This is a genomic window from Halomonas sp. ISL-56, assembly GCF_018612805.1.
Lineage (GTDB): Bacteria > Pseudomonadota > Gammaproteobacteria > Pseudomonadales > Halomonadaceae > Vreelandella.
Genome location: NZ_JAGGRO010000011.1, coordinates 341,181 through 398,851, shown reverse-complemented (window position 1 = coordinate 398,851; position 57,671 = coordinate 341,181). Strand labels below are relative to the sequence as shown.

General features: G+C 54.9%; 50 protein-coding genes (2 of these 50 cut by a window edge). 24 read left to right on the top strand and 26 right to left on the bottom strand.

The features are described 5' to 3' along the window. From J7J49_RS09720 to J7J49_RS09680, 9 genes are all read left to right on the top strand, one after another. Window positions 1-880, top strand: the 3' portion of a protein-coding gene (locus J7J49_RS09720) for a TRAP transporter large permease (RefSeq protein WP_064234248.1). It extends 425 nt beyond the left edge of the window; the window shows 880 of its 1,305 coding nt (coding positions 426-1,305); the start codon falls outside the window, past its left edge; the stop codon is at window positions 878-880. Window positions 881-1,214: 334 nt separating this feature from the next. Then, complete coding sequence (locus tag J7J49_RS09715) at window positions 1,215-2,195, top strand: TAXI family TRAP transporter solute-binding subunit (protein ID WP_215092136.1); 981 nt, start codon at window positions 1,215-1,217, stop codon at window positions 2,193-2,195. A 137-nt stretch (window positions 2,196-2,332) separates the two neighbouring features. Then, window positions 2,333-4,927 carry a TRAP transporter permease gene (locus J7J49_RS09710; RefSeq protein ID WP_215092134.1) on the top strand — a complete coding sequence of 865 codons (2,595 nt, stop codon included), beginning with the start codon at window positions 2,333-2,335 and terminating at the stop codon, window positions 4,925-4,927. Between the two features lie 11 nt (window positions 4,928-4,938). Continuing rightward, window positions 4,939-5,367, top strand: coding sequence for a universal stress protein (locus J7J49_RS09705; protein ID WP_064234251.1), 429 nt, complete (start codon window positions 4,939-4,941; stop codon window positions 5,365-5,367). Window positions 5,368-5,705: 338 nt separating this feature from the next. Further along, window positions 5,706-6,524: a DUF2189 domain-containing protein gene (locus J7J49_RS09700; RefSeq protein WP_064234252.1), complete on the top strand. Its 819-nt coding sequence runs from the start codon at window positions 5,706-5,708 to the stop codon at window positions 6,522-6,524. Between the two features lie 176 nt (window positions 6,525-6,700). Next, window positions 6,701-7,198, top strand: coding sequence for a putative pterin-binding protein (locus J7J49_RS09695; protein ID WP_215092421.1), 498 nt, complete (start codon window positions 6,701-6,703; stop codon window positions 7,196-7,198). Beyond that, window positions 7,188-9,437 (top strand): hybrid sensor histidine kinase/response regulator, encoded by a 2,250-nt coding sequence (locus J7J49_RS09690; RefSeq protein ID WP_215092132.1) that lies wholly within the window; start codon window positions 7,188-7,190, stop codon window positions 9,435-9,437. Before J7J49_RS09695 ends, J7J49_RS09690 begins: the two co-directional genes overlap by 11 nt. Continuing rightward, window positions 9,418-10,584 carry a nitric oxide-sensing protein NosP gene (gene nosP, locus J7J49_RS09685; RefSeq protein ID WP_215092130.1) on the top strand — a complete coding sequence of 389 codons (1,167 nt, stop codon included), beginning with the start codon at window positions 9,418-9,420 and terminating at the stop codon, window positions 10,582-10,584. Before J7J49_RS09690 ends, nosP begins: the two co-directional genes overlap by 20 nt. Then, window positions 10,553-11,965: a hybrid sensor histidine kinase/response regulator gene (locus J7J49_RS09680; RefSeq protein WP_215092128.1), complete on the top strand. Its 1,413-nt coding sequence runs from the start codon at window positions 10,553-10,555 to the stop codon at window positions 11,963-11,965. Before nosP ends, J7J49_RS09680 begins: the two co-directional genes overlap by 32 nt. 20 nt (window positions 11,966-11,985) lie before the next feature. On the opposite strand, the gene J7J49_RS09675 is transcribed toward J7J49_RS09680, so the two are convergent. Further along, complete coding sequence (locus J7J49_RS09675; RefSeq protein ID WP_215092126.1) at window positions 11,986-12,663, bottom strand: response regulator; 678 nt, start codon at window positions 12,661-12,663, stop codon at window positions 11,986-11,988. A gap of 129 nt (window positions 12,664-12,792) precedes the next feature. Between J7J49_RS09675 and exaC the strand changes: the two genes are divergently transcribed. From exaC to J7J49_RS09660, 3 genes are all read left to right on the top strand, one after another. Continuing rightward, window positions 12,793-14,313 (top strand): acetaldehyde dehydrogenase ExaC, encoded by a 1,521-nt coding sequence (exaC, locus tag J7J49_RS09670; protein WP_215092124.1) that lies wholly within the window; start codon window positions 12,793-12,795, stop codon window positions 14,311-14,313. Window positions 14,314-14,436: 123 nt separating this feature from the next. Beyond that, window positions 14,437-15,465 carry an alcohol dehydrogenase AdhP gene (gene adhP, locus J7J49_RS09665; protein ID WP_215092122.1) on the top strand — a complete coding sequence of 343 codons (1,029 nt, stop codon included), beginning with the start codon at window positions 14,437-14,439 and terminating at the stop codon, window positions 15,463-15,465. A 199-nt stretch (window positions 15,466-15,664) separates the two neighbouring features. After that, entirely contained in the window at window positions 15,665-16,534 is an 870-nt protein-coding gene (locus J7J49_RS09660; RefSeq protein ID WP_215092121.1) for an Rpn family recombination-promoting nuclease/putative transposase, read from the top strand. A gap of 101 nt (window positions 16,535-16,635) precedes the next feature. On the opposite strand, the gene dauA is transcribed toward J7J49_RS09660, so the two are convergent. From dauA to J7J49_RS09635, 5 genes are all read right to left on the bottom strand, one after another. Then, window positions 16,636-18,387 carry a C4-dicarboxylic acid transporter DauA gene (gene dauA / locus J7J49_RS09655; RefSeq protein WP_215092119.1) on the bottom strand — a complete coding sequence of 584 codons (1,752 nt, stop codon included), beginning with the start codon at window positions 18,385-18,387 and terminating at the stop codon, window positions 16,636-16,638. A 189-nt stretch (window positions 18,388-18,576) separates the two neighbouring features. Next, a complete protein-coding gene (locus J7J49_RS09650) occupies window positions 18,577-18,912 on the bottom strand; it encodes a DUF5615 family PIN-like protein (RefSeq protein ID WP_215092117.1) in 336 nt (111 codons plus the stop codon). Then, the gene (locus J7J49_RS09645; protein WP_215092115.1) at window positions 18,909-19,136 is read right to left on the bottom strand and encodes a DUF433 domain-containing protein; all 228 of its coding nucleotides are present in this window, start codon (window positions 19,134-19,136) and stop codon (window positions 18,909-18,911) included. Before J7J49_RS09645 ends, J7J49_RS09650 begins: the two co-directional genes overlap by 4 nt. Before the next feature lie 189 nt (window positions 19,137-19,325). Continuing rightward, the gene (betT, locus tag J7J49_RS09640) at window positions 19,326-21,374 is read right to left on the bottom strand and encodes a choline BCCT transporter BetT (protein WP_215092113.1); all 2,049 of its coding nucleotides are present in this window, start codon (window positions 21,372-21,374) and stop codon (window positions 19,326-19,328) included. 203 nt (window positions 21,375-21,577) lie between these two features. Beyond that, window positions 21,578-22,000 carry a hypothetical protein gene (locus tag J7J49_RS09635; protein WP_215092111.1) on the bottom strand — a complete coding sequence of 141 codons (423 nt, stop codon included), beginning with the start codon at window positions 21,998-22,000 and terminating at the stop codon, window positions 21,578-21,580. A gap of 162 nt (window positions 22,001-22,162) precedes the next feature. Between J7J49_RS09635 and J7J49_RS09630 the strand changes: the two genes are divergently transcribed. After that, on the top strand, window positions 22,163-23,113 hold the full coding sequence (locus J7J49_RS09630; RefSeq protein WP_064234263.1) for an alpha/beta hydrolase: 951 nt from the start codon (window positions 22,163-22,165) through the stop codon (window positions 23,111-23,113). A 15-nt stretch (window positions 23,114-23,128) separates the two neighbouring features. Here J7J49_RS09630 and J7J49_RS09625 read toward each other — a convergent pair whose 3' ends face one another. The 5 genes from J7J49_RS09625 to J7J49_RS09605 form a co-directional block, all read right to left on the bottom strand. Next, the gene (locus J7J49_RS09625; protein ID WP_251048226.1) at window positions 23,129-23,629 is read right to left on the bottom strand and encodes a hypothetical protein; all 501 of its coding nucleotides are present in this window, start codon (window positions 23,627-23,629) and stop codon (window positions 23,129-23,131) included. 166 nt (window positions 23,630-23,795) lie between these two features. After that, complete coding sequence (locus J7J49_RS09620; RefSeq protein WP_215092109.1) at window positions 23,796-24,491, bottom strand: response regulator; 696 nt, start codon at window positions 24,489-24,491, stop codon at window positions 23,796-23,798. 72 nt (window positions 24,492-24,563) lie between these two features. Further along, the gene (locus J7J49_RS09615; protein ID WP_215092107.1) at window positions 24,564-25,970 is read right to left on the bottom strand and encodes an ATP-binding protein; all 1,407 of its coding nucleotides are present in this window, start codon (window positions 25,968-25,970) and stop codon (window positions 24,564-24,566) included. Next, on the bottom strand, window positions 25,970-29,095 hold the full coding sequence (locus J7J49_RS09610; protein ID WP_215092105.1) for an efflux RND transporter permease subunit: 3,126 nt from the start codon (window positions 29,093-29,095) through the stop codon (window positions 25,970-25,972). Before J7J49_RS09610 ends, J7J49_RS09615 begins: the two co-directional genes overlap by 1 nt. Continuing rightward, the gene (locus J7J49_RS09605; protein WP_215092103.1) at window positions 29,092-30,306 is read right to left on the bottom strand and encodes an efflux RND transporter periplasmic adaptor subunit; all 1,215 of its coding nucleotides are present in this window, start codon (window positions 30,304-30,306) and stop codon (window positions 29,092-29,094) included. The genes J7J49_RS09610 and J7J49_RS09605 overlap by 4 nt, the downstream gene beginning before the upstream one ends. A gap of 230 nt (window positions 30,307-30,536) precedes the next feature. Here J7J49_RS09605 and J7J49_RS09600 point away from each other — a divergent pair, with 230 nt between their 5' ends. Continuing rightward, a complete protein-coding gene (locus tag J7J49_RS09600) occupies window positions 30,537-31,127 on the top strand; it encodes a TetR/AcrR family transcriptional regulator (protein ID WP_215092101.1) in 591 nt (196 codons plus the stop codon). 18 nt (window positions 31,128-31,145) lie between these two features. Here the strand turns inward: J7J49_RS09600 and J7J49_RS09595 are convergent, their stop codons facing one another. Next, window positions 31,146-31,949, bottom strand: a complete 804-nt coding sequence (locus J7J49_RS09595) for a helix-turn-helix domain-containing protein (RefSeq protein WP_215092099.1) — start codon at window positions 31,947-31,949, stop codon at window positions 31,146-31,148. A gap of 177 nt (window positions 31,950-32,126) precedes the next feature. Here J7J49_RS09595 and J7J49_RS09590 point away from each other — a divergent pair, with 177 nt between their 5' ends. Beyond that, entirely contained in the window at window positions 32,127-33,011 is an 885-nt protein-coding gene (locus J7J49_RS09590) for an alpha/beta fold hydrolase (protein WP_215092097.1), read from the top strand. Between the two features lie 35 nt (window positions 33,012-33,046). On the opposite strand, the gene fabF is transcribed toward J7J49_RS09590, so the two are convergent. Continuing rightward, a complete protein-coding gene (gene fabF, locus J7J49_RS09585) occupies window positions 33,047-34,318 on the bottom strand; it encodes a beta-ketoacyl-ACP synthase II (RefSeq protein WP_215092095.1) in 1,272 nt (423 codons plus the stop codon). A 231-nt stretch (window positions 34,319-34,549) separates the two neighbouring features. Between fabF and J7J49_RS09580 the strand changes: the two genes are divergently transcribed. Both J7J49_RS09580 and J7J49_RS09575 read left to right on the top strand, forming a co-directional pair. Further along, complete coding sequence (locus J7J49_RS09580) at window positions 34,550-35,191, top strand: TetR/AcrR family transcriptional regulator (RefSeq protein ID WP_215092093.1); 642 nt, start codon at window positions 34,550-34,552, stop codon at window positions 35,189-35,191. Between the two features lie 190 nt (window positions 35,192-35,381). Further along, on the top strand, window positions 35,382-37,571 hold the full coding sequence (locus J7J49_RS09575) for an OsmC domain/YcaO domain-containing protein (RefSeq protein WP_215092091.1): 2,190 nt from the start codon (window positions 35,382-35,384) through the stop codon (window positions 37,569-37,571). Between the two features lie 76 nt (window positions 37,572-37,647). On the opposite strand, the gene J7J49_RS09570 is transcribed toward J7J49_RS09575, so the two are convergent. Continuing rightward, window positions 37,648-38,544 (bottom strand): alpha/beta fold hydrolase, encoded by an 897-nt coding sequence (locus tag J7J49_RS09570; protein ID WP_215092090.1) that lies wholly within the window; start codon window positions 38,542-38,544, stop codon window positions 37,648-37,650. Window positions 38,545-38,639: 95 nt separating this feature from the next. Between J7J49_RS09570 and J7J49_RS09565 the strand changes: the two genes are divergently transcribed. Further along, window positions 38,640-39,065: a MerR family transcriptional regulator gene (locus J7J49_RS09565; protein WP_251048225.1), complete on the top strand. Its 426-nt coding sequence runs from the start codon at window positions 38,640-38,642 to the stop codon at window positions 39,063-39,065. Window positions 39,066-39,100: 35 nt separating this feature from the next. Here the strand turns inward: J7J49_RS09565 and J7J49_RS09560 are convergent, their stop codons facing one another. Then, a complete protein-coding gene (locus tag J7J49_RS09560; protein WP_215092086.1) occupies window positions 39,101-40,003 on the bottom strand; it encodes a LysR family transcriptional regulator in 903 nt (300 codons plus the stop codon). A gap of 101 nt (window positions 40,004-40,104) precedes the next feature. Here J7J49_RS09560 and J7J49_RS09555 point away from each other — a divergent pair, with 101 nt between their 5' ends. The 3 genes from J7J49_RS09555 (at window position 40,105) to J7J49_RS09545 (ending at window position 43,025) form a co-directional block, all read left to right on the top strand. After that, entirely contained in the window at window positions 40,105-40,320 is a 216-nt protein-coding gene (locus J7J49_RS09555; RefSeq protein ID WP_215092084.1) for a DUF2798 domain-containing protein, read from the top strand. A gap of 188 nt (window positions 40,321-40,508) precedes the next feature. Then, window positions 40,509-41,972, top strand: coding sequence for an alanine/glycine:cation symporter family protein (locus J7J49_RS09550; protein ID WP_064234279.1), 1,464 nt, complete (start codon window positions 40,509-40,511; stop codon window positions 41,970-41,972). Between the two features lie 39 nt (window positions 41,973-42,011). Then, on the top strand, window positions 42,012-43,025 hold the full coding sequence (locus tag J7J49_RS09545) for an asparaginase (RefSeq protein WP_215092082.1): 1,014 nt from the start codon (window positions 42,012-42,014) through the stop codon (window positions 43,023-43,025). A gap of 5 nt (window positions 43,026-43,030) precedes the next feature. Here J7J49_RS09545 and J7J49_RS09540 read toward each other — a convergent pair whose 3' ends face one another. The 8 genes from J7J49_RS09540 to J7J49_RS09505 form a co-directional block, all read right to left on the bottom strand. Next, on the bottom strand, window positions 43,031-43,897 hold the full coding sequence (locus J7J49_RS09540) for a DMT family transporter (protein ID WP_215092080.1): 867 nt from the start codon (window positions 43,895-43,897) through the stop codon (window positions 43,031-43,033). A 159-nt stretch (window positions 43,898-44,056) separates the two neighbouring features. Next, window positions 44,057-45,286 carry a spore maturation protein gene (locus J7J49_RS09535; RefSeq protein WP_064234281.1) on the bottom strand — a complete coding sequence of 410 codons (1,230 nt, stop codon included), beginning with the start codon at window positions 45,284-45,286 and terminating at the stop codon, window positions 44,057-44,059. Between the two features lie 88 nt (window positions 45,287-45,374). Beyond that, window positions 45,375-46,712 carry a four-carbon acid sugar kinase family protein gene (locus J7J49_RS09530; RefSeq protein ID WP_215092078.1) on the bottom strand — a complete coding sequence of 446 codons (1,338 nt, stop codon included), beginning with the start codon at window positions 46,710-46,712 and terminating at the stop codon, window positions 45,375-45,377. Further along, a complete protein-coding gene (locus J7J49_RS09525) occupies window positions 46,709-47,977 on the bottom strand; it encodes a ribulose-bisphosphate carboxylase large subunit family protein (protein ID WP_215092076.1) in 1,269 nt (422 codons plus the stop codon). The genes J7J49_RS09530 and J7J49_RS09525 overlap by 4 nt, the downstream gene beginning before the upstream one ends. Window positions 47,978-47,995: 18 nt before the next feature. Continuing rightward, window positions 47,996-49,270 (bottom strand): TRAP transporter large permease, encoded by a 1,275-nt coding sequence (locus J7J49_RS09520; RefSeq protein ID WP_215092074.1) that lies wholly within the window; start codon window positions 49,268-49,270, stop codon window positions 47,996-47,998. Beyond that, a complete protein-coding gene (locus J7J49_RS09515; RefSeq protein ID WP_215092072.1) occupies window positions 49,267-49,797 on the bottom strand; it encodes a TRAP transporter small permease in 531 nt (176 codons plus the stop codon). Before J7J49_RS09515 ends, J7J49_RS09520 begins: the two co-directional genes overlap by 4 nt. A 65-nt stretch (window positions 49,798-49,862) precedes the next feature. Next, window positions 49,863-50,861 (bottom strand): TRAP transporter substrate-binding protein, encoded by a 999-nt coding sequence (locus tag J7J49_RS09510; protein WP_215092070.1) that lies wholly within the window; start codon window positions 50,859-50,861, stop codon window positions 49,863-49,865. An 86-nt stretch (window positions 50,862-50,947) separates the two neighbouring features. Next, complete coding sequence (locus J7J49_RS09505; RefSeq protein ID WP_502793512.1) at window positions 50,948-51,787, bottom strand: phosphogluconate dehydrogenase C-terminal domain-containing protein; 840 nt, start codon at window positions 51,785-51,787, stop codon at window positions 50,948-50,950. A 221-nt stretch (window positions 51,788-52,008) separates the two neighbouring features. Between J7J49_RS09505 and nanR the strand changes: the two genes are divergently transcribed. Continuing rightward, on the top strand, window positions 52,009-52,719 hold the full coding sequence (gene nanR / locus J7J49_RS09500; RefSeq protein WP_215092066.1) for a transcriptional regulator NanR: 711 nt from the start codon (window positions 52,009-52,011) through the stop codon (window positions 52,717-52,719). Here the strand turns inward: nanR and J7J49_RS09495 are convergent. From J7J49_RS09495 to J7J49_RS09485, 3 genes are all read right to left on the bottom strand, one after another. Next, complete coding sequence (locus J7J49_RS09495) at window positions 52,716-53,648, bottom strand: LysO family transporter (protein WP_215092064.1); 933 nt, start codon at window positions 53,646-53,648, stop codon at window positions 52,716-52,718. The genes nanR and J7J49_RS09495 overlap by 4 nt on opposite strands. Continuing rightward, complete coding sequence (locus J7J49_RS09490) at window positions 53,649-54,386, bottom strand: hypothetical protein (RefSeq protein WP_251048224.1); 738 nt, start codon at window positions 54,384-54,386, stop codon at window positions 53,649-53,651. Between the two features lie 88 nt (window positions 54,387-54,474). Further along, entirely contained in the window at window positions 54,475-55,410 is a 936-nt protein-coding gene (locus J7J49_RS09485) for a 2-hydroxyacid dehydrogenase (RefSeq protein ID WP_215092060.1), read from the bottom strand. Between the two features lie 304 nt (window positions 55,411-55,714). On the opposite strand from J7J49_RS09485, the gene doeA reads away from it, so the two are divergent. Next, window positions 55,715-56,914 (top strand): ectoine hydrolase DoeA, encoded by a 1,200-nt coding sequence (gene doeA, locus J7J49_RS09480; protein WP_064234285.1) that lies wholly within the window; start codon window positions 55,715-55,717, stop codon window positions 56,912-56,914. Between the two features lie 30 nt (window positions 56,915-56,944). Then, on the top strand, window positions 56,945-57,671 hold the 5' portion of the coding sequence (gene doeB / locus J7J49_RS09475; protein ID WP_215092058.1) for a N(2)-acetyl-L-2,4-diaminobutanoate deacetylase DoeB. The gene runs 290 nt beyond the window's last position; 727 of the gene's 1,017 nt are visible here — the first part of the coding sequence; the start codon lies at window positions 56,945-56,947; its stop codon lies beyond the right edge, outside the window.

Sequence of the window (57,671 nt, the reverse complement as noted above, 5' to 3'; positions counted from 1 at the left end):
AGCCGCCTCGGCGTCTACCGCTATTCTGATTCCTCCTTCAGTGGCGCTGATTCTCTACTCGATTGTGGTGCCGGGTGTCGATTTGCGCGCACTTTTCGCAGCGGGGCTATTTCCCGGCATTTTGGCGGGGCTGGCGCTGCTGGTGCCCGCTATGCTCGTTTCCAAACGCTACGGCTGGGAGGGCGGTACGCCGGTAGAGGGCGCCGAACGGCTTAGCGTACGCACTACGTTTAAACAGGCGATACCGGCGCTGTTTGCGCCAGTGCTGATCTTGGGTGGTTTGCGTTCGGGCCTGTTTACCCCTACCGAAGCAGCGGTCGTAGCCGTGGCTTATGGCGCGATTGTCGGGCTGTTTTTGACCCGCGAGCTGTCGCTGCGCGATTTATGGGAGCTACTGGGTGAGGCAGCGATTATTTCTGGTGTGGTGATGCTGATTATTGCTCTAGCGGGTATTTTCGCTTGGGCAGGCACCATGCTGGGTACTTTCCGCCACTTGGCCGAGTGGATTATCAGCCTGACCGATAACGGCGTGCTGCTACTGATTTTGGTGATGCTGGCGGTGCTGGTCGCCGGAATGCTGCTGGATGCGATCTCGATTTATCTAATCATGATGCCGATTCTGATTCCTGTGATGCAGCACTTTGAGTGGAACCCGGTGTGGTTTGGGATTTTATTGGCGATGAACATTGCCATTGGCCAGTTTACCCCGCCGGTGGCGGTCAATTTGATGGTGACCACTGAAGTGGCCAAAATTCGTTTGGAACAAACCATCGGGTGGGCGCTGCTGTTTGTGGTCGCCATGGGCTGTGCCTTGGCATTGGTGGCTATATTTCCGGCCATCGCGCTGTGGCTGCCCAGCGTGCTGGGCTATAACGTTTGATGGAGGCCGCTTAGCCCATTGCAACGGTGGCATAGTAATTAACGCTCCCTAAACGATGAAGACCGCTACACTGAGTATTAGACGTCAGCGAAGCGCATTTTTTAGCGCATTACATTTCGCTAATTAGGTTTTTTTCGCTAAAGTAGGGATATCAGGTAGTCCGAGGGATGCCTGTAACAGCTTGTCTTCAAAATAGATTGTCTTAGAAAAAGATCGTCTTAAGAAGCGTTTTGGAGCAAGGCCACCTGGGGGAACGGTTCATCAGGTGAGACCAAAGCGCACGATGCTTGCACTGTCCAATACGCTCATAACATCAATATAAAGAGGTGTGTTCATGAAACGCCATGTATTTTCCACTACTGCCTTCTCCGGTGCGCTACTTGCCGCCGCTGCCTTTGCCTCACCGGCAATGGCACAGGATAACGAGCAATTCATCACCATCGGCACCGGTGGCCAAACAGGTGTGTATTACGTGGTCGGTCAGTCGATTTGTCGTCTGGTAAATCGTTTGGAAGACTCCAATATCAAGTGTAATGCACCTTCCACTGGCGGTTCCGTCGCCAATATTAATGGCATCAAGTCCGGCGAGTTGGACATGGGTGTCGCGCAATCCGATGTGCAGTATCAGGCCTACAATGGCACTGGGAATTTCGAAGGCGACGCCTATGAAGACCTGCGGGCCGTGTTCCGCGTTCACGGTGAGCCTTTGACCCTGCTAGCGCGTGCTGATTCAGGCATCGAGACCCTTGATGATTTGGAAGGCAAGCGCGTCAATATTGGTAATCCAGGCTCAGGCCAGCGCAACACCATGGAAGTGGTGATGAACGCCAAGGGCTGGACCGAAGATACCTTCTCGCTGGCATCTCAGCTTGATGCTGCCGAGCAGGCTGCGGCACTCTCCGACAATAATGTCGATGCCATGGTGTATGTGGTTGGCCACCCCAATGGCTCCATTCAGGAAGCGACCACCACCGTTGATTCCCGCCTGATTCCGCTGAATGACGAAGACATTCAGGGCATTGTTGAGGAATACCCCTATTACTCCGCATCGGTCATTCCGGGCGGTCTGTATCGCGGCAATGACGAAGATATCGAAACCTTTGGTGTGGCAGCGACCTTTGTAACCACCGCTGAGGCCGATGAAGAGATTATTTATCAGACCGTTAAAGCGGTTTTTGACAATTTTGATCGTTTCAAGCGCCTGCATCCGGCCTTCGAAAACCTGGATCCGGAAGAAATGGTGACTCAGGGGCTTTCCGCACCGTTGCATGATGGAGCGGCGCGTTACTACCGTGAACAAGGCTGGATCGAGTAATCCTGTAGCCTGAGGTATTGCTACCTTTGTAAGGAATGCGCGGTGACCCGAGGGTGCCGCGCATTTTGGTTTTGAATGTTGATGGGGCATTTCGATATGGCAATTAAGCGTCAATCGACTCGGAGCAGGGCAGGCATATGACAGACGATAAGAACAGGCCTTCGGGAGCCGGAGTAGACTTGGAGGATATGGTCGCCTCCAGCGACACGGGAGCCCGTAAACCAGCCGGTATGCCTGGGAAGCTATTGGTAAGCATTGCGGCAGCGTGGTCTCTTTTTCAACTGTGGATCGCTTCCCCGGTGCCCTTTATTCTGGGTTTTGGTGTCTTTAATGCCACGGAAGCCCGCTCTATTCACTTAGCCTTTGCGCTGTTTCTGGCGTATATGGCCTATCCTGCACTCAAGCGCTCGCCTCGTGACCGTGTTCCAATCCAGGATTGGGTGCTTGCCGCGGCGGCGGCCTTTTGTGGCGCTTACATGTTCATGTTTTACGAGCAGTTATCTCAGCGCCCCGGTGCGCCGATACTGCAGGACGTCATTATTGGTATAGCCGGGATATTATTATTACTTGAAGCGACGCGTCGCGCGCTTGGCCCGCCGTTAATGATCGTGGCGTCGGTGTTTCTTATCTATAGCCTGGCTGGCCCTTGGATGCCGGGTATTCTTTCCCATGGTGGGGTAAGTCTCTTCGGCTTGATTAACCACCAGTGGTTGACGACACAGGGGGTCTTCGGCATTGCCCTAGGGGTCTCAACCAGCTTCGTTTTCCTGTTTGTACTGTTCGGTGCTTTGCTCGATAAGGCTGGCGCCGGTAACTACTTTATCAAGGTGGCGTTCTCGCTGCTCGGGCACTATCGCGGCGGGCCAGCGAAGGCCGCTGTGGTGGCCTCGGCCATGACCGGGCTGATTTCCGGCTCTTCGATTGCCAATGTGGTGACCACCGGTACCTTTACGGTGCCGATGATGAAGCGTGTCGGTTTCTCAGCTGAAAAGGCCGGTGCTGTCGAAGTAGCGTCATCGGTCAATGGGCAGATTATGCCTCCGGTGATGGGGGCGGCCGCTTTCCTAATGGTCGAGTATGTCGGTATCTCTTATGTTGAGGTCATCAAACATGCCTTCCTGCCAGCGCTAATTTCCTATATTGCACTGGTCTATATCGTTCACCTGGAAGCCCTAAAGGCCAATATGCAGGGGCTTCAAAGCAGCAACCCCCCTAAGCCGCTGGTCAACAAAGTGATCGGTTTTCTCGGTGGTTTACTGCTCATGATGGTCACCGCCCTGGCGGTCTATTACGGCCTTGGCTGGCTCAAGCCGGTACTGGGCGATGCGACGCCCTGGGTGGTAGCGGTTGGGTTGACGGTCATCTATATCGCCCTGCTCAAGCTGGCGGCGGGTTACCCCGAACTCGAGCTTGATGATCCTAACGAGCCGATCTTTTCGCTGCCGCAAACTAAGCCGACGGTACTGGTGGGTTTGCAGTACATCCTGCCGGTTGTTGTGCTGGTCTGGTGTCTGATGGTAGAGCGTTTGTCCCCAGGGCTGTCGGCTTTCTGGGCCACGGTGTTTATGATCTTTATCATTCTTACTCAGCGTCCTATCACTTCCATCTTCCGAGGTCGCAGCGATATGCGTGCGGATCTGCGTGAAGGCGCTATGGATCTATGGAGCGGCTTAGTCACCGGTGCCCGCAACATGATCGGTATCGGCATCGCCACGGCCACCGCCGGTATTATCGTTGGGGCTGTATCGCAGACCGGGGTGGGGCTTGTGCTGGCTGAAGTGGTAGAAACCCTTGCTATGGGCAATCTAATGCTGATTCTGCTGCTTACTGCAGTGCTTAGCTTGATTCTCGGCATGGGGCTGCCCACGACGGCTAACTATATCGTCGTATCGGCGCTGTTGGCGCCGGTCATTGTCAGTTTGGGTGCTCAAAACGGCTTGTTGGTACCGTTGATTGCGGTACACCTGTTCGTATTCTACTTCGGTATCATGGCTGACGTTACGCCGCCGGTAGGGCTTGCGTCCTTTGCAGCGGCGGCTGTATCGGGTGGCGATCCGATTCGAACCGGTTTCCAGGCGTTCTATTACAGCCTACGCACTGCGGCACTACCGTTTTTGTTCATCTTTAATACCGACCTGCTGCTCATTGATGTGACCTTCCTTCAGGGGGTGCTGATTTTTGTGGTGTCGACCATTGCCATGCTGATCTTCGCCGCGGCGACCCAGGGCTTCATGATTACCCGCAACCGCTGGTATGAGTCTGTCGTGTTGCTGCTGATTGCGTTCACGCTGTTCCGGCCCGGTTTCTGGATGGATATGATCCATGATCCCTACGAATCGATACCGCCTGCGCAGTTCGTCGAAGCGCTGGGCGAGGTCGACGAAGACTCCACCTTGCGCTTGCAGATCGCGGGTCTCAATGATTATGGCGATCCTATGACCACCTATATGACTCTACCGGTGCCTGATGGCGAAACAGGCCAGGAGCGGCTCGACAACCTGGGCATGGAGCTGTTTATTGAAGACGGCAAGACTACCGTCGATATGGTGACCTACGGCAGCCAGGCGGCAGAACTTGGTTTCGATTTTGATCAAGAAATCATCGAAGTACTGGCTCCCGTCGACCGCTGGATGAAAGAGCTCATGTGGATTCCTGCCTTCCTGGTCTTTGGGTTGATTGTTTTGATGCAGCGCCGACGTCGTGACAACACGTCAGCCACTGCCACCGCATGAAGGAGAGGGCTATGTATAGCAAGATCATGTTGCCGGTGGATCTGAACGAGGAGTCTTCTTGGTCGAAGGCGCTGCCTACCGCCCTGACGTTATGTCGGACGTTCGGTGCCTCGCTGCATGTGGTGACGGTGCTACCTGACTATCGCATGCCCATGGTGGGCTCCTATTTCCCCAAGGACTTCACTGAAAAAGCGCATGCGGCGATCACCGCGGCGCTTCACGCCTTCATCAAGGCGAATGTGCCTGACGACATTCAGGTACAAAGTGTCATTGTGGATGGTTCACCCTGGGAGGCGATTATTAAGTCAGGCAAAAAGTTGGATGTCGACCTGATCGTTATGGCCTCCCATACCAAGCGAAAGTTTGTCGATTACGTGCTCGGCCCCAATGCAGAGCACGTGGTGCACCATGCCAAAATGTCGGTAATGATTGTGCGCTAGAAGCCGCGATTGTGCAGAGCGAACCGCATAGGAAAAACCAAGAACTCCGGGCAGCTAGCTCGGAGTTTTTTATGGCAGTCGATAACGCTTTTTGACTATATCTGTTTTTACTAACGCAGCAATTTAATTGGTGCTTTGTGGGCATTTCGTGGATTTTTTGTACGTGTATCTCAAAGTGCCACTCATTGAGAGCCCTGTTCAGCTACATTAATAAGGTATTAAAAGATAATGTTTAGCCATTAAATTGGCATTAATACCGTCAGCGGGTAACCAGCGTTGATGTGTTTGAGGTAAATCCTGAATCCAGGATCTATATCAGGAACAACAGGAGTGATGCCATGAATGCGGCTACAACAAAAACAAATCACCATGCGGATCAGCCCAGCGTTAAAATCAGTATCAATAAGGTCGGTTTGGATCGCCCCAGGGCGTGGTTGGCTGCAGGCGTCGAGGATTTTCGCCATGCGACGGTAGTGAGCCTCTCTTATGGCATGTTTTGGGTGGGCCTTAGTATTGCGATTACCCTCGGTGCTTTCACAATGGGATATTGGTACTGGCTGCTGCCCATGATTGCAGGGTTTATGTTTATTGGCCCGTTGGTAGCGGTTGGTTCTTATGGTATCAGCCGGGCATTGGAGCGAGGTCAAGTGCCTAACCTCGGTGATGCATTTGGCAGTTGGAAGCCCCATGCAGGGCAGTTGGCGATGATGGGCGTTATGATGATGATCTTCTTCCTCGCCTGGATTCGTTTGGCCACGCTGCTATTTGCGCTATTTTTTGGTTTTGAAGTGCCCAGTCCCGCTTCGCTCTATACCGCGTTACTGACCACCTCAGAAGGCTTGGGTATGTTGGCTGTTGGCACGGTAGCTGGCGGCATTCTTGCCTTTGGTGCTTTCGCTATCAGCGTTGTAGCGATCCCTACGCTGATGGATCAAGACTTAACCTTTATGGAGGGTATTGAGGCCAGCGTTCGTTGTGTCGCGCGTAATTTTCGCGTGATGCTGTTGTGGGCAATAATTCTTACCCTGTGTGTGTTGGTGGGTGTGATGACGTTCTACATTGGGTTGGCGTTGATCTTGCCCGTATTAGGCCACGCCAGCTGGCACGCCTATGAGGATTTAGTGCGCATTGAACCGTTTGAGAAAATTAAATCGTAACTCAACAGTAAACAGTTAATAACGCTCTGGTTGCTAAATGTAGCGCCGAAAAACAGTATTTACCCTGACCTTTTCAAGAAGATAGCGTAGTCTTTACGCTATCTTCTTCTATTGCCCCTGGCTGGTAAAGCCAGAGGGTGATCTTGCCTGAGGTGTGCACTGTGAAAGCGTTGTTAATGGGGTGGGTCGTGCTGATGTTCAGCACTCCCCTGGCGGGGCTTGCTGAATCAGCCGACCACTTAAACGTGCCTGACGGGCCCGTAATATTAAGCGTCAGCGGTAATATTGAACACTCGAACGTTGGTAGTGAGGCTCAATTTGATCGTGCCATGTTAGCGGAATTACCACAGCACGAGTTTGAGACCACCACGCCATGGACAGAGGGCAGTAGTCGCTATAGTGGCCCTTTAATGCGTGATTTAGTGGCATTGTTAAACCCAGAGTGTGATGCCGTTCACGTCTCCGCGCTGAACGGCTATGAAGCCGAAATACCGGTCAGTGATTTTAAAGATCACGATGTCATTTTAGCCATGACAAAGGATGGTGAGGCGATCCCCATTCGTGAATACGGTCCTCTATGGGTGCTTTACCCCTTCGATCAAGATGAAACGCTATTAAGCGAAAAAATACGCTTTAGAGCGGTATGGCAGGTTATGCGTATTAATGTTCTCTAGTGCTTCTAATGCGCAGGCCTTGAGCCTACTGCGTTATCCCCGTCGGTTTAAGCTCGTTGCCATTATTGCGGTGTTGCTGTTTGCTGCGGCACTGGTCGTTGCCACTTTGGCTGCGTGGCGGCAGGAAAATCTCACTCAAAGCTTGCGGGAAGACACCGCTTGGGTTGTCTATAAGTTGGACCGCGATGCGGTACAGCTACTGAACCATTTATTGGCAGTGGCTCGGGAGCCGTTATCGCCTAGGGCACATGAAGAGCTAAATCTTCGCTTTGAGTTGCTCTATAGCCGCATAACGCTGCTTAACGATGGTGAAGTCAGCAATCTTATGCAGCAGATTGATACTGCCCGTGAACTGCTGAGCCAAATCCACCAGCAGCTCGATGTGCTGGATATTATGTTTACTCCCTACAATGCGCTCGAGCTTAATCAGTTGCCGGTAGCGGCGTTGGAGGATGAGTTACAGGCGTTAACGCGGCTAACTGAACGGTTGGTTATTGCGATTAACGGCTATTTAGCTGAATCGGCGACGGAAGAGCGTGCTCAGCTTAGCCTGCTTTACAAGCTACTCATGAGCCTGATTATTGGCATGAGCTTAGCGGCCTTCCTGGTGATTGCCTTTTTGGTACGTGAAATGCGTGAAAGCGCGGCGATTAGGCGGAGTCAGGAGCAGCTAGGCCGCCAGCTGGAAGTCACCGCCAAACAGGCCCAGGCGGCGAATCAAGCCAAGTCTGACTTTTTAGCCATGGTCAGTCATGAAATTCGCACGCCGCTCAACGGCGTTATCGGCATGAGTGAGTTGTTACGCGAATCAGCGAGCCCTGCCCAAGTAGAAGATTACGCCCATACGATCCACGATAGCGCCAATCAACTGCTGGCGATGATCAATGAGATTCTTGATTTCTCAAAAATCGAAGCCGGTCACTTAACCCTTGAAACATCGCCCACGGAACTCAAACCGCTAGTTGATAGCGTAGTGGTGCTATTTGCGCCACGAGCAAAAATGAAAGGGCTGGCGCTGACGGTTAACGTGGATACGCTGGTGCCAGCTTGGGTGCTAGTCGATGCCGGTCGATTGAGGCAAATTTTACTTAATCTTATTGCTAATGCGATCAAATTCACCGATCACGGTGAAGTCAGTGTGCGAGTCTCCTCAACGGTGGAGCAGCTACTTTTCGAGATCAGTGATACCGGCTGTGGTCTAAGCGAACAGCAACAGCAACGCTTGTTTGAGCCCTTTCAGCAGGCGGATGCGTCGGTGGCTCGTCGGTTTGGGGGCACGGGGCTAGGGCTAGCCATTTGCAAACGGCTAAGCGAAGCCATGCAAGGGCGCTTAGGGGTAAAAAGTGCGCCAGGCCAAGGTAGCACTTTCTGGTGCGAGTTGCCCTTGATCATCGCTGACCCCGTAACAACATCACTGCCCCCAGCACCCAAGCGGGACTTTACTGGCACGACGCTATTGCTGGTAGAGGATAACGCTGTTAACCGCAAAGTCGCGATGGGCCTATTGGCGCGCTTGGGTTGTGATATTGTCTGGGCTGAGAGTGGTCATGATGCCCTGGCCATGGCCCAGTCGCAGCAGGTGCATCTGATATTTATGGATATTCAATTGCCCGATATGGATGGCCTGACGGTTACTAAGCGTTTGCGCGAACAGGGCGGCTGGTTAGCCAATGTGCCGATCGTTGCCATGACGGCCGGTGGCGCCGAAGATGACCGACAACGCTGCCTGGCCGCGGGTATGAATGATTACATCACCAAGCCGCTGTCGCTTTCTGCATTAAGTAACATACTGGCATTACAGCTTTTTGCCACCCCAGATGCATCTTTAAGGGCGCTAGCGGCGTCTCCGACGCTATCCGGGGAGCACTCGTTGCTTAATAGCGACACCCTATGCATGCTGAAAACGACGCTGGGGGAAGCGAGCATGATCCAGCTAATCATGCTTTACCACCAGCAGGTAAGCGATTACTCCGCTCAATTGGCGGCGTGCTTGGCTGCAGCCCCCTTAACACCAGAACAGCAACAGCAGGTCGTGCGACTTGCTCACCAGTTGCGCGGCGAGTCACTGAGTATGGGGGCCGACCAGCTTGCCGAACGGGCAAAGCAGCTTGAGCTAGTAGCCAAAACGCAGCGGGCCACAGCCACGCAGCTTGATGAAGTATTCAGCACATTAAGGCTCGCAGCGGCGCATACGCATGCTGCACTGGAGAGGTGGAGCCGTGACCACGTATCAGGCTGAGCAGGGTATTCTCACTGCGACCAGCCAGCAGACCAATGCTAACCAGGCCGCGGCGGAGCTAGCCGACGCTTTACGCCACGAATACTTGGGTTTCGTGCTGTTTTTCTGTAGCGCAGAGTATGATTTAGCGGCCCTGGCCGACGCACTGGAAAGCTGCTTCCCCACCACGCCGCTAAGTGGCTGTACTACTGCTGGAGAAATAACGCCTGCCGGTTATGATCGCGGCTCCATCGTGGCCATAGGATTTGATCGCCGCCTGTTTGCCATTGAAACGGCGCTGATTGATGACCTTGAGCATTTTGAACTGGCCAACGCTCAACCGCTGGTGGATACGCTGTTGGAGCAGTGCCGCCAACAGGCTATTGCGCCGATTAACGAGCATAGCTTTGCGCTGACCCTGCTGGATGGCTTATCCAGTCGTGAAGAACAGGTGCTCGCTACCTTGGACGCCGCGCTAGGGCGTATCCCCAGTTTTGGCGGCTCGGCGGGCGACGACAACCACCTTAGCCATACCCATGTGTATACTGCTGGGCGCTTTCATACCCGTGCAGCGGTGGTGGTGATGATCAATACTCGGCTGCCTTTTGAAGTTTTCTCAACCCACCACTTAATCCCATTGACCCACAAGCTGGTGGTAACCGAGGCTGATCGTGAGCAGCGGCGGGTGATTGAACTCAATGGGTTACCCGCCGCCCAGGTCTATGCTGAGCTGGTAGGTATGGCGCCTGCGCAGCTTTGCCCCGCCGTTTTTGCCCGCCACCCACTCGCCGTACGCATAGGCGGGCAGCACTATGTGCGCTCCATTCAGCGCGTTAATAGTGACAGTAGCTTAAATTTTTACTGCGCAGTGGAAAACGGCATTGTGCTCACGGCCATGCAACCAACACCGCTGTTGGATGATCTCAAAGTGATGCTCGCCGGGGTGAACGCCAGGCTGGGAGCACCGAACATGATTATTGGCTGCGACTGTTTTTTGCGCCGCATGGAGCTTGAGGCACTGCAGCAACTGGATCAGGCATCGCAACTACTGCGCCAAGCAGGTGTCGTGGGCTTCAATACCTATGGCGAACAGCATCACGGCATGCATGTGAATCAAACGTTTACGGGGGTGGCGTTTGGATCTCTTCCAGCTAACGACAACCACTGACGCGGCTGAACGCGCAGTCGCTGCAGAGGGTACGAATGAGACGGACGTTGCAGCGCTGCGGGAAGAGAACCGCCGACTGCGTAAAGTGTGCCAAGCGCTGATGGAACGGGTGGAAACCGGGGGCGGTGCTGATCCGGCCCCCTATGCGGCGTTTGAGCGCTCTGTGTTACTTGCCGAGCAGGTGCGTGAGCGCACCGACGCGCTGCACCGTACCTTGGACGAACTGAGCCAAGTCAATACGCGCCTACTGGCCGCGAAAGCCGAAGCCGAAGCCGCTAATTTATCCAAAACAAAATTCCTGGCGGCGGTCAGCCACGACCTGCTACAGCCATTAAACGCTGCCCGGCTGTTCGCCAGCGCCTTAGAGACGCACTCCCTGCCGGACGCTTCGCAAGCCTTAGTGGGCCATATTGGGCGCTCGCTAAAAGATGTTGAAGGGCTTATCGGCACGCTAGTGGATATTTCGCGCCTGGACGCTGGGGTGCTTCACGCCGATAAAGCGCCTTTCGCGGTGAGCACGCTGCTTGATGCGCTAGCCGAAGAGTATCGCCAAGTGGCGGGGGTGCGGGGCCTGGCGCTTCATTATGTGCCTTCCAGCGCGGTGGTTGAGTCAGATTTGGCGCTGCTGGCGCGGGTGATACGCAACTTCTTAAGCAACGCAGTGCGTTACACCGAGCAAGGCCGGGTGCTGCTGGGCTGTCGGCGCAGGCGGGATGGCCTGGAGATTATGGTAGGGGATACCGGCCCCGGCATTCCCGAGCAGCAGCGTGACGCCATTTTTCTTGAGTTCCGACGCGCTAACCAGCCTAACAGCGCCCACAGCCGCGGCTTGGGTCTGGGACTGGCTATCGTCGATCGTATCAGCATCATGCTGGAGCAGCCGATATCGCTGACCTCACGCCCCGGCGTGGGCGCGCTATTTTCGATTACCGTGCCCTATGCAACGGCGTCGATTCCCTCAGTGAGCAACACGCCTAGCGCGATGCTGCCTGCTACTGGCGAGGATGCGTTGAGCGGCTGTGTCATTTGGGTAATTGATGACGACCTGGCCATTATTGAAGGCATGCAGGCGCTGCTGGGCAGTTGGGGGTGCAGGGTGAGGGCGGCTGCCACGGTAAGTGCATTGGAGGCTGCCAGCGACGGTGAGCGCCCGGCAGTATTACTGGTGGACTACCATTTGGGCGAGCATCGCGAGACCGGTATTGAGCTGGCCGCACGCTTGCAGCGGCGTTACCCAGGCCTGGCAGCGGTGGTGATTACCGCCAATCACGAGGCGGAAATTAAGCGTGCCACCCGTGAAGCTGGCATGCACTGCTTGCTCAAACCCTTAAAGCCCCTGCGGCTGCGCATGCTGCTTGGCACACTGCTCAATAAAACCTAAATAAAGACTAATAGCGCAGCCTAACGATCACGGTTGGCCCGGTGAAAGCTTAGATCCTCCTCGCCTGCGATAACGATCGCGTGAACCCGGCTAGTGGCATTCAGCTTACGTAAAATCGCCGAGACATGGGTCTTAACGGTGGTTTCGGCAATCAACAGCTCCCGGGCAATATGCTTGTTCGACATGCCGGTTGTCATGCACGCCAATACCTCTAACTGCTTATCCGTTAAGCGCGCTAAGCGCTCGCTGGACGTCGAAATTTGGGCGACGGGTTGTGCCAAAGCGGCGCGCGGCGCTGGGCGGCGCATAACATCGGGCGGTAAATAAAGCTGACCCACAAGAATCTGCGTTAGTGCGGCCAGCAGTGCCTCCCGTGGAGTGGATTTGGGAATATAGCCCACCGCGCCCAAGGTAATCGCATCGAGCACCAGCTGGCGCTCTTGATGCGCGGACACAATCGCCACCGGCAGCCAGGGAAATTTCTCGCGCAGCTGCGTTAGCCCCTCCAGCCCCTCGGCATCCGGCAGGCTTAAATCCAGCAGCAGCAAGTCTAACTCGGTGTGCGCTTCAATCAGCGCTATGGCGTCAGCGAGACTATCTGCTTCGAGTAGCTGGCTACCTGCCAAGCCCCCGCTAATCACGGTTTGCAGCGCGTCTCGGAACAGCGGATGGTCATCCGCCACCAACAGGGAATACATGGCGTCTCCTACCAAGGGATGAGGGCTAATCCTGCCATCGGGCTATATCGCCATTTGCTTTAGTGAACAACACTGTCAATGCACCTTAAAAAAGCACCTTTAATAATCATAATACTCAGGAGCATGACAATGATCTACGCCAACCCTGGTGAAGCCGGTTCTGTGGTGTCATTTGAAAAACGCTATGGCAACTATATCGGTGGCGAATTTGTCGCCCCGGTGAAAGGCCAATACTTCGATAATATTAGCCCCGTCAACGGTCACGTTTTCTGCGAAATTCCCCGCTCCACGGCAGAAGATATCGATAAAGCCTTGGATGCTGCCCACAAAGCGGCACCTGCCTGGGGAAAAACCTCCGTTCAAGAGCGCAGCAATATTCTGCTGAAAATCGCTGACCGCATTGAGCAAAACCTGGAAATGCTTGCCGTTGCGGAAACCTGGGATAACGGCAAAGCGGTACGCGAAACCCTCAATGCAGATCTTCCGCTGGCGGTTGATCACTTCCGCTACTTTGCGGGCTGCTTACGCTCGCAGGAAGGCACAGCGGCGGATATCGATGCCAACACGGTGTCTTATCACTTCCACGAGCCACTGGGCGTAGTGGGCCAGATTATCCCCTGGAACTTCCCGATTCTAATGGCGGTTTGGAAGCTGGCGCCTGCACTGGCGGCGGGTAACTGCGTGGTCTTAAAGCCGGCCGAGCAAACGCCCGCGTCAATTTTGAAAGTCGCCGAATTGATTGGTGATCTTCTACCACCTGGCGTACTCAATATCGTCAATGGTTTTGGTGCTGAGGCAGGCCAGGCGCTGGCCAGCAGCAAGCGCATCGCCAAAATTGCCTTTACCGGCTCTACCCCCGTTGGCTCGCATATTCTGAAATGCGCGGCGGAAAATATTATCCCCTCCACTGTAGAGCTGGGCGGTAAATCCCCCAATATCTACTTCGCCGATATCATGAACGCCGAACCGACGTTTATTGATAAAGCGGTAGAAGGCCTGGTACTGGCGTTCTTTAACCAGGGCGAAGTGTGTACCTGTCCGTCTCGCGCGCTGATTCAAGAGAGCATGTACGACGAGTTTATGGCCAAGGTGATCGAGCGCACGCAGACCATCAAACGCGGTAATCCGCTGGATACCGATGTACAGGTGGGGGCGCAGGCCTCTCAAGAACAGTTCGACAAGATCATGTCGTACATGGATATCGCCCGCGATGAAGGCGCGGAGTTCCTCACCGGCGGCAATAAAGAGACCATGGACGACAGCCTCAACAGTGGTTACTACATTCAGCCCACGCTGTTGAAGGGTACCAACCAGATGCGCGTTTTCCAGGAGGAGATCTTTGGCCCGGTAGTGGCAGTAACCACCTTCAAAGACGAAGAGGAAGCGCTGGCGATTGCCAATGACACCGAGTTTGGCCTGGGCGCAGGCGTGTGGAGCCGCGATATCAACGTTGCTTTCCGCATGGGGCGCGGTATTCAAGCCGGGCGAGTCTGGACTAACTGCTACCACCAGTACCCCGCCCATGCAGCCTTCGGTGGCTATAAGAAATCCGGTGTTGGCCGCGAGACCCATAAAGTGGCCCTTGAACATTACCAGCAAACCAAAAACCTGCTGGTCAGCTACGACATCAACCCACTGGGCTTCTTCTAAGCGTTCTGCTAGCCATACCGCCCGGTAAATTCGCCGGGCGTTTTTGTCAGTCCCCCTGACGCTGACTCTACCGATAAGAGCCGTTGTTAAATGGCCGTATCGAAAATTATGAGGAGTTGCATCATGGATAGCACAATGCGCGCCGCGGTGGTTCGTGAGTTTGGCCAGCCGTTGGTCATAGAAGAAGTCGACGTGCCCCGCCCCAAGCAGGGCGAAGTGTTGATGAAAGTGGCGGCCTCTGGGGTTTGCCATACTGATTTACACGCCGCCCATGGGGATTGGCCGGTGAAACCCTCGCCGCCGTTTATTCCCGGCCATGAGGGCGTTGGGCATATTGTGGCGGTGGGTGAAGGTGTCACTCATGTCAAAGAGGGTGATCGCATCGGCGTACCCTGGCTCTACTCGGCCTGCGGCTACTGTGAACACTGTTTAGGCGGTTGGGAGACGCTTTGCGAGTCCCAGCAAAATACCGGCTACAGCGTTAACGGTGGGTTTGCCGACTATACCTTAGCGGATGCGGGCTATGTCGGGCGCTTGCCGGATGCCATCGACTTCATCGAAATAGCCCCGGTGCTGTGTGCGGGGGTGACGGTCTATAAAGGCTTGAAGATGACCGATACTCGCCCCGGTCAGTGGGTGGTGATTTCTGGCATTGGCGGCCTGGGCCATATGGCGGTGCAGTACGCTAAAGCGATGGGGCTGAATGTGGCGGCTGTCGATATCGATGACAGCAAGCTAGCCTTGGCCGAGCGCTTAGGCGCTACGGTGACGGTTAACGCCATGAAAACCGACCCAGCTGCCTACCTGAAGAAGACCATTGGCGGTGCTCACGGAGCACTGGTTACCGCAGTATCGCCGAAGGCGTTTGATCAAGCGCAGAATATGCTACGTCGCGGCGGCACGCTGGTGCTCAACGGCCTACCGCCCGGCGACTTCCCGCTGCCGATCTTCAGCACGGTGCTCAACGGTATTACCATTCGTGGCTCTATCGTCGGTACGCGCAGCGATTTGCAGGAAGCGCTGGACTTCGCCGCCGAAGGCAAGGTTAAAGCAACGGTCGCGACCGACACGCTGGACAATATCAACGACGTTTTCCAGCGCATGATCGACGGCAAGATAGAAGGTCGCATCGTGTTAGATATGGCGAGCTAACAGCCAGCCAGTGGATGTTGCACCAGGGGGAGAAGACTCCCCCTTTATTTACTACCTGCTAGTAACTATTCAACTTATTTGGATTGAGTCAATCAGCTTAGACAGTGACAGCTTCATGTAGCATCAGGAACACCCATACGGCGAAAAGGCTTGACAAGCCCGAATGTGGTAGACTTGATGAATAGAAATAGGAGCGGCTGTGAGCGAATTACTTGACCCCACCAACGACTATGTTTTCAAGCGGCTATTTGCCGAAGCGCCTGATTTACTGGTTGATTTGATCAACGACCTTCGGACGGATCTGCCTGACATTGCTTCGGTGGAAATACTCAATCCCAATATCGAACCGACGGAGCTCACCGGCAAGTATATTATTCTCGACGTGCTGGCACGCGATGGTGAAGGTCATTGCTACAATGTTGAGGTTCAGGTGCGCCGCTACGGGGCCTGGCACAAGCGAGGGCTTTTCTACCTAGCCCGCACTCTGGGAAGTCAACTGAGCGCCGGAGAGGATTACCAGGAGCTCCGCGCCTCGGTAGGGTTGCACTTGTTAGACTTCGATTTGTTCACAGCGACCGATGCCGAACGTCAGCAGGCGGTGTGGCGCTTCGAAATGCGTGATGAGCATCAGCCGGATGTATCGCTGGGGAACATCTTGCAGATGAACCTGATCGAACTCAACAAGGCGGATCGCCTCGGGTTGCCAGAAGGCCCACTGCGCGCTTGGATCATCTTCTTTAAGCACTGGCAGGAGGAATTGACGATGGCTAATGTTGCTCATGAACCGGTCAAAAAGGCAATGAGCCGTATCCGAGAGCTTAGTGCCGATGATGAGACTCGACGCCTGGCATTTGTACGGGAACGGGCGCTGAGGGATGAGGTTTCGCTGCTGAATGATGCCAAACGCGAAGAGGCGCAACGTATACTCCAGCGCTTGCTCGCAAAGCGGTTTGGCGATTTGCCGGAGTGGACTATTCAAAAGCTGGAATCTGCCAACGCGAAGCAGTTAGAGCGTTGGACAGATGAGATTCTGGTTGTGGATAGCCTTGACTGCCTATTCAAACATTGATCTTATCAACCAGATCAAGAAGGCAGTGAGCTCCCGCTTCTTCGAGTTGAGCGTAAAAGGTCGTAATGTGGAACCAGTCACGTCTTTAGTGGTTAAGCTCCCTATTTAACCTCTTCAGCAACTTCGCTCCTCAACCAACGGCGCGCCATACGCTCGGCGTGGGCAAGGTTGCTGGTGACCGCTAATTTACCTGCTTCGCGCTTAATGCCCGCGCGTTTGATTTTCAGCGCCATGCGCGGCTGTAATCCTACAAACATCACCCCTACGTTGTGCTCGCCCAGGTCGCGGCGCAACGTATCCAACGCCACCATGGCGGTGGTATCCAGGCTGGGCACATCGCGCATATCCAGCACAACAATCCGTACGCTGTGGTCAATCACTCTGAGTGTGGCAATGGCCTTTTCTGCGGCGCCAAAAAACAGCGGGCCGCTTATCTTATAAAGCGCCACTTCCGGCGGGAAGTGCTCGTCGGTGTTGGGTGCCGCCAGGCGCTGGGTATGAGTGAGCTGTGCCATACGGCGGATAAACAGTGCGGCAGCCAGGCCAATACCCACGGCCACAGCAATCACCATGTCGAAAATCACCGTCAGGGCAAAGCAGATCACCAGCACTGAGACGTCGCTGGCGGGGGCGCTTTTCAGCGTATGTACAAAGTGGCGCGCCTCGCTCATATTCCAGGCGATGATAAACAGCAGGGCGGCCAGCGCCGCCATGGGCACATACCCCAGAACGCCCGCCAGTGCCACCACGGCAAGCAGCACCACCAGGGAGTGAACGACCGCTGCAACCGGTGAAAACGCCCCGCTTTTGATATTGGTTGCCGTGCGAGCCAGGGCCGCTGTGGCGGTAATGCCGCCGAAGAAGGGAACCACCAGATTGCCCAGCCCCTGGCCAATTAGCTCGGCGTTAGGATCATGGCGGGTGCGGGTTAGGCCATCCGCTACTACGGCACACAGCAGCGACTCAATGGCTGCCAGTAACGCGATTGCCAATGCCGGGCCAAGCAGTGCTTGTATCAGCGCAAAGTTGATCTCAAGTGGGGTGCCATCAGCACCGGGGAAATGCCAAGGTGCGGTAAAGCTGGGCGCAAAGGGGGGAATGCCACTGCCGCTCTCACCCTCGAACTCCCAGCTAAAGCGTGAAGCGATGGTATCGACTTCAACGCCACTCATTAGCAGCAGTGCGGCCGCCAGTGTACCCACCGCCAAACCTACCAGCGGCGCAGGTACGGGCGTATTCAGGCGGGGCCAGATTAACAGCGTCGCCAAGGTGATAAGTCCCACGCTGACCTCCGCCAGCGACAGACTGGGCAGCGCTTGGCCAATCAGCATTAGGTTATGCAGCGTACTATCGCCTAGCTCGACCCCGGCCAAACCAAGAAAGTCAGGCAGTTGCAGCAGCGCAATCACCACGCCAATACCCGCCGTAAAGCCGAGAATCACTGGGTAGGGCACGTACTGAATCAGGCTGCCCAGCCGCGAAAGCCCCAGCGCGACCAAGATAGCGCCCGCCATGAACGTGGCAATCAGCAGCCCGCCCAGGCCGTGGTTGGCCACGATGGGAAACAGAATCACCACAAAAGCGGCGGTGGGGCCGGAGATATTAAACCGCGAACCGCCGGTTAAGGCGATCACAGCGCCCGCCACGATAGCGGTGTAGAGCCCGTGCTGGGGTGGCACGCCCGTGGCGATTGCCAGCGCCATGGAAAGCGGTACTGCCACCACGCCAATCGTAAGCCCGGCCATCACATCGCGCTTTAATTTGGCCAACGTATACCCTTCCCGCCAGGCGTTTACTAACGCACTGCCAGGCAGCGGAAAAACGTAACCCGAAGAGCGATGGGCACGGGACATGGGGCCGTCTCCTAAGAATAGGGAAAACAAGCCATTACGCTACCCCTGCGGTGAAATTTGCACAACTGGCTATTGGCATAGATGGCTAAAATAGCTGGGTGAGACGAAGCTCGTATTCTCACATTGGGTAAGAGGAGGGCGGTTTGTATCAGTCGTAGATATAAAGAAGAGAAGGAAAGCTGTTAGTCATTAGCTGTAGAGTTCCACGCACCATACCTCTGGATCGCTGAATGCCTGCTTTATTGCTTGTCTGTTACTCAGCAGGATTTCTTTAATCACATTTTTCGGTTGGTTCCCACATTTTAACCATATAACTAGTGGAGGGCCGCCCCATAACAGGCTGAATTCATGGAAGTCTGCGTCTAACGTGACAATAGCGTATTGATTATCCTTTGCGTAGCGCCATATCGTTTTATCCGGTGCTGCGCCCAGCTCCAATAGCGAGACCTGATTACTGCCAGGGAAGAACTCTTCCAGATGCTTAACCAGACGATAAGAGAGATTTTGGTCAAGAAGTAGCTTCACGCTGCAGGTATAACTGTCAGGTGATGTTCACGATCAGCTGCATAGGCCAAGCAAGCGTAAATTTGCTCTGCGCTCAGCTCTGGAAAGTCTTCTAGAATTTCCGTTGTAGACATGCCATTTGCAAGCCAGCCCAATACATCGTATACGGATATTCTAGTGTCCTTCACACAAGGCTTTCCGCTTCTTTTGCCTGATGTGATCTCAATATGCGCTTGGTAATTCATGATTGATCCAAGGTAATCGAATTATGTCATTCATTTTGGTTCTTGGGGGCTGAGGCGTCAAGAGGGGGGATTGGCAGCACTGTGAGGTTGGTTTTGTGAGGAAATGAGCAGCCTAGGTTGATTAGGAGGCAGTGAAAAAATCCCGGCACGCAGGCCGGGATTCGTCTTTTAGATTAAACGCTAACGCCGTTACATCTGCGAGTCTTCCGGCGGTTCGCCGATGGTGCCAGGCATTGCCTGCACATGGCCCATCTGCTGACCCGCCAGCGTCAGGAAGTGCAGGTGGCGCTCATACTCGGCTACTAAATCACCAATTACCTGACCACGGGTATAGCCGTTAAGGTCTTTATCCTGTCCACCTTCTGCCAGGTACACATCCAGACGCACATAAAAGTCATCGTCCGCCGGTATAAAGCTCGGCGTGCGCATGCGGTGAGGGCAGACTTGGTAGACAAAGCTGGTCGCTTCGCCAAAGTCGACCTGGAGCATCAGGTTAGGTAGCGATTCGCCCTCAACGTGCTCTTCGGTCACATTGGCGGTCTGGCCACGGCTCTCAAGCTCCTGGGCAAATTGGGTCATCGCCGGGCGAATAGAGTGCTCAATCGTCGCGGCGGCACCGGCACGGTTAGAGGTATCCAGGGCGCGATCCAGGCGCTCTTTCCAGTCGCCGCCTGGAGCGCCACCGGCAATCATACGGCGCGCGTCGGCTTTGCTACCTTCCAGTTTCAGCGCTTTATACATGCCTACCATCACCGCGAAAATAACCAGAGAGAAGGGCAGTGCCGTGATAACGACAGCGCTCTGAAGTGCGTTTAAGCCACCGGCCATGAGCAGAGCAATAGTGATCAAACCGATGACTGCCGACCAGAAAATACGCAGTTTTACCGGCGCATCGTGGTTGACGTCACTCAAAATAGACGTGAAGTTAGCCAGCACAAGCGCACCGGAATCCGCTGAAGTAATAAAGAACACGATACCCAAGACGGTGACCACCGCAGCGGTAAGACCTACATAGGGGTAGTACTCAAGCAGCGTGTAGAGCGTGGTTTGCGGGGTGTTAAGTGCCTGCTCACCCAGTTCGACAACCCCTTGGTTGGCCACCAGCTCTATACCGCTATTACCAAACACCGACATCCACACCATCATAAAGGCGAGCGGAATAAACAAGGCGCCTGCGACAAATTCACGAATGGTACGGCCACGGGAGATGCGCGCCAGGAACAGACCAACGAACGGTGTCCAGGCAATCCACCAGCCCCAGAAGAAGATCGTCCACCACATTTTCCACTCTTGGGCGCCTTCATCGGCAAAGGCGTAGGTGTCAAAGCTGGCACCAACAAACCCCGATAAATAATCACCGGCGTTATTAACCACTTTATCCAGCAGTACAAGCGTGTCGCCTGAAAAGAGTACAAACAGCATCAGCGCCAATGCCAACAGCATGTTGAACTCAGAGAGGCGACGAATGCCTTTTTCAACGCCGGTCACCACAGAAATCGTCGCTAATACCACCACCAAGACAATCAAAATCACCTGCACGGTGAGCGTTTCCGGCACGCCGAACATATAGGTAAGGCCGTAATTGAGCTGCATCACCCCAATACCCAGGCTGGTAGCAATGCCGAACACGGTGGAGATCACGGCTGTAATGTCGACAGCGTTACCAATGGGGCCGTGGATACGCTTGCCCAGAATCGGGTATAGCGCGCTACGAATCGCCAGCGGCAGGCGGTGACGGTAGCTAAAGTAGGCCAGCGCCATACCCATCAACACGTACAGCCCCCAGCCGGAGAGCCCCCAGTGCAGATAGGTTTGAACGACGGCGTTACGCATCGCTGCCTGACTCTCCGGGGTTAAATCCGGCGGTGCCAAATAGTGGGCAACCGGCTCGGCAACGCTGAAGAACAGCAGGTCGATACCGATACCCGCGGCGAACAGCATGGCCGACCAGGAGAGCAGCGAAAACTCAGGTCGTGAGTGATCAGGCCCCAGGCGGATACTGCCAAAGCGCGACATGCCAATCGCAATGACGAAGACCAGGTACGCCACAATGGCGAGCATGTAGTACCAGCCAAAGGTTTTGCTTACCCAAGCGAGGCCAGCATCAAAAAAGGCACCGGCTTGCTCTGTAAACAGCATAGTGAGCACAAGGAAGATGACAATACCCGCCACACTGCCGTGGAAAACCACGGGGTTGAGGCGGTCTCGGGAGGGGAGGGTGGGGTTGTCTTTCGCCATGCAGGCGGACTCCTGTTGTTGAAAGATGATTTTATTTTGAATGAACGTTCAAATAAAATACGCGATTAAGCGTCCTCCTTCAAGTTAAGCCCCCCTATTTGAGTTGAATTAGCGTGAAGTTAGCAATGCGCTGACGAACGTGCAGACGCAAAAACGCCCGGGAATACCGGGCGTTGGCTCGATTTTTGATGATTTACCCGCGTTTATTCACTGTCAGCACTCTCGTCTCTATCACCACTGTGGTGGCCACCCTTGCCATGTTTGCCACGATACTCTTCATGGGCTTCTTGCATGGCATTGCGCAGCGCTTCCTGCTCTTCTTCGGTGAGAATCTCGGCCACCCGCGCGTGATGCTCTTCACGCAGTGCCTGCATGGCTTCGCGATGTTCGGCGTGTGCTTCATTGAGCTCAGCCTGCTTCTCTGCTGAGATATCTGCGCGCTCGTACACCTCTTGGCGACGCTCCTCCATGCGCTCTTCCATACGTTCGCGATTAGGGCCTTGGCCTTCATGGTCACCGTGGCTATGCGCTTGAGCGGTAAACGCTAATGGCATAATGGCGATAGCTAGCAGGGCAGGGGCAAACAGTTGGCGAATTGAAACTTTGCTGGCGTTTGAAGTTTTCATAAATTCTCTCCTGGTGAGTTGACGATGCCAGTATTACCAGTCGGCGTGCAAACCGTTTGCAGATAGTGTGCAACAATCATGATCTTATTGGCTTGCTGCAGGTCGTAGTTAGTCGTTGAGAGTGGTAGGTGAGGGGTCACCTATTTATCCAGGAGATGCATAATGTCGCGTACCAAGCTAATTCGCGAGTGGCAACAGCATGGAGTGCTTCCCACCCTACGCCGTGCTACTGGCCTAGGGGCGGTTGTATTATTGCTGAGTGGCTGCAGCGCTGCCCAGCACGTTAGCCAAGGTGAACCCGCTGTTGAGAGCAGTGCGCTGCGTGCCCCCCAGCCCTTTACGCGCTTGGCGCCAAGAGTGTACACGCCAGAAGCGTGGCCCCAGGCGTTAATGGCTGACGTTTATCTCCCCGACGACCCGAGCGATGTGCGGCGACCTGCTGCCTTAGTGGTACATGGCGGCGGCTGGCGCAATCGTACGCCAGAAGATATGCATGGCATCGCCGAGCAGTTAGCCGGGCAAGGCTACGTGGCAGTGAATATTGAGTACCGTTTTGCGCCTGAGTATCGCTTCCCTAGCCAACTGCATGATTTGCAGCAGGCGATGGCCTGGATTCACGGCAATGCCGACGAGTGGCAAGTAGATACAAGCCGCATTGTAGGGGTGGGGTTTTCCTCTGGCGCGCATTTAGTAAGTTTACTGGCGGTGGCAGGAGCAGAAGGGCCGCTGTCCGAACCTTACGGTGGCGAGCAAAGCCGTTTAGCCGCGGTATTGGCTGGAGGGCTGCCGAGTGATTTGCTCAAATTTGATGATGGCCGCTTGGTCGTCGATTTTATCGGCGGTACCCGCGCTGAAGAAAACGAAGCGTATCGCCTAGCCTCACCCGCACGGCAAATTACCCCTCAGGCGCCGCCGTTTTTTCTGTTCCACGGCAAGTGGGATCAATTGGTGCCGGTGGATCACGCCACAGACTTCTACCAAGCACTGCAGGACAACAACATTGAAAGCGAGCTGTATCTGCAGCGCTGGCGCGGCCACATTACAAGCTTCCTGCTGCGCGGTGGCGCCATTGAAGCGGGCATCGCGTTTCTTAATCGGCAGGTCAATCCTTAATGCCCCCTAACTTCATCAAGCCATGGCCAACGACACCATTTCGATAACAGCGCCATCATCAAGATCCATCTGAGCGACAAGTTTGTTTAGTTGGCCCATGGCTTCTTGAAGAGCACTATTAAGGCTATTGATTTCTTGTTGCAGAGCGTCGAGTTTTACTTGGCGCTGTTCATCGCTCAGGGACTGGTCGCGCATCACATCTTCCAGTTCCTGCTGTTTCTCTTTTAATTTTTCTCTATATTCAACAATTCGCTTTAGTAGCTCCTTAATTTCCATTGGAAAATCACTTTCATCAATTTTGGCGTTCTTCGCTTCCTGGGTATTGCCAGCCTTTTCTGAGGCAGAGGCGATGCCTCTGGCTAGGGGTGACAGATCCAAATGAATGCTGGTATCGGCTTCCTTTGGGGCAGCGTTCGACGCGGCCGGTGTTGTCGTTACTTTCTCGACACTTAACGGCTCACTACGTAAAGAATATGCATCTAAAGAGGCACTTCCGGTAGATAAAGAGATGGTCATGGCAATCTCTCGATAGTATGAAAGGCTATGTAAAGCAGGCGCTATGGCGACTGCACAGGCTAGCTTAGGGAGATGGGTTCTAAGCAGGCTAATAGTGTTATCGACAGTTTGAGACGATACTTTAGCTTACGCTGATAAGGGTGAGTATCTCGCCTAGCTAATAGCCTTACCCCTCCGGCTGATACTTATAGCCTACACCGTATACCGAGCGGATAATTTCCAGTTCAGGGAGCGCTTCGTGTATTTTCTTGCGCAGCTTTTTAATGTGACTGTCCACGGTGCGCTCCGAGACGATGCGATTGTCACGATACATGTGATCCATCAACTGTTCACGACTGAAGATTCGCCCCGGCGCCTGCATCATCACCCGCAGCAGCTGGAACTCCACTGCCGTCAGGCCTAAGTCCTGCCCGTGGGCAAGCGCCTGCCAGCCATCTTCGTTTAGTACCACCGGTGCATTTTGCACCTCAGCAGGGGCATCGGCCGCCGCTTGGCTGCGGCGAAGTACCGCCTTAACCCTGGCCACCACTTCCCGGGGGCTGAATGGTTTGCAGATGTAGTCATCGGCACCCAGTTCCAGCCCTAGCAAGCGGTCAACCTCTTCTACCTTGGCGGTGACCATAATGATCGCAATGCCCGGCCACTGCTGGCGTATTTCCCGGCTTAGGGTAAGGCCATCTTTGCCTGGCAGCATAATATCGAGTAGCACCAACGCCGGGGAGTGCTGCGCCAGCCACGGCATTACCTCATCGCCGTGGCCTAGGGTCTTCACCTCAAAACCATGCGTGGTTAGGTAGTCCGCCATGAGGCGGGCAATCTTCGGTTCATCCTCAACAATCAGTAAAGAGGTAGCGTGCGACATAGCGGTAGACTCGCTTAACAGTGAACGTGAAGGCGTGGATTAACGGCTATTTAAATATGAGTGCTTGGTACATTAATCTGTTTTTAACAGTGGAAAATGCAGCGTCCAGCGTAGCCCACCTAGCGTTGAGCTAGCGGGCGTCAGCGTTGCACCGTGTGCATTGACTAGGGCGCTGGCGATAGAGAGCCCCAACCCGCTGCCGCCGCTGGCACGGCTGCGGGAGCCTTCGACGCGATAGAGCCGCTCGGTCAAGCGGGCTAATTCACCCTCCGGCACGCCCGGCGTACTGTCTTCCCAGATGACGACGGCCATTCCCTGCTGAGCGGTAAGCGTGACGCGTAGCTCACCCGGCGGCTGGGTATAGGCGCAGCTGTTATCCAACAGGTTGTTCCACAGCTGGCGGAGGCGCTGGGCATCGCCACGAATCATAATGCCAGGTTCAATCTGTTCGGTCAGCGTTAACCCGCTTTCGACTAACCAGCGGTCGGCGTCGGCCAGGCGGCTGACGAGGCAGTCGCTTAGATCCATCGGCGCCAGCTGGATATCCAGCGCGCCCGCGTCGCTCTGCGACAGCAGGCGCAAATCCGCGACTAAGCGCTCTAGCTGTCCCACCTCTTGGGCGAGGGAGCTTAGGTTCTCCTGGTTTAGCGGGCGAATGCCATCCTGCATGGCTTCGATCTCGCCGCGCAGCACCGCCAGCGGCGTGCGCAGCTCGTGAGCGGTGTCAGATACCCAGCGGGCGCGGGCATCGCGGCTAGCTTCCAGCGTGGCGGCAAGCACATTAAAATCCCGCGCCAAGCGCGACAGCTCATCGTGGCCACGTTCAGGCAGCCGGGTGCGATAGTCGCCTTCGGTAAGGCGCAGCGTGGCGCCCGCTAGTGCTCGGGTGCGCCGCCCCAGCCACCAGGAGAGACCGCCCGCCAACAGCAGTGAAGCAATGCAGAGGGAGACCACGATAAGCACCAGGTTGCGCTGCTGTCGCTCCAGAAAGCGACTCTCCATGCGCTCCATCATTTCTCGGGGAGGTCGGAAACCCAACGAGCCGATATGCGTATCACCACTATGCAGTGTCAGCCAATGCCAGCTGCCCGAGCCTTCCCGCCCACTTCTGGGCGGTACTACAAAACGGCCATCCGCTGCGCGCAGGGTGAAGTCACGCGCCTCGCCAAGTGGGGAAGGTCGGTCGCGGTGCTCCTGACCCAGTTCAAAGCGGACAATAAATGGCCAGCGTTCCGGTGACTGCTCCAGCCACTCCCAGCTTTGCTGAGTTTCCCAGCGCGTGACGAGTCCGTCAGCCAGCAATGTGGCGCGGCGCTCCTGGGCCTGGTTGAGGTAGTCGAGAAAGCCGCGGTCAATACTGTAAGAGACGGCCAGAAACATGCTGGCTGAAATCGCCACATTGACGCTGAGAATAATCACAAACAGCTTGAGCCCTAGCCGGGAGGGTCGCCATTGACGTATGGCGGTTAGTAAGGCCATCAGCGGACTCCCTCTGTTTGGCGAGGCTCTTTTTTGGTTGGATCAGGCTGGCGCGGCGCGCTGAGCCGTTCGCGAACATTCTCCATACCCAGATATAGGCAGGGCACCAGGATCAGCAGGATAACCGTGGCGAACAGCATGCCAAAACCTAGCGAAATTGCCATGGGGATCATAAAGCGCGCCTGTCGCGAGGTTTCCAAAATCATTGGCGCCAAGCCGAGAAAGGTCGTCAGCGTGGTCATCATAATTGGCCGTAACCGGCGAGTGGCCGCCGCCACAATGGCTTCCCGGGGGGCCATGCCTTCGCGGCGTTTGCGGTTGGCGTAGTCGATCAGCACAAGTGCATCGTTAATCACCACACCGGAGAGCGCGAGCATCCCCAGCAGGCTGATAATTGAAAGCCCGAAGCCCATGATCATATGCCCAGCGACGGCGCCGACAATGCCAAAGGGGATCGCGGCCAGCACCAACAGCGGCTGTAGATAGCTTCTGAAGGGAATAGCGAGCAGGGCATAGAGCGCCGCAATCATTAACCACATTGAGGTTTTTAGCGTGGCCAGGTTGTCGGCGGTGTCCTGCTGACGACCGCCCATGCTGACTTCCAGCCCTGGCCAGGTTGCTTCCAGGTTGGGGAACTCCTCTTCCTGTAGCGTGGCAAGCACTTGATTGATGGCTAGATCACTTTCCGAGTCGGCGGTGACGGTAATAATCCGCCGCCCGTTAATGCGTTCAAGGCTGCTGGAGGCTTGGCTGATGGTAATGTCAGCGACCCGCGATAGCGGTACACTCAGCCCATCGGGCGTGCGCACCGGCATGCGGTAAAGCTCGTTCAAGCTGTCGCGATTATCGTTGGGCAAACGCACCTCAACGCTGATTTCGCTGCGCCCTACGTATTGCTCAAGCGCGGTGGCGCCCTGGAGCGGGCCGCGCAGGGCCTGGGCTAAGTTATTACCCGTGAGTCCCAGGGCGCGGCCCTCGGCAGAAAGTCGCATCTCTAACTGCGGTTTGCCGTCGCCCAGCCCGCTGTCGATATCCGTGAGTCCGTAGCCGCCCAGTGTTTCCGCTAGCCGTTCGGCGGCGGCTTCAAGTACCTGGGTGTCCGGGTGGGAGAGTCGCAGGCTGAGCGCCGCGCCACTACCAGGGCCGCCGACATCGGCTTCAAAACGTACCGACTGAGCGCCAAGCAGATCGCCGGTGAGATCACGCCACTCGCGGGCGATCCGTGAGGGTGGCCAAGCTTCCAGGCTCTCGCTGGCAATATCCAAGCGTACTTCCAGGCTTTCGCCGTCCAGGCGGCTGCGTGAACTGCTAAAACTGAGGGTCTCTTCGCGCTCGCTAAGGGCCTCGGCGGCGTCGAGTAGCTGTTGGCTTAGCTCGCGGCTAACGCTGATATTGCTGCCAATGGGTAGGGTGACCGTGGCCTGCACCTGATCCGATTCGACCCGTGGCATTAGCGAAAAGCCCAGCCGCCCGCTCATCGCCCACGAGAGCGCGATGAGCAGAATCGCGATGCCCAGTGAAATACTCAGCAGGCGTTGGTTAAGGGCGCGTTGCAGAAACGGCTCGAACTGGCGGTAGGTGAAGTGGTGCAAGCCGCCCTGAAGCCGCTGGCGCAGCGCTTCAAGGGGGCGCTGCCACGCCGGGGTTTGGCGCGGTTTACGGCTATGTGCCAGGTGAGCGGGCAGAATGACCAGGGCTTCCAGCCAGGAGATTAAAAAGACGGTGACAACGACCACCGGTACAGTGGCAAAAATCAGCCCTAAGAAGCCGGGTAAAAACAGTAGCGGCAGGAAGGCGACGATATTGGAAAGAATCGCAAAGGTGAGCGGGGTGGCGATTTCGCTGGCGCCTTTGACCGCCGCATCGCGCAGCGAATAGCCCTCTTCACGGTAGCTGTAGATATTCTCGCCAACGATAATGGCGTCATCGACGACAATCCCGAGGGCGATAATAAACGCGAACATCGACATCATATTGAGCGAGACGCCGATCCAGGGCAGAAACAGCATCGCGCCGAGAAACGCCGTTGGAATGCCCAGGGTGACCCAGAATGCTAACCGCGCTTCCAAAAACAGCGCCATCAGTACCAATACCAACGCTAGCCCCATCCAGGCATTTTTTAGCAGTAGACTGAGGCGGTCTTCGTATACTTCTGAACTATCACGGGAAATGTCCAGACTGACGCCTTCGGGCAGGCTCGCGCGCAGGCGCTCAAGCTCACCGTTGACCGCTTCCGAGATACTGGTCGGGGTTTGGTCGCCAATCTGGTAAACGTCCACAGAGAGGCCGGGCTGGCCGTTATAAAACTCCTCGCGGTCTGTTTCGGCAAAGCCATCGCTGACCTCGGCGATATTCCCAAGCGTGATGGGCGTGCCTTGGGTGCTGGTCAGAATCGGCAGTTCGGCAAAGGCCTCGGCGCTGTTACGCCGCCCCTGATAGCGAATCAGCCATTCGCCTTCGGCCGTCGTGAGCTGGCCGCTGGCAAGGTCTAACGCCTCTTCGGCGATGCGGCTGGCCAATTCTTGGTGGTCGAGGCCATAGCGCTCAATGGCCTCTTCGTCCAGGTAGACTTGAATCTCCCGCTCACGGTTGCCGGATAGCTCCGCACGGGAAATGCCGGAGGTGGCTTGGAGCTCGCCACGTACATCTTCGGCCGCGTCGTGGAGTGCTTCCAGGCCGACTGGGCCGTAGACCTGCAGGCTCAACACGCTGCGAGAGCGCCCAGCAAGGGTAAAGCGTGGCGGGTCGGCAGCGCTGGGCAGGGTAGTGATGGCGTTTACCGCCTGTTGAATATCCTGATAGGCGCGCATCACATCCACGCCGTCAATCAGCGTGGCGTTGACGCTGGCGCTGCCTTCGCTGGCGGTAGCGGTCAGCTCATCAATGCCTTCTACATCGGCAATGGCGGCTTCCATCGGTAGCAGCAGGCTCTGCTCCACATCTTCCGGCGTGGCGCCGGGGTAGCTGATAGTAACTTGAACGATTTCGGTATCGAATTCGGGGAACACTTCTTTTTTAATCGCCAGCGAGGCCATTAGACCGCCGACGATAAACAGCACCATCAGTAAGTTGGGGGCTACCCCGTGATCCACCATCCAAGCTAACGGGCCGCGTGGCACTTTCATGACTTATCTCCCGGTTCGTCTTCCGCTTGAGCCGGGGTGTCGTTGGGGCGGCGGATGCGTACTAGCTGACCCTCCCGGGGCTGAGCCAAGCCCGCGGTGACGACCTGCTGGCCGGTTTCCAAACCGCTACGAATCAAAGCGTCATCTTCACCGCGGAAAGCCAGGGTGACCGGCGTTCGACGCAGGCGATTTTCCTCATCTACCCGCCACGCCACGTCGCCTGGGCGCAGAGCCGCAGACGGCAGAGAAATAAGCTGCTCCTGAATAGCCGGTTGAAATGAGGCGCGCAGAACATCACCCAGGCGCAGGGCAGGGCCGTCGGTCTCTAGGGCGAGCGGGTCGTTAACGGCGATCAACAGTTGAGCCTGCAGGCCATTCTCTTCCAGGCTAGGCAGCATCGAGACCAGTGTCCCTTGGCGCGTGGCGCCTTCGGGCCAGCCGCGGCTGGTTAAGGTGACGGTAGTGCCCGCTTCCAACCACTCAGTCCATTCGCCGGGTAGCGAGGCGCGCACCCAAAATTGCTCGACACCCACAAGGTGCAGCACTTCTGTTCCTTGGCTGAGCAGGCTACCGGCGCCTAACAAGCGTTCTTGCACCATGGCTCGCCAGGGTGCGGTGAGGGTGGCGCGCTGCACATTGAGCGCGGCCTGGTCGCGTGCCACTCGCGCTTGTGTGACCTGAGACTGGACTTGGCGCAACTGCGGTTCGCGCAGTACCAGCGCCCGCCGTTCGGCAGAGAGCTGGCGGCCAAAGGATTCGTACTCACTACGGGCCCGCTGCTGCTCTGCCTGCTCAAGTGCTAGCTGCGCTTGGGCGTTGGCTAGCTGCGCCTCGGCATCTTCCAGGGCTAGCTGTAAATCGGCTTGGTCAATATAGGCCACTGGGGCTTGCTGCTCGACCACCTGACCGGGTACAACGCCATCAGCGAAACGCTCCAACTGTCCCGCCACGCGGCTGGCCAGCATGGTCTCCTGCTCTGCTTCAACACGGCCAAAACCGTATAAGTTCGGCGCCTGGGCACTAGCGTTCACCGTGACAACATCGACCACACTAGGCAGAGGCTCAGGCGGTGGGGTACGCTCTATACGCGGCGGCTGGGTAATAATCCACCATGCCAGCGCCAATGTGGCAACAAAAATCAATAATGCAACCACGGCACCTAAACGAATGCGGCCATGTTGATGCGTAAGGTCATAGCGAGAAAGAGTCATTACCGCGCGTCATCCATTGGGAGCGAAAATTCCAGAAAAATAAGCGTATGATGCTAGCATCGCGCATCGTTAAGCAGCCATTAGTCAAACAATGTGCAAATAACATGCAACTGCCACTTAGCTTGGTATCCGCTGGTTTGGTTTTAGCTTAACTTGGCTTTTATTCACTTGGTTCTCTCTTTTGTTTCTTTCACTTGAAAGCAATAGACTGACTGGTCTACTTTAAGATTATGAAAAACAACGCAACCCGTGACAAACTCATCGATAGTGGCGCCCAGTTGATTAGTCAGCAAGGCTATAATGCGACGGGCATTAATGCCGTGTTAAAAACCTGCGGTGTGCCTAAAGGCTCCTTTTATCACTACTTCTCCAGCAAAGAAGATTTTGGGCTGGCGGTGATCGAACGCTTTGCCAACCGCTATGATGAAACACTGGTAGCGCTGCTGGAAGATAGTGACACGCCTCCACTCGAACGCCTAAGACGTTATTTCGCGGCAGGGCGTGAGCATATGCACGAGTGCGACCATGCCACGGGCTGTTTGATTGGTAACCTGGGCCAAGAACTATCGGGCCAGAGTGATACCTTCCGTGATGCGCTAAATCTCGTCTTTCAGCGCTGGGAGCAACGCTTCGTGCACTGCCTGAAAGATGCCCAGGCGCAAGGAGACATCGCCATCCACACCACGCCGGAAGCCCTTGCCAGCTTTATTCTTACCGGTTGGGAAGGCGCTATTCTACGTGCCAAGACGTTGAAGTCCGTCGAACCCATGGTGCACTTTGAAACGATCTTGTTTCAGCAGGTGCTGGTGTCATCGCCTTAATGCTTTTCTCGCTACTCACTAGTGGCGAGCACGGAAGTGATGCTCTTCAGCGGCCACATCGTTTCGGGTTGCGGCTATTAAGGCATCATCGAGTGAAGGGTCATTCAGGGCTATTAATCCGCACTGGGCCAGCGCTTCGCGTAGGCTGACCTGTTCATCCAGGCGCTGATACACCACCCGAACACAGCAGGGCATGCGCTCGCTGTTATCTGCCACGCCCATTTTCAGACCGGTTAAACGCGTCACCTGGCTCTGAAAACTCGGAAATAGAATCGTCTGAGTGATCTCATGACCGTTAAGGGTTTCGTGATCGATTAAAAAGAGCCGATCTGCAAGTTTCACCGCGGTGCCCACATAGCGGTTGTGACATGAGCGGGCGCCGGGAGTGGTTTGCATCCGCTCGGTGCGCTGATAAACCACGCCGCCCTCACGCTGTTCCAGGCAAACCAAGGTACGCATTAGCTGCCCCGGCCGGGACATGGAGTGATAAAGCTCAAAGTAGCGGCCTATATAGCGCTCCATGCCTTCGCTGCCGCGCTGAACCAGCGCGTTAGGCCAAGGCAGCGTTGCAGGGGTTGCATCCCTATTGAGCTGGCCGGTTTGTACTAGGGCACGAAAATCGTGATGGGGGAGCGCGATGTCCTCCGCGCTAACGCCAAAAAAGTGGCAAATACGCTGAAGAGCGGCGTGGCTGGGGTGATAACGCCCACTCAGGTAGCGGTTAAACTGAGCACGGTTAATCGTTAAACGACGACATACCTCAGCAATTGACGGATAGTAGCTGCAGAGCAGGCGCAGGTTGGCCACGAAATCGTCATGCATGGAGTGACTCGTTTCTCTTGGTGTCGTGGCCGCCTAATGTGATGCTTTGTGCTAAAGAGTGCAATGCTTTCCCACTTGCCGTCGCGGCTCCCTGGCGTAAAAAGCTATGCTATATAATAGATAGCTACATTACTAATAGGCACAGCAAAAGCGTTTACAGCAAACCAGGAGTACGCCATGTTTCATGGGTTTGAAAAATTGCAGCGCCAGGTTAACGGCGTCGAGATCGCGTTTCGCCAGGGCGGCAGTGGGCCTGCGTTACTATTGCTTCACGGCCACCCCCAGACCCATGTAATTTGGCACAAAGTCGCGGAAGAGCTCGCCCAGCACTTCACGGTGATAGCGGCGGATCTGCGCGGCTACGGCGACAGCAGTAAACCCGACGATGACCCTGAGCACATCAATTATTCCAAACGCGCTATGGCCAACGATATGGCCGAGCTGATGAGCGCGCTCGGCTTTGAGCGCTTCAAGGTGCTTGCCCATGATCGCGGTGCGCGGGTAGCCCACCGTTTAGGGGTTGACCACGCGGCGCGCGTCGAGCGCATGGTGCTGCTTGATATTGCTCCGACGCTTGCCATGTACCGCGGCACCACGGAGGCCTTTGCGCGCAGTTACTGGCACTGGTTCTTCCTGATTCGTCCCCAGCCATTGCCGGAAATGTTGATCAAGAGCGACCCCGCTCAATACCTTAAAAGTGTGATGGGAGCCCGTAGTGCCGGCATGGCGCCTTTCTCCCCAGAAGCGTTGGCTGAGTACGAGCGCTGCTTATCTCTCCCTGGTACTGCCACCGGTATTTGCGGCGACTACCGCGCCAGCGCCACGATTGATTTGGCGCATGATCAGGCGGATATCGATGCGGGGGTAAAACTCACCTGCCCGTTAAAAGTGATGTGGGGCGCTGAAGGGGCTATTGAAGCCTGTTTTGATGCGCTCGGCGAGTGGCAAAAAGTGGCCACCGATGTAGAAGGCAAAGCGCTTCCTTGCGGTCACTATATTGCCGAGGAAACCCCTGAAATATTGCTTGAGGAAGCGCTGCCGTTTTTACGTCAATCAGGATGATGGCTGACGGCAGATCGGTTTATATACTTTCGCCATTAACGTTCCATACTGCTAATGATAAGCGCTGCATTGACGCCACCAAAACCGAACCCGTTGCACAAGACATGCTGGGTAATGTGCTTATGATGAGTTGCCGTGACGAAGGTTAAATCCTGCATATCCGCATCGCAGTGCTCAAGATTGATGGTAGGTGGCAGTGTCTGCGTATTGACGGCCAATACAGAAAAAATACTCTCTATGCCCCCCGCTGCACCTAAAAGGTGGCCTGTGGCGGCTTTGGTGGCCGAAATAGGAATAGCGGGCAAGCGCTCACCGAATACATTACGCAAAGAGGCAATTTCAGCCCGGTCGCCAACGGGCGTAGAGGTGGCGTGGGCATTGATATGATCAATAGCATCAGAGGTAAGGTTAGCCATGTCCAGCGCCGCGTGTATCGCTGCAGCGGCGCCAGCCCCATCCTTTGGCCCTGCCGTTAGATGGTAGGCATCCGCACTGGTACCGTAGCCGCTAATCACCGCTAACGGCGTGGCACCCCGCGCAATCGCATGGTCAAGCGTTTCGATCACCATAACGCCAGCGCCCTCCCCCATCACAAAACCGTTCCGGGCTTTATCAAAAGGCCTTGATGCGCGTTCAGAAGCGTCTGCTTCTGTGGAAACGGCCTTTAGGGCGTTAAAGCTGGCCAGTGAAAGGGGATCAATACACGCCTCGGCGCCGCCGACGAGGGCAACATCGGCTTCGCCATTGCGGATGATGCGCATACCGTCGCCAATCGCCTGAAGCCCCGCTGCGCAAGCCGTTACGGGGCACCCCAGAGGGCCTTGAAAGCCATAACGAATGGAAAGATTACCAGCCGCCAAATTGGCCAGAAAGGCGGGCACCGTGAAGGGTGAGAGCTTGCGATGGCCGCGCTCGGCAAGTGTTTTTTGCGCTTGGGTAATGGTCGGGAAGCCGCCAATGCCAGAGCCAATAATGGTGGCCGTTCGGCGTTTTTGCGCCTGCTCAACGGGGAACCAGTTGGCTTGTGAGAGTGCCTCATGGGCTGCCGCTAACGCATAAAGGCTGAACAGATCCATTTTGCGCTGCTCTTTGGGGTCGGCTATCTCATTCAGGTCAATTCCGCCGCTGGGGTCATGGCTAATGCTCGGCACCACCCCGGCAATTTTGATCGGGATATTGCTGGTGTCAAAGCGGTCAATGGTGCTGATGCCCGACTGGCCGTTAACCAGTCGCTGCCAACTTGTATTGACGCTGTTGCCTAGCGGGCTGACCATGCCCATGCCGGTAATCACGATAGGTGAGTGCATAGTGACTCCTAATTTATTGATATGGTCACCCTAGCAAGGGGCAGTATATGATCAAGATAATATTTAGGCTTTGCACGAAAACTGCCTGCGCTCGACAATACTGCGTTAAAAATCGCCTCGAAATGCTCATTTACACCCCGTAAACTCCGCTTTCTCGTTGATTTTTGCCTTGTCTAGTCTTCGCTCACCAACTTTTCGTACAAACCCTAGCTGACCTACGACGAGGTAGATATGCCTTATCTCAAGAGCCATAAATCGAAAACCAAAGAGCGCATTTTGGCTTCGGCGACAGAGCTATTCAGCCGCAATGGGTTTCAAAAGGTATCGATTGGCCAGATCATGAAGCTAGCGAAGATGACCCACGGCGCCTTTTATGCCCATTTCGCTTCAAAAGAGGCTCTTTACCATGAGTCTGTTCGCCTGACCATTGATAACAGCCGGGCGGCTAGATTGGTAAAAGGCCCGCTTTCGTTACAACACCTTACCGAATTAGTCGCCAACTATTGTAATCTTCAAGAGTTGGAAGCTAAGCATAGGCCAGGGCCTGAAGCGGTACTGTTCAACGAAATAGGCAGTGAAAAAGCAGAAATCCGCACCCTGTTTGAAGCGTCATATATGAGTATGAAAAAGATGCTTGAAACCCGGTTGATAGCGCTGAGTAAGCTGAAGCAACTCCCCTTTGCCACTGACCGTAAAGCGATTGCTGATAAATCCCGGGTCATATTGGCCTCCTTGGTAGGCGCTGTCGCCATTGCCAAAAGTTTGCCGGGAGAGGCGGAGCGAAAGCAGGTGTTGATAGCCACGCAACGCCAGATTTTACTGATGCTCGGGGTTAGCGAAGCTGAGGCAGAGCGTATGATGCAAGCACAGTAACTCCTGCCTCTACTGAAATAATCTCTTAAATGCCTTAGAGCAAGCGCTGCTGTTCTTACCCAGCTTAGGGTAGGCGATTCGAGAGACTCCCCAAGACGAAACGGGTAAAAAACTGGATAATGGCTGCCATTCGCCTACCGGCTTAAGTATTTAACGGCCCAGGCACACTCATTACCCCGGACGCCCGCTCATGGAAATCAAAGTTAACTATCTCGACAACCTCCGTCTGGAGGCCAAGTTCGACGATTTTACCGTTATCTCCGACCAGCCGATTCGCTATAAAGGGGACGGCTCGGCGCCTGGCCCGTTCGATTACTTCCTGGCCTCATCGGCGATGTGCGCCGCCTACTTCGTCAAGGTGTACTGCAACGCGCGGGATATCCCTACCGAAAATATCCGTCTTTCCCAGAACAACATCGTCGACCCGGAAGATCGCTATAAGCAGATTTTTAAAATCCAGGTCGAGCTGCCAGAAGATATTTCCGAGAAGGATCGCCAGGGCATTCTGCGCTCCATTGATCGCTGCACGGTTAAGAAAGTGGTGCAAACCGGCCCTGATTTCCAGATCGAGACGGTAGAGAACATCGACGAAGACGCCCAGGCGCTGTTGATAGGCGCGCCAGAAGGTAGCAGCACCTATATTGAGGGCAAAGACCTGCCGCTGGAGCAGACCATCGCTAATATGAGCGCGATTCTGGCGGATCTGGGCATGAAGATCGAGATCGCCTCCTGGCGTAATATCGTGCCCCACGTCTGGTCGCTGCATATCCGTGATGCGGCCTCGCCAATGTGTTTTACCAACGGCAAAGGTGCGACCAAAGAGAGTGCGCTGTGTTCGGCATTGGGCGAGTTTATCGAGCGCTTAAGCTGCAACTTCTTCTATAACGATCAGTTTTTCGGCGAAGAGATTGCCAATAGCGAATTCGTTCACTACCCCAATGAGAAGTGGTTCAAGCCAGGGCCGAACGACGAGCTGCCCGATGAGATTCTCGACGAGCACTGCCTGGCGATCTACAACCCGGAAGGCGAGCTGTGCGGCTCCAACCTGGTTGATACTAACTCGGGCCGTGAAGATCGGGGCATCGTCTCGCTGCCGTTTGTACGCCAATCCGACGGCGAAACGGTCTATTTCCCCTCCAATTTGATCGAAAACCTGTTCCTGAGTAACGGCATGAGCGCGGGCAATACGCTGGTGGAAGCCCAGGTGCAGTGCCTGTCGGAAATTTTTGAGCGGGCGGTAAAGCGGGAAATCCTCGAGCAGGAGCTAACCCTGCCGGATGTACCGCAGGAAGTGTTAGCCAAGTACCCAAGTATCGTAGAAGGCATTAAAGCCCTGGAAGCACAGGGCTTCCCGGTGCTGGTAAAAGATGCCTCCATGGGCGGGCAGTTCCCGGTCATGTGCGTCACCTTGATGAACCCGCGCACCGGCGGCGTGTTTGCCTCCTTCGGTGCCCATCCAAGCTTTGAAGTGGCGCTAGAGCGCAGCCTGACCGAGCTGCTGCAGGGACGCAGCTTCGAGGGTCTGAACGACCTGCCGCTGCCCACTTTTAACTCCCAGACAGTTGCCGAGCCGAACAACTTCGTTGAGCACTTTATCGACTCGGTGGGCGTGGTCTCCTGGCGTTTCTTTAGCGCCAAGCCCGACTTTGAGTTCAGCGAGTGGGACTTCTCCGGCAGCAACGAGGAAGAAGCCGAGACGCTGTTCGGTATCTTTGAAGACCTGGGCGCCGAAGTATATATGGCCGTGCATGAAGACCTAGGCGCGCCGGTGTGCCGCATTCTGGTGCCGGGCTACTCCGAGGTGTATCCGATCGAGGATTTGATCTGGGATAACACCAACAAGGCGCTGGATTACCGCGAGGATATTCTCAACCTGCACCGCCTGGATGACGATCAGCTCACCGATCTTGTCGAACGGCTGGAAGAGAGCCAGATGGACGATCATGCCGATATCATTACGCTGATCGGTATCGAGTTCGACGAGAACACCGAGTGGGGCCAACTGACCATTCTGGAGCTGAAGCTGCTGGTCTATTTGGCGTTAGAGCGTCACGAAGAAGCGCTGGACTGTGTGCAAATGTTCCTGCAGTACAACGACAACACCGTCGAGCGCGGCCTGTTTTATCAAGCGGTGAACGCGGTGCTGGAAATTGTCCTGGATGATGAACTAGAGCTTGAAGACTACCTGCACAACTTCCAGCGCATGTTCGGTGAAGCGACCATGGCGGCGGTGGTTGGCTCGGTGAGTGGTGAGGTACGTTTCCACGGCCTAACGCCTACCAACATGCAGCTTGATGGCCTTGAACGCCACCAGCGCTTGATTGAAAGCTATAAAAAGCTTCATGCAGCGCGAGCGGCGAGAGCGGGTTTAAACAAGTAGTTGTAAACTTGTTTGGGCCATAAACTTAGTGGTTAGAGTCACTGTTTAATGGCCCGGCTACTGCTATGCGTAGTCTTTAGTGAAGCATGTCTTCAATAAAGGTTGCCAAGTCTTGATTGAATCGGGCGCTCTCCTCTATAAAAGGCGCATGTCCTGAGTTCTCATAGATGAGTGTTTCAACATTGGGATTCACTTCTTTAGCCCTGTTGATTGACGCATCTACCTGAACCAACGCATCTTTTTCGCCATACAACATCAGGATAGGTTTATTTATTCTGCCAAGCCCTGCGAGTGAAACGCTCATGGACAGAACGTTCTCTTTCATATCCCAGGAAGCTAGTGCTGCATTCGCCAATAGTAGCTGAAAAGTGGCACTTTCTGGCTGTTGGGCAAAGCACAGACGTAAGAAAGCACGCGTCGCCTCTAAGTTGGTTTTCAGGTTTTCAGAGACCATATCCTGATAAATTTCAGGATGAGCAGTGATCAGTTCCGCATTTAGTTCGACGACGCCATCAACATACACTGCACCGCTAATATCACGGTCATCGTAATAGTTTAGATAGTTAGAAATGACAGCGCCTCCCAATGACCAGCCTACCAGTATGGGCTGCCGGGCGTTTGTGGCTTGGATGACCGCTGCAAGGTCATCTGCCCAACGGCGCCCATCGCTGTAAGTGGTGGCTTCCTCTGGTTTGCCGGATAAACCATGTCCGCGAAGGTCATAAGTAATGAGCCGATATTTCTGCAGAAGCTCGCTATTGACCTGTGGCTGCCAATTGAGATGGCTGCCCAGATACCCGTGAATGAAGACAATCGGTTGCCCGTCAGGATCACCGGATTCTTGCACGGCAATTGAAATACCGTCGGTTGAGGCCACCTCGTATTGGATTGTTTCTGCAGGCGCCGTTAATGAAAACGCTAGCAATAGACTTGCAGCCATTAATGTAAAAAACGCGCGATAGAACTTGGACACAGACATCCTTAATACCTCTTGGTTAGTTGGTAGAGGTGAGCGTAAACTGTGACATTGGTGTTAGGGTCAAGTACTCAATGAGGGAGAAGGTGGTCTTGAAGAAAAGTAGTGTTAAATCGCCGCTCAAAATTGGTCAGCTTTCTCGGGAAACGGGTGTCAGCATCCGCTCGATCCGGCACTATGATGCACATGAGCTGCTTAATTCTTCGCGTTCAGAAAATGGCTATCGGGTGTTTTCTGTTATAGCAATCACACAGGTCAGGCAGGTACAACGACTGATTAATAGTGGGTTCAACCTTAAAGAAATCAGTACGTTTCCGGAGTGTATGCGGCTGAAAGAAGGGGCAGCTTTTTGTCCGGAAACCATTGCAACACAGCGTCAAAGATTAACCAAAATCGAAGACCGAATTGCTGACTTGGAGGCTATCAGGAAGGAACTTTTAGACTCTATTCAAGCCAGTGAAATAACTGGCCCGTTTCAGCCATTATCTGTGACAAAAGATATTAACGCAGAAACCTGACCGTTGTTTAATGAGGTCTGTTCCTAACGGACAGCCTAACCAGCAGAGTGGAACCAGCTTTGGTGGCTGAGAAATTCGATTAACTCGCTGCGAAATAGCGTTGCCCGCGCTGAAAGGCTACGCCGGTAGGGCCATACCAAGAAGATCTCTCGGTGGCGCCCCCGCCATTCAGGGAGTACCCGTATTAACTCTCCCGTTTGTAAGCTATTCGCGACCATACTGGCGGGCATTAAGGCGACGCCTGCGCCCGATTTAGTGAGGTTTAGCACAATATTCATATCGTTACTGATATGAAAGTGGCTCTTATGACAAGCGTGCTGGCTACCCGCTTGGTGGAACAACTGCCAATCGCTAAACATTTTGGCCGCCACACTCGGGCAAGCCTGTAATTCCTCCACTGTCTCGGGCAAAGGATGCTTCATCGTCGCTGACGCCACCAAAATCGGCTCTATATAGCCTAGGTATTTCTGGATCAGGGTTGAATCTTTTTGTGGCCCAGAGCGAAGCGCAATATCCGCCTGATGGTCGCGAATATCGACCACGTTGTTATCGAGTTCGATCGTCAGTGCAATCTCAGGGTAGCGATCAATAAAGTGTCGCCAAAACACATCTAGCGGCCCGCTGCCCAGATTGACGGGTGCCATAATCTTCAACGGCCCGCTTAGGCTATGTAGTGCCTGATCCAGATCCAAAATACGCTGATCAAGTGCGAGCACCAGTTCCTCGCACTCGCGATAATACGACTCGCCGTGGGGCGTTAACGTTAACCCTTTGGTTGAGCGATAGAGTAGCTCTACGCCTAGCGTGGCCTCCAGTGCACTAATGCGCCGCGACACGGTAGCAATAGTCATCTTCAGCGTTGCCGCCGCTGCGGTAAGGCTGTGCTGATTGGCAGCCACGATGAAGATGTTTAGATCATCCAAAGACGGTTTGCGCATTTTGCAATTCTGTAAAATGGTTTCTTATATATTGGCATATATTACCGTAATAGGTATTTGCTAGCCTTGGCGCAGGTAAATAATGCTCTTAAGGATGCCCCATGAAACATAGAATTATTTTCGCGCTACTGATGTCTTTTACCCTCTCACTGATTATGTCGGCGTGGGTGACTTACGTGAATATCGGTGCTCATTCCGATTTTGTGGCTATTTGGATACATGCATGGCTCCTTGCTTGGCCTGCCGCTGGGATCATCGCCTTTATCAGCGGCCCCTTTATCCATAAGTTAGCCCACCGCATTGCCGAGAAGATCTGATCGCCTGACTGATGCACTTTGGTGCACCCGCTGATGCAGTAACTGCATACAACTGCACCGCTGCGCCAAATTTAATCCTGCCCCACGCTTGGTAAAACGTTCTCCGCGGCGCGTATCACATACGCGCGATCTTAAAAAGCGACGCGAATTCCAACATAACGCTAATACAAAAACGCGGAGAGAATCACATGCTCGATATGCTCAATGACCTCCTTTGGGGGAAGGTTCTGCTAGTGCTGCTGGTGGGCGTTGGCATCGGTTTTACCGTTGCATCCCGCTTTGTGCAGTTTCGCTATTTCGGTGAGATGTTTCGTATCCTGGGTTCCGGCCAAGCCTTTAAACGCAACCAGCACGGTCACTTAAGCTCGTTTCAGGCGCTGGTGCTTTCGGTGGCCGGGCGAGTAGGTGGCGGCAACATCGCTGGTGTGGCGGTCGCGATTACGCTGGGTGGCCCAGGGGCGATTTTCTGGATGTGGCTGGTGGGCTTGATGGGCATGGCCACCAGCTTCCTGGAGTGTACCCTGGCACAGACCTATAAAGAGGCCGAAGGTGATGGCACTTACCGTGGTGGCCCGGCGTACTATATCGTTAAAGGGCTAGGTAAGCAGTGGCGTTGGCTGGCAGCGTTCTACTCGGTATTGCTGCTGTTGACCTTCGGCTTTGCGTTTACCGCGCTGCAATCATATTCGGTAGCGACCTCTTTCGGTGACGCTTTCGGCGTGCCGGTGCTGTATAGCGGCATTGGCTTGGCCATGCTGGTTGGACTGATTATCTTCGGCGGTATTAAGCGTATTGCGCGTATTTCCGAGGTGTTGGTGCCCTTTATGGCGGTGAGCTATATCGCCATTGCGCTGCTGGTTATCGCCATGAATATTACTGAAATCCCTGGTGTGATAACGCTGATCGTAAAAAGCGCCTTCGGCCTTGAACCGCTGATTGGTGGCGGTATCGGCGCGGCAATCATGATGGGTCTGAAACGTGGCCTGTTCTCAAACGAAGCGGGTCTGGGTAGTGCGCCCAATGTGGCGGCAGTGGCTTACGTACCGCACCCAGCTAACCAGGGCATCGTGCAAGCGTTTTCAGTCTTTATCGATACCGTGATTATTTGTTCTGCTACGGCTTTTTTGATTCTACTCAGCGGTGTATACGACCCTGCTGCGGGCGCTGGGGTTGAGGGCATCGCCCTGACTCAGGCAGCGTTGGCCGACCATGTGGGCGAATGGGGCCGCACCTTTGTCAGCCTGGCACTGCTGCTGTTTGCCTTCAGTACGATTCTTTATAACTACTACCTGGGTGAGAACAGCCTCAACTTTTTCAGTCGCGACAACCAGAATCTGTTTAACGCCTTCCGCGTCGCCATTGTGCTACTGGTGTGCTGGGGCGCGACCACCGATTTGGGCACCGTATTCGGTTTTGCGGATGTCACCATGGGGCTATTGGCGGTCGTTAACCTGTTTGCGCTGATTCTGCTGTTCAAGTGTGGCCTGCGCATTTTGAAGGACTTCGATGTGCAGCGTCGGCAGGGCATCAAACAGCCGATTTTTGATGCTAACCAGCACCCAGATCTCGATTTGGATCCCAAAGCCTGGGAACTGGACCCTGAAGAGGCTGCAGCGTTAAAACAGCGACTGGAAAGCGCCTCTGCTAAGTAAGTGAGTATCTAGATTGTATTAATAAAGAAAGGAGTGCCCATGCCCCGCGTACTGCTGCTCTATACCGGTGGGACGATTGGTATGCAGCCATCGCCACAAGGCTACGTGCCCTGCGCGGGGCTGGCCGAACGTCTATCAACGCATTTGGCCCTGAGCGACCCTTATCGGCTGCCAGCGTTCGATGTGCTGGAAATGCAGCCGCTAATTGATAGCGCAGAGTTAATGCCCGAGGCCTGGAATCGCCTGGTGGCGCTGCTGGAAAGCCACTGGCCGCGCTACGATGCGTTTGTGGTACTCCACGGCACCGATACCATGGCGTACAGCGCTGCCGCGCTTTCGTTTATGCTCGGTGCGTTGAACAAGCCGGTAATCTTCACCGGCTCCCAAATTCCACTGGGTGAGCCAAGAAGCGATGCGCTGAATAATGTGGTCAGCGCGCTGCAGCTTGCGGCTCATCCCACGACCCCTTGCGAAGTAAGCCTGGCATTTCACGACCGCCTGCTGCGCGGTAACCGGGCGCGCAAGGTGCGCACTCAAGGCTTGGATGCCTTCGACTCACCCAACTTCCCCTGGCTTGCCGAGCTGGGCATTGGTGTAAGCTTCCCCCAGCCCTCGGCACTGCTGAGCGGTCTACCCAATTTTGCGCCTATTGAGGTGGACGACGAGGCTGTCGCAGTACTGCCGCTGCACCCAGGAATGTCGCTTCGCCGCGCGAAAATGCTGCTGGAAGATGAAACGCTAACAGGACTGGTGCTGCATAGCTACGGGGTGGGCAACCCGCCTAGTTTTGAAGGCGAGCTGCTTAACGCCTTGAAGACGGCCACCGAGCGTGGCGTAGCGCTGCTCAATGTGACTCAGTGTGCCCAAGGCGAAGTGGTGCAAGGGGCTTACGCCACTGGTGCCGCGCTTAATCAAGTGGGCGTTATTCCTGGTGGCGATATCACCCTGGAAGCCGCCATCGCTAAGCTCACCGTGTTAACTGGGCAAGGGCTTGTGGGGCCAGCGCTGCGCAAGGCACTGAGTGCATCCATGCGCGGTGAGTATAGTCGTTAAACCCATTAACGGGAGGTAACACTCAGTGCGGTGACAGTTACCAAGATGATCCCCATACCTAGCATTTGAATAACCCCCAGGCTCTCGTTGAGTACCACTACTCCAAACAGGGTGGCGGTGACTGGCTCGACCATGGCAATCATGGAAGCCAGCGCAGGTGCCGCATGTTTGATACCTACCACGTACAGCAGAAATGATAGCCCCGCACCGAGAATGCCTAGCGCTAAAAATAGCGGCAGCTCCGGTGCGCTGATGACGCTGACAGCTTGGTTAATGTCCGTTGGCAACAGCAGGGCGATGGCCAGTACGGTGAAAGCAACCGAAAGTATTGCCTGGGGGCTGCCATGGGGCGCCGCGTATTTAAAACCAAAAATGAACGCAGCATAAGAGAGCCCGGCAAGTAGCCCCGTACCCACGCCAATCAGCGAGAGGCCGCTTGCGCCTATTGCATAGAGCTTGGTTAACAGCACAATCCCCACCATTACCAGCCCAATAGCAAGCCACTTAGCAGCGGTGGGGCGCTCGAGCTTAAGCGCGAAGGAGACCAGATAGACAAACACCGGAGCGCAGTACATCAAGGTGGCAGCGACCGCCACATTGCCATACTCAATACTCAAGAAATAGAACGTAAAGTTGCCTGCTACACCAAGGCCAGCCACCACAGACCAGAACCAAAGCTGCCTGCTGTTCAGGCCGCTATACCTGCGTTGAAACAGTAGCCAAACAAGCGCGAAGAGAAGTCCTACAAACCCTCGATAAAAAGACACGACGGACGCATCCCAACCGCTGTCTAACAGAATGCCCGCGATTCCTCCGGAAACCCCCCAGAAGAACGCTGCGAGCGCAATCAACATAGTGCTAGCGCCTGCCATAATTTCACCTTTCATCCTTGAGCGGTTAACACCCGGGAGCGACGGCTGTTTAAACGCATATCCTTTGCGTTGGCTCCTGGTCTGCAGCCTGCAGACCTTCATCTTACCCAATTGAAAGGTAGATGCTGTGCCCAACAAACGAAAGCCCGCCAGTGCTTATCAGCCAAAAAACCAATAGCACACAGCAATAGCAGTGGTAATCCCTGCGAAGTCAGCCACCAGCGCGCAGCCTAGCCCATGGCGAATGCGCGTGATGCCCACCGCGCCAAAGTAGACGGCTAACACATAGAACGTGGTTTCAGTGCTGCCCTGCATGGTGGCTGCGAGTAGGCCTGGAAAGCTATCGACGCCGAAGGTGTCCATGGTTTCGATCATCATGGCGCGGGCGCCACTGCCGGAAAGTGGCTTCACAAAGGCGGTAGGCAGCGCATCCACAAAGCGGGTATCCCAGCCAAAGCCCTCTACCAGCCAGCGGATGCCGCTAAGTCCCGCGTCTAGCACGCCACTGGCGCGCAGCACGCCGACCGCCACTAGCATGGCAATCAAATAAGGAAGCAGCGTAATGGTAAAGCTCAGCCCCTCTTTAGCGCCTTCGATAAAAGCGTCATACACCCTTACACCACGCAGCGCGCCGACTACCAGAAACATCATCACGATGCTAAAGAGCGTCAGGTTGCCGACCAGTGTAGAAGCCGCGGCCAGCGCTTGAGCGGACATTCCCGCTAGCGTGGTAATTAAAAGCCCCAAGGCAAGTGCAGCGGCGAGTAAGTAAGCCAGCACGATGGGCTGCCATAGCTTTAAGCGTTGCATTACTGAGACAGCTAGCAGCCCTGCAAAGCTAGAGGCGGTTGTGGCTAAAAGAATAGGTAAAAACACCAGCGTGGGGTCGGCAGCCCCTTGCTGAGCGCGATACATAAAAATGGTTACCGGTAATAACGTTAGCGATGAGGTATTGAGCACCAGAAACAGAATTTGCGCGTTGCTGGCGGTCTCGCTGCTGGGGTTAAGGCTCTGAAGAGAGTGCATCGCCTTGATGCCAATCGGCGTGGCGGCGTTATCCAGGCCCAGGATATTAGCCGCGAAGTTCATACTGATTAGCCCCATAGCAGGGTGGCCGCGGGGAACCTCAGGCATTAAGCGGCAGAACAACGGGTCGAGCACCCGCCCCAGCAAGCGAATCAAGCCGGCTTTTTCGGCAATCGAAAGAAACCCCAGCCACAGTGTCATGGTGCCTAGCAGCACCAGAATAATATCGACGCTCACTTTCGCCATATCGAACAGCGACTGCACCAAGCGGGCAAACACCTCGCTGTCGCCACCGACCAACCACTGCCAGAGGGAGGCCGCAAAGGCCGCGATAAAGAAGCTTAACCAAATTCCGTTGAGCATGAAGGGCGGTCATCCTGGGCGGTGAAACGAGCGATGATGCCAATCCTACCGAATTCAGGTCGCTACAACACTAGTCGGGTTAACAAGCCTAGGCGATGCCGTCACGAATGCTGAGAAAGTAGCTTTCACTCCCGATCTGTCCGCCTTTTAAGGCGACTTCCAAACCATCAAAGGCTGGCTGGTCGCTATGGGCAATGCAGAGCGGCGATCCCGGCGTTTCCGGCAGCGGTAGGCGCGTGGTTAGGGCATGTATGCCAAGTTGGCTAAGCGCATGGCTGGAAGTGTCGCCCCCAGCGATCACTATGCGCTTAAGCCCATGGGCTTCTACCATCTGGCGTAATAACTGACCTAACGAGCGACCAATAAGGTGGCGTGCCTTTTCCCCGCCCCGATGCACTGCATCTGCATCACTGTTTGGCCCCATGGCAGTGTACACAATGACGCTTTCGCCCTGATTGAGTGCCTCGATAGCCTCTTTCAATGCCTTGTTCATGGTGTCGGTATGCGCCTGATCGTTGATAAGTTTGACGACATCAACGGCAATAGCGCGAAATTCGTTGGTTTCCGCGTATCGAATTTGCCGGGCAGTTACTTCAGAGCAACTTCCTGAGACCACAGCAATTTGTTCAACCGCTCCAGGAGAGGAGAACACAGGTGGGCTTAGGGGAATGAGGGCCTGCTCTCGCCAAATATCTACTAACGCATATTCGACAGCGGATGAACCCACTACGTAGCTGCCCTCGGATAAGCGCGTTCGCCATAGCTGTGCGCCCACTTTTGCCTGATGGTTGCGGTTCAGCGTGTCGTAGAGCAATACGTCATTCGAGCGGCTTAGTTGGTCAACCAGGGAATCGGTATCGGCTGATTCGATGCACAGTACGTCGGCTAAACCGATGGAGAGTAGGGTTTGTTTAGCCAAATGAAGCCTTAAATCGGCTTCTGCCATGGGCGTTACTGGATGGCGGCTCATTACTGGGTGACGATCAATACGGTGAACCTCGCCATCGAAGGCAGCAAAATGTTGGCCAAATACTGTATAGCGCTTTAGCTGGGGGGCACCGACCACTAGCGGCACGCAGCTTTGCGCGAACAGGGCTTTGCCTATTTCCAGCGCTTTGCCGATATTGCCAATATCCGGTGCGCTATCGAAGGTGGAACATACCTTATAGTGACACAGTGAGGCGTTAAGGGATTGCAGCCATGCCAGGGCGTTGGTGAGGTATGTTTCCATCCATTCAGGTGATTCGCTGCGGCTGGTACCCGCAAGGCCAATCGCTGGAAAATCGGCAAACGGGGCTAACTGGTCTTCATTAGGTGGGGCCAGGAAAAGCACTGTTTTTACCCCGTGGAGGCTTAACGCTTCCATGACATCGGTCGAACCAGTGAGGTCATCGCCGTAATAGGAGAGAAGAAGAGGCGTGTTCATACGCTAAAGGTCTCCATTGCCTGGGCAAGCTCTCGGTGCTCTCTGGCATAGGTTGCCAGCGGGATGCCCGACATGGCTGCTTGCCACGCCTGGCGTAGGCTTGCTACCCCACCGGCAATACCACCAGGGTGAGCCATGATGCCGCCGCCACAGCAGTAAATCAGATCGCTATTGCCAAGTGCCTGATAGGTATCAGCCACTTGGGCGGCGCTTTGCCCCGAAGAGAAGACCGGCATAATCTGATAACCCTCTGCAGGTGCCTCAAACATCGCTGTTTGGCAGGCTCGAGCGCTATTGATTACGCTAGCGTCCTCTTCGCTGAATTTATTGCGCAGGCCATTAACGTGAATATGATCCACGCCTGCTAGCCGCCACAATTTATGGTAAGCGTCAAACGCCATCCCCAAGTGAGGTGAGCGGCTCAACATGCCCCAGCCAGCACGGTGGCCGTGCAGCGCGACCTGGCAGTGGCGGCGCAAGTGCGCTACTCCTGCTAAGCCCACGCTGTTGATAGCGACCATGACGCAGGTGCCGCCAGCGGCCACCACGTAGTCATGCTGTGCGCGCATTTCGTCGATATCACCGCTGATATTAAAGGCGTACATGACCTTTTTACCGGTGCGCTCTGCATGGGCATTGATGATCGGCATAATGGCATCGACGCGCGCTCTCAGTGGGTTATGAGGGCCGTTGGCCTGCAGCTCGTCGTCTTTAATAAAATCAATACCTCCTGCCACGAGTTGAGCCACCATGTCAGCGGTTTCAGCCGGAGATAAACCCACGCTGGGCTTGATAATGGTACCAATCAGCGGGCCGCTGGTAATGCCGGTTAGTTGGCGCGTGCCAGTGGTGCCAAACTGGGGGCCAGGGTAGGCGTTGGCAAAAGCGCTGGGTAAGTCGATATCCAGTAACTTGAGTGCGGAAAACTCTTTGAGCTCAAACAGGTTGCCCGCAACGGTAGACACTAGATTCGGCAGAGAGGGGCCCATGTTTTCCAGCGGCCAGGAGAGCTCGACTAGTGCGCGCTGAAACAGAGTGTAGCCTTGCGGCGCCAGATCAGCGCGCATGGGCAGCGAAGGTGTCTCAGCCGCGTCCAGTGTCTCAATGTTTTCGACGACCGCACCGTGGGCTTCCCGCAGGGCGTCGGTTTCATTGGCTAAGCGCGTAAACGTGCCGGACGACTGCTCACCAGCCATGACTTGAGCCGCATGTTCGACCGGGTAGGGCGTCTCAATCAGGTAGCGGGCGTGAATACGTGTGCTCATCAATTCGACTCCGACAGTTCAAAAAAGAAGATCGCGTAGAAACAGCGAGATCATCGGCACATAGGTAATCAGCATCAGGCAGGTGATGATGGTGAGTACCGGCGGTAGCAAAAAGCGAAATAGCTGTTCAACGGGTAGCTTGGCGACTTGCGCGGCGGCAAAAAGATTCACCCCTAGAGGCGGGGTAAACATACCCAACGCTAAATTCACGACGATCACGATGCCGAAATGCACTGGGTCAATGCCGAACCCAATCGCAATGGGGGCCAAGATGGGGGCAAGAATCAAAATGGCGGCGGAGGTCTCGATAAACATGCCGACCACCAGTAGCAACATGTTGATGGCTAGTAGGAAGGTGTAGCGGTTATCAAAAGTGTTTTGTGCCCAAGCGCCAATATCACTGGCCAAACCTGAACGTCCAATCACAAAACTGAGAATGGAGGCCGCGGCAATAATCAGCATAATCGAACCTGCTGATAGGGCGCTCTCGCGGAAAATACGCGGCAGATCACTCAGTTTTATGGTGCGATAAACCACCATGCCTAAAAACAGCCCATACAACACAGCCACCGCGGAGGCTTCGGTGGGGGTAAAAATGCCGCCGTAAATCCCACCGATAATAATGACTGGCATTAACAGAGCGAGAAAGGCACTCCGAAAGGCGGGCCAAATCGGTGAGCGTAAATCACCATCCTGTGTGCCATAGCCTTTTAAGCGACACCAAATAATGACCATCACAATCAGGGCTAACCCGATCATTAGGCCGGGGCCGAAGCCAGCGAGAAACAGCTGGGTAATGGAAGTTTCTGTGCTGACACCGTAGAGAATCAATGGCACAGAAGGGGGAATGATAATACCCAGTTCCGCTGAGGAGGCCTGGATAGAGGCGGCCATCGGTGGCGGGTAGCCACGGGCTACCATGGCAGGAATCAAGATGGCGCCGATGGCAAAGGTCGTGGCCACGCTGGAGCCTGAGATAGCGGCAAACATCATGCATGTCACTACGCAGGTACAGGCTAAGCCGCCCTGAATTCCACCTACCAGTGAGCGGGCAAATTCAACCATGCGTGTGGCTATGCCGCCGTTGCTCATGATATGGCCGGCTAAAATAAAGAACGGCACCGCCATCAGCGGAAAACTATCCAACCCCACGAACATGCGCTGTGGGACGACCATGAGCGGAACGCTGCTGAAGAAATAAAGACCAATCACCGCGGTTAAGGCGATGGCAACCGCAATGGGTATCGACAAGGCAAACAACGCGATCAACGCTGAGCCGATCGCCAGATTCATAGCGTTTCTCCTATATCAGTACGAATAGGGTTTGTGCGGTGTTGGTTCTGATGATGCTGATATTCGGCGCAGAGCTGGCGTGCGACTACTGCGACGATGGCGACGGCGCAGCCAGTGGGTATAGAGGCATAAAACCATGACATGGGGATTTCGAGCATGGCGATTTGCTGGCCTGATACGCGCAGTGATATCAGGTACCCTTGCCAGACAAGAATAGTGAGCAGTGTTAATACGGCGGTGCACACCAACCGCTGGCCATAGATGCGTAAGCGCGATGGCAAGCGATCAAGGAAAAGGTCAATGGAAATCATGGCGCCGTACCAGAAAGCCGCAGCACTGACTAAAAAAACGCTCCAGATAATTAATCCTCGCGCGAGGATTTCTGACCAGGCTGCGGGGTCGCCGAGAATGAAACGGGTAAAGACTTGGAAGGAGACTAAAGCGACCGCAATGGCGAGAAGTATTGCAGCAAGGTTATGAGTGAGCTTGATAAGCGCCTGGGCCAAGCTATTGAGAAGCGACAACATAAGCGTAAACCTCATCGTCGGGGAGAAAGTGCCTCCCGAGAGGGAGGCATGCAGCAGGGAATGACTCACTCGGTTGCGCGGATACGCTCTAGTAGCTCACTGCCATACTGATCTGCGTAGCGCTCGTAGGCAGGCTCGGCGGCGGCACGGAACTGCTCGTAATCGATCACGGTCACCACTTCCATACCGTTACTACGCAGCAGTTCTACGCCTTCTTCTTCAATACGCTGAACGGCATCGCGCGAGGTTTGAGCGGCTACCTGGGCGGCTTCTCGGAACCAGCCCTGCTGCTCTTCACTCAGATCATCCCAATAGATTTTGGACATCACTAAGGCTGTGGGGGAGTAAACGTGACCAGTCAGTGTCAGGTAATCCTGGATCTCCCACATATTGTTAACGGTCAAAATGGGTATCGGGTTTTCTTGGCCGTCGATGGTGCCTTGCTGTAGGGCGGTAATGACTTCTGTCCAAGAAATGGGCGTTGGCGCGGCGCCCAAGGCTTTGAAGGTTTCCAGATGCACTTGGTTCTCCATGGTGCGAATCTTCATGCCTTGCATGTCTTCGGGCGTTTCAACAGGACGCACGCTATTGGTTAAGTGTCGAAAACCGTTTTCCGCCCAGGCCAAACCAATTAAGCCTTCATCTTCGAATTCCTCCAGTAGCGATTGACCAATCTCGCCATCCAGCACTTTATGGGCGTGATCGTAGTCGCGGAACAAAAACGGGAAATCGAGAGCGTAAACCGAGGGGACGAAATTACCGATAGGGCCGGTTGACGTTAGTGTCAGCTCCACTGAGCCGATTTGGAGGCCTTCAAGCACATCCCGTTCACCGCCTAGTGCGCTGGCAGGGCGCAGATTGATTTTAAACTCACCGTCGCTAAGGCGATCAATCTCTTCGGCAAACGCTTGGCCAGCCTCACCATAGTGGGAGTTGAGCGGTGGCGTGAACGCTAGGTTCATCTCTTGAACGGCAAACGCTGAGGTACTGGCGGCCAGTGCAAGGGCGGAGGCGAAGGTAGCCGCAATGCTGGTTGAGATTTTGTTGAGCTTGTAAGTGGTCATGTTCTACTCCAGTTTATTGTAATTAGCGGTAGAGCTTAGGTTTTTATGACGATGTTTGTGACACAGGTATTTGTGACACAGCAGTGCTAGGTAATACGCCGAATGCTTTCGGCAATTTCTTCGGGTTCAAATACGCGTTTCCAGTCATCGCGCATCAGCTGTGGTTTGCCATTCTCAATGGCTTTGTTGCAAGCATCAGAGAATACGCCGGGTTGCTCATCGAAAATGACGGCTGCCAGAATATTCATATGACCAAGCAAAAAGTCGCGCGCGCACTCTTGGTCAACGCCACGGGCGACGACTTCATCCATTGCTTCGCGCATTACCACCAGCAGCGTGGCGCACACCGTTTCAGAAAGACCCGGCTCTAGCAGTGCCATCTGCTCAACCGATACTCGATGCGAACGAACCACCGGCGCATAAATGGTTTTAGCGATTGCTTCGCCTAATGCATAAAGCTCTTCAGGCCCCTGCATCAGGGCATTGACGATGTGCTGCTTTGCCTTGGCGCCGCCAAAGTAGTCGCGCTTGGCATCTAGATCTGTTTCATCATTGAAGATCGGTGGGTGGCAAGGATGCGTCACGAAGTAAACTAAGTCGTCACGATTGGGCAGGTGGCCAGCAAAAGGCGCCGCGGCATCCAGTGTGATTACCATGGTGCCGCTGGCCATCAGTGGTGATAGCTCTTCCGCGACGCGCCCCACTAGCGTGTCGGGAACCGCGAGTATCACCACTTGAGCATCGGGAACTGCCTGATGGGCATCGACGCAGCTAATCCCCAGGCCTTCCGAGAGGCGCTGGCGGCCTGTGTCACTCAATTCAACGTGACTGACGGTGTAATCTGACTGTTTTAGGTTGCTCGACAGGCGGTAACCCATTTTTCCGCCAGCGCCGATAAGGGCAATATTGGTCATAGCAGACTCCAGTGAAGATGTTGTATGGCGTTAGCCATCTGGTTGCCGAAAGAGAAAATAGGAAGGTTGTTTACCTGGCAACTGGTATGATGACATAATATCTATAGCAGTCTGTCAAATGCTGCTTTGGTCGTATTTAAGTAAAATTTGCCCAATTTATCGAACTGCAGCGCTAGACTGCTGATGCTTAATGGATAACCAAGCCGCTATTTGGCTTGCGAGGAGAAATAGCCGTGCAACCAGCCCCTAAAATTACTCGGCGCAAGCTGTCAGATGAGGTGTTTGATCGTTTGTATGAAATGATTGAGGCGGGCCAGTACAAGCCTGGAGATACACTGCCTTCTGAGCGCGAGCTGATGGATAGCTATGGTGTGGGAAGGCCGGCCATTCGAGAGGCGATGCAAACACTCGAACGTATCGGGCTGGTTGAAATAAATCATGGCCAGCGACCTAAAGTACTGCAGCCGACAGCGGTGGGGTTGATGTCGCAGATCGATTTAACCGCTCGTCATATGCTAGCTAGCTCGTCACAGTCGCTTGAGCAACTCAAAGAAGCACGCACATTCTTTGAACTGGGTATGGTGGAGAAGGCGACAGGGCAGGCCTCTGAGGCAGACATTGCTCATTTGAGAGAGCTGTTAGGGCAACAGCGCGGGCATTTAAATGGCGATGCTCAGGCCTTTATTGAGGTCGATATGGCATTTCATACCGCCATTGCCGGGATAACCCGCAATCCCATTTTTATGGCAACTAGCCAAGCCATGCTGGGCTGGCTGGCGCGTTTTCACGCGAGCTTGCTGCACTGGGAGGGAAATGAAGATATTACCCTGCTGGAGCATGCCAAAATTATTGACTGTATTGAGCAGGGCGACAAAGAGGCAACTGTAGAGGAGATGCGTAAGCACTTAGAGCGCGCACGCTTGCTCTATTGCTTAAACAGCTAACCCGACAGCGAAAGAAAAAACAGAATCAGTGGCGGTGATAGCAGCGAGAGAATAAACCCACTGACCACGGCGATAGGCACGCAGGCCACGCCACCGTGCTGTTGAATCACCGGCAGGGTGAAGTCCATGGAGGTGGCGCCGCCGTAGCCAATCGCCAGCGCGGTGTGGCGGTGTATGACCAGCGGAATCAGGATAAACGCCAGCAGCTCACGGGTGAGGTCGTTAAAAAATGCCACGCCGCCCATTAAAGGGCCCAGCTGGTCGCCGATTAAGATGGCGGAAAGTGAGTACCAGCCAAAGCCTGACGCCATCGCCAGGCCTTCGTTCCAGCTTAGCGAGAGCAGCGGCGCGGCGGCTAAGCCTGCCAGCAGCGAGCTGATTGCTAGTGTTACCGCAATTGCCAGCCCCATGCGGTTGAGCAAAATCTGTTTGAGCGGCATGCCGGAATTACGCAGTTGGCAGCCAATCAGCGCTAGCAGCACATAGAGTACCCATTCGGCCAATACGTCTGCGGTGTTGAAAAGCTTTTCACCTAGGTGTGGCCCCAGCAGCAGGCCAGCGATAATACCCCCAGCCACTACGGCGACCAATAACAGTGAACCCTGCATGGCCGCTAGCTTGCTGGTGGGAGCGTCTTTTATCACTGGCGAGTTGCCTGCCTTAAGTGTTAACCGGCGCGATAGCCACCATAGCGCTGCTAAGTTAAACAGCGTGGTAATGCTAAACAACAGCAAAGCGTTGCCGCCCAAACGCGAAAGCTGACTAGACAGATTCTCAAGGCCAGCAAGGCTTATTCCCATGAACAGTAGGATCAAATAGACCGAGCTATTGACTGCGTTGTTGATTAGGCTCTGTAGCTGAGCGGAGCGAACACGAACCAAATAGCCGAGTAAAAGCGGCAGTAGAACAATCAATAAACCCGATAGCATTTAGGGCGTCGCGCCCCCGTTTGGTTGGAAGTTAGTCAGTGTGAGCTGGGTTTCACGGCTGCCTTCTTTTTGGTACACCACCGATAGAATCAGGCCGGGCCAGTCAGGGTGAAAACGGATCTGGAGAAGACGGTCAGGCTTTTCAACATCAATCAGGGAGACGTTTAGCGCTTCAAACTCGTCGCCGGACATGCCAATGCTGCCGGGATCAGTTATCCGTTGTTTATCAACATAGTATTGGAAATGCTCATCACGCCCTTTGTGATCGACAAACTCAATGTCGCAGGGGGCGCTTTCCGTGCAGTTTTCATGCCCTGCTCGGCGCGAAAGGTCAAATAGCGCTGTTTGCCGGTCTAATGTGGGAATATCCCGCTCGCTCAATTGATAGCTGTCACCGACGCCGAGCAATGAATAGCTACTGCTATAGAGCAATGCGTGGGTATCATTATCATTTAGCGAAAAACGGCTGAACTCCTGTCCACGCGCCACAGTGACCGAAAAGCGCATATCGCTTAACCAGTGATTCCCTTCGTTAGAGAGGCGATGGGTAATGGTAGCCCCTGGCCAACCGCGAACCTCAAGCCGGTACTGTGCTTCAAAAGGCCTGGGGGCTTCAAAGAGCTGCGGGTCTTTGAGTGTGTTTGCTGCTAAGGCAATGTCGCTAGAACACAAGACGGCAAAACTCAGCCCCAACCCTGCTAGCGCGCGGCCAGGCAGTCGTACGAGAACATTGACCAAGAGCCTTTCCTCCATAAAAACGTATCTTCCTAAGAGCCTTTAGGCTGCACTTGGTTCCCAGCGCGCCAGTATAGCCCGGGTGGGGGCGTCAGTAACCTGCCTCAGGGTTGATCGTGGCAAGTTTTTCACCCGATTCAAAGGCATGCAAGTAAGAGATCACTTGGTCAATGGCATCGTTAAGCGGAGTAGGCGCGGCCATATGCGGCGTGACAATGACCTTGGGGTGTTGCCAGAGCGGATTGTCAGTGGGCAACGGCTCTTCATGGAATACATCCAACAGTGCACCCCGCAAATGCCCCGGCTGGTGTCCACTACCCAGTGCTTCCAATAGTGCCTGTTCATCAATTAGGCTGCCACGGCCAGGGTTAATCACGCTGGCGCCTTGGGGCAGTTGGGCCAGCCGCTCGGCGTTGAGAATGTGTCGAGTGGCGGCGGTGTCGGGGAGAATAGTGATCAGGCTCTGTACTTGGCCAAGCAGTTCGTTGAGCCCATCATCGCCGTGAAAACAGCGTACTCCGCTGATCTGCTTGGGTGAGCGGCTCCAGCCCAGCACTGGGAAACCCGCTTGCTGCAAGGCGCTGGCGACAAAGCTGCCAATCGCGCCCAGACCTAATACGCCCACCGGCCACTGGGACTTCTCCACGACCTCTTGCGGCTTCCAAATGGCGCTTTGCTGCTGTTCCGCGTAACGATCCATGCTGCGGTAGAAGTGCAGCACGCCATAGAGGGCGTAATCGGCCATCAGCTCGCCCATGCCCGCATCGCGTAGTTTTACGATTGGCACACCGCTGGGCAGCCCTGGGGTTTTTAGCAAATAATCCACCCCCGCACCCAAATTGATGATGCCTTTTAGCTGGGTCTGCTCTTGCAGCAAATGCTCGGGGGCCTTCCAGATAGCGAGATAGTCGGCCCCTTTACGCTCATCCGCTGGCGCTTTGCTGGTCAGCACGGTGGCTTGGGGCAGTGCCTCAGCAAGCGCTGCTTGCCATTGATCAGCCTCATCAATATGCACAACAATTTTCATCCCGCACCCCTCTTCTAAAAGTATTATCACTGCAGGTTATCATGGTGAGTGGTAAAGGCTGTTGCAAGCTTGCTTAGTGCAAATAACGAGGCCGTATGCACTTTTTGTCATAAAGCCTTTGACCGCTGACCAAGGGTCGGTGCTAGTATCGGCTTAAGACGACATTGGCGGGCCTGCTGCAACGGCAGCAGATGCAACCCCGACGCCTGATCGGTGGTGGCCAGGTCGATCCTGTGGCCCAGCGTTGCGTGCCTATAGTGGGCAGTGCGCTGGCTCTTGGTGATCTTTAATGGCGAGTTGGCCGATGACTCAGGTTTCCCTGCCTTTCACGCGCGAAGAGTACGCTACACGCCTGTGGAAAGTGCGTGCTGAAATGGCCAGTCGTGGCATTGACGTATTGATCGTTAGTGACCCTTCGAATATGGCTTGGCTAACCGGCTACGACGGTTGGTCGTTTTATGTGCATCAGTGTGTGCTGGTGGGCCTTGAAGGCGAGCCGGTATGGTTTGGACGGCGCATGGATGCCAACGGTGCTCTGCGCACCTGCTGGATCGACCCTGACAATATTACCTACTACCCGGATTACTACGTACAGAATCCGGACATGCATCCGATGGAGTATCTGGCGCAGTCGATTATGCCTGACCGCGGCTGGCATTTGGGTGTGGTGGGTATGGAGATGGATAACTACTACTTCTCCGCCAAGGCCTATCTAAGCCTACTTAAAGAGCTGCCCCATGCGCGCTTTATGGATGCCAATTCGCTAGTGAACTGGTGTCGGGCAATCAAATCGCCCCAAGAAGTCGCCTATATGCGCATTGCCGCCAAAATTGTGGAAGGCATGCACACGCGTATTCTGGAAGTGATTGAACCAGGCTTGCCCAAGAGCAAACTGGTATCGGAGATTTATCGCGTTGGCATCGAAGGCTTTGTGGATGAGAACGGCAAAGTCTTTGGCGGTGACTATCCCGCCATTGTGCCCATGCTGCCCACCGGCAAAGACGCTGCGGCTCCGCACCTGACTTGGGACGACACGCCGTTTCGCAAAGGTGAGGGCACGTTCTTTGAGATTGCCGGGGTGTTTAAGCGCTACCACGCGCCGATGTCGCGCACGGTCTTCCTGGGCACTCCGCCTATGGACTTTATTCGTGCGGAATCCGCCCTTTTGGAAGGCATCGAAAACGGATTGGCGGTGGCCAAACCAGGGAATCGCACGGCAGATATCGCCATGGCGCTGGGTGCGGCGATGGATAAATATGGCTTTGACCGTGGCGGCGCTCGTTGTGGTTACCCCATCGGCATTTCGTACCCGCCCGACTGGGGTGAGCGCACCATGAGCCTGCGTCCCTCGGATGACACCATTCTGCAGCCGGGCATGACGTTCCACTTTATGCCGGGGCTATGGGTGGAAGAGTGGGGCCTGGAAATTACCGAAAGTATTTTAATCACCGAAGACGGCTGCGAAACCCTGGCCAATTTTCCGCGCCAGCTGTTTGTTAAATAACCGCCTATACGAACACCGAAGGAAACCGTAATGACCCAGCGACCCAGCCCTATTTCTGCCACCGTGGATTTTGACGCCGATGGTGTACAGCACGGTTTTTTAAAGCTGCCGATCTCAACCGATGAATCTGCTTGGGGCGCGGTGATGATCCCTGTCACCGTAGTGAAAAATGGCGACGGCCCCACGGCGCTTTTGACCGGCGGTAACCACGGCGATGAATATGAGGGTATTACCTCGCTGCTGAAGCTCTCTTCAACGCTGAAAGCAGAGGATGTCACGGGCCGGGTAATTATCGTGCCGTGCATGAATACCCCAGCGGTGATGGCGGGCAAACGCACCTCGCCGATGGATAAGGGCAACCTAAATCGAAGCTTCCCAGGTGACCCCAACGGCAGCGTGACACCGCAAATTGCCGACTACTTCACCCGCGTGTTGGTGCCCATGGCGGATGTAGTGCTCGATCTGCACTCCGGTGGGCGCACGCTGGACATTCTGCCCTTTGGTGCGTCCCACGTGCTGGACAATAAAGCACAGCAGCAGGCCGCTTTGGAAGGTGCCAAAGCCTTCGGCGCCCCTTACGCCATGGTGATGTTTGAATTGGATGCGGAAAGACTCTTTGACACCGCCTGCGAGCGTCAGGGCAAGGTATTTGTGGCTACTGAGCTGGGCGGCGGTGGTACCTCGACGCCCCAGAGTATCGCCATTGCTGAACGCGGTGTGCGTAACTTCTTAATTCACTACGGTCTGGTAGAAGGCG

Excerpts from the sequence above, each read along its gene's own strand:
- J7J49_RS09715 (WP_215092136.1), top strand. The coding sequence starts at position 1,215 with ATGAAACGCCATGTATTTTCCACTACTGCCTTCTCCGGTGCGCTACTT.
- J7J49_RS09710 (WP_215092134.1), top strand. The coding sequence starts at position 2,333 with ATGACAGACGATAAGAACAGGCCTTCGGGAGCCGGAGTAGACTTGGAG.
- J7J49_RS09705 (WP_064234251.1), top strand. The coding sequence starts at position 4,939 with ATGTATAGCAAGATCATGTTGCCGGTGGATCTGAACGAGGAGTCTTCT.
- J7J49_RS09700 (WP_064234252.1), top strand. The coding sequence starts at position 5,706 with ATGAATGCGGCTACAACAAAAACAAATCACCATGCGGATCAGCCCAGC.
- J7J49_RS09695 (WP_215092421.1), top strand. The coding sequence starts at position 6,701 with ATGGGGTGGGTCGTGCTGATGTTCAGCACTCCCCTGGCGGGGCTTGCT.
- J7J49_RS09690 (WP_215092132.1), top strand. The coding sequence starts at position 7,188 with ATGTTCTCTAGTGCTTCTAATGCGCAGGCCTTGAGCCTACTGCGTTAT.
- J7J49_RS09675 (WP_215092126.1), bottom strand. The coding sequence starts at position 12,663 with ATGTATTCCCTGTTGGTGGCGGATGACCATCCGCTGTTCCGAGACGCG.
- exaC (WP_215092124.1), top strand. The coding sequence starts at position 12,793 with ATGATCTACGCCAACCCTGGTGAAGCCGGTTCTGTGGTGTCATTTGAA.
- adhP (WP_215092122.1), top strand. The coding sequence starts at position 14,437 with ATGGATAGCACAATGCGCGCCGCGGTGGTTCGTGAGTTTGGCCAGCCG.
- dauA (WP_215092119.1), bottom strand. The coding sequence starts at position 18,387 with ATGTCCCGTGCCCATCGCTCTTCGGGTTACGTTTTTCCGCTGCCTGGC.
- J7J49_RS09645 (WP_215092115.1), bottom strand. The coding sequence starts at position 19,136 with ATGAATTACCAAGCGCATATTGAGATCACATCAGGCAAAAGAAGCGGA.
- betT (WP_215092113.1), bottom strand. The coding sequence starts at position 21,374 with ATGGCGAAAGACAACCCCACCCTCCCCTCCCGAGACCGCCTCAACCCC.
- J7J49_RS09635 (WP_215092111.1), bottom strand. The coding sequence starts at position 22,000 with ATGAAAACTTCAAACGCCAGCAAAGTTTCAATTCGCCAACTGTTTGCC.
- J7J49_RS09630 (WP_064234263.1), top strand. The coding sequence starts at position 22,163 with ATGTCGCGTACCAAGCTAATTCGCGAGTGGCAACAGCATGGAGTGCTT.
- J7J49_RS09625 (WP_251048226.1), bottom strand. The coding sequence starts at position 23,629 with ATGACCATCTCTTTATCTACCGGAAGTGCCTCTTTAGATGCATATTCT.
- J7J49_RS09620 (WP_215092109.1), bottom strand. The coding sequence starts at position 24,491 with ATGTCGCACGCTACCTCTTTACTGATTGTTGAGGATGAACCGAAGATT.
- J7J49_RS09615 (WP_215092107.1), bottom strand. The coding sequence starts at position 25,970 with ATGGCCTTACTAACCGCCATACGTCAATGGCGACCCTCCCGGCTAGGG.
- J7J49_RS09610 (WP_215092105.1), bottom strand. The coding sequence starts at position 29,095 with ATGAAAGTGCCACGCGGCCCGTTAGCTTGGATGGTGGATCACGGGGTA.
- J7J49_RS09605 (WP_215092103.1), bottom strand. The coding sequence starts at position 30,306 with ATGACTCTTTCTCGCTATGACCTTACGCATCAACATGGCCGCATTCGT.
- J7J49_RS09600 (WP_215092101.1), top strand. The coding sequence starts at position 30,537 with ATGAAAAACAACGCAACCCGTGACAAACTCATCGATAGTGGCGCCCAG.
- J7J49_RS09595 (WP_215092099.1), bottom strand. The coding sequence starts at position 31,949 with ATGCATGACGATTTCGTGGCCAACCTGCGCCTGCTCTGCAGCTACTAT.
- J7J49_RS09590 (WP_215092097.1), top strand. The coding sequence starts at position 32,127 with ATGTTTCATGGGTTTGAAAAATTGCAGCGCCAGGTTAACGGCGTCGAG.
- fabF (WP_215092095.1), bottom strand. The coding sequence starts at position 34,318 with ATGCACTCACCTATCGTGATTACCGGCATGGGCATGGTCAGCCCGCTA.
- J7J49_RS09580 (WP_215092093.1), top strand. The coding sequence starts at position 34,550 with ATGCCTTATCTCAAGAGCCATAAATCGAAAACCAAAGAGCGCATTTTG.
- J7J49_RS09575 (WP_215092091.1), top strand. The coding sequence starts at position 35,382 with ATGGAAATCAAAGTTAACTATCTCGACAACCTCCGTCTGGAGGCCAAG.
- J7J49_RS09560 (WP_215092086.1), bottom strand. The coding sequence starts at position 40,003 with ATGCGCAAACCGTCTTTGGATGATCTAAACATCTTCATCGTGGCTGCC.
- J7J49_RS09555 (WP_215092084.1), top strand. The coding sequence starts at position 40,105 with ATGAAACATAGAATTATTTTCGCGCTACTGATGTCTTTTACCCTCTCA.
- J7J49_RS09550 (WP_064234279.1), top strand. The coding sequence starts at position 40,509 with ATGCTCGATATGCTCAATGACCTCCTTTGGGGGAAGGTTCTGCTAGTG.
- J7J49_RS09545 (WP_215092082.1), top strand. The coding sequence starts at position 42,012 with ATGCCCCGCGTACTGCTGCTCTATACCGGTGGGACGATTGGTATGCAG.
- J7J49_RS09540 (WP_215092080.1), bottom strand. The coding sequence starts at position 43,897 with ATGGCAGGCGCTAGCACTATGTTGATTGCGCTCGCAGCGTTCTTCTGG.
- J7J49_RS09535 (WP_064234281.1), bottom strand. The coding sequence starts at position 45,286 with ATGCTCAACGGAATTTGGTTAAGCTTCTTTATCGCGGCCTTTGCGGCC.
- J7J49_RS09530 (WP_215092078.1), bottom strand. The coding sequence starts at position 46,712 with ATGAACACGCCTCTTCTTCTCTCCTATTACGGCGATGACCTCACTGGT.
- J7J49_RS09525 (WP_215092076.1), bottom strand. The coding sequence starts at position 47,977 with ATGAGCACACGTATTCACGCCCGCTACCTGATTGAGACGCCCTACCCG.
- J7J49_RS09520 (WP_215092074.1), bottom strand. The coding sequence starts at position 49,270 with ATGAATCTGGCGATCGGCTCAGCGTTGATCGCGTTGTTTGCCTTGTCG.
- J7J49_RS09515 (WP_215092072.1), bottom strand. The coding sequence starts at position 49,797 with ATGTTGTCGCTTCTCAATAGCTTGGCCCAGGCGCTTATCAAGCTCACT.
- J7J49_RS09510 (WP_215092070.1), bottom strand. The coding sequence starts at position 50,861 with ATGACCACTTACAAGCTCAACAAAATCTCAACCAGCATTGCGGCTACC.
- J7J49_RS09495 (WP_215092064.1), bottom strand. The coding sequence starts at position 53,648 with ATGCTATCGGGTTTATTGATTGTTCTACTGCCGCTTTTACTCGGCTAT.
- J7J49_RS09485 (WP_215092060.1), bottom strand. The coding sequence starts at position 55,410 with ATGAAAATTGTTGTGCATATTGATGAGGCTGATCAATGGCAAGCAGCG.
- doeA (WP_064234285.1), top strand. The coding sequence starts at position 55,715 with ATGACTCAGGTTTCCCTGCCTTTCACGCGCGAAGAGTACGCTACACGC.